The following is a 56,482-nucleotide window of genomic DNA, read 5'->3' as shown; positions in this document are numbered from 1 at the left end:
TGCGCTGCCAGCATCTCGCCGTCGGCATGCTGCATGCCGGTCAGACCGGTCGGCGCCAGCGCTACCGGCATCGACACTTTCTGGCCGATCATGGTCGTTTCCAGTGAGCGGTTGCTCATGTCGACCAGCACGCGCTGGCGGAACTTGATCTTCTGGAAGTCTTCCTCGTTCGCGCGGTAGGTGCTCTCGGTCCAGGCGCCGGAGTCGGCATAGTCGAAGAACATCTTGGGCACGCGCCTGCGCGCGAGATCCTTGAGGTCTGCGATGGTGAGAATGTCGCTCATGATGGTCCCCGCTTGGTCGAATTGACTAGGAGCGCCTGCGCGCTGGTTCGCTGTCGCCGGCTTCCGAACGCTGCCTCAGCCTCAGCCGCGACACGCGTTGCCAGTCGCCGCTGCGCTCGGCTTCCGCCATCGAACGCTCGACATAGGTCATGTGGTCCATTGCCGCCTGGCGGGCGCCGGTCGGATCGCCGGCCTTGACCGCGGTGTGGATCGCCCGGTGCTGCGCCAGCAGCGCCTCGCGCGCGCCGGGCACTGTGAACACCAGCAGCCGGTTCTGGAACACGCCTTCCGACAACAGCCGATAGCAGGAACGCAGCGTGTGCAAGAGCAGGATGTTGTGCGCGCATTCGCAGATCGCATGATGGAATTCGACGTCGATCTCGGCCTCGTCGTCGAAGTCGCCGGTGCGATGCGCCTCGTCCATGCGTGCCATGATGCGGTCGATCAAGGCAAGGTCCTCGGGTGTGGCGCGCCGCGCCGCATATTCGGCGGCTATGCCTTCGACCTCGCGGCGGTATTCCAGATAGTCGGCCACCGCCTTGCGATGCGTCGAGATCAGGTCCGCCACCGGCTTGGTGAACAACTGGCCGATAATGTCGGCGACGTGGGTGCCGCCGCCCGGACGGGTCGACAGCAGGCCGCGCCCTTCGAGCGCCTTCAGCGCATCGCGCAGGATGGGCCGCGACACATCGAACTGGCGTGCCAGCTCGCGCTCGCCCGGCAGCCGGTCGCCGGTGCGCAGCACGCCTTCGAGAATTAGGCTTTCGATCTGCTGCACCACCTCGTCGGCGGTGCGCGAATGCTCGATCCTGGAGAAAATGTCGCCCAAAGGAAGCGCCTGGAGAACGGAATGATGTCGCGCAGATTAAAGCCTCTGTCGCCAACTGGTCAAATTATTTATCCAATTCGTCTCATCGTGTCGATTTCCGCGCCGCGCCGGCATATCGCCTCGGGCTAAACTTTGCTGTTTACGTCCCTCGCCGATTGCCGCAAGACGACGCCATTGCACGAAGGGTCGAAACCAGGGGGACCAGACGTGTCGGACGAGACGTCCAATCTTGAATTCCAGCCGCGCAGCCAAGGCAGTGTCCTGGGCTTTCCGGCGCATGAAGGCCGGCCCGGCGCGCTCGGCGAGGTTCATGCCCGCCCGCATCCGCTGGTCGAGAAGCCGCGCGTGCTCGTCCAACTCTCCTTCATGACCGAAGGCGGCTCCGCGGTCGACCATGCCGTGCTTTCGGAACTGTCACGCCGCCTCGGCATCGCCGCGCCCGAGCGTCATGCCCGCCACCACGCCATGAAATGGGGCAAGGGCACGCTGCGCTGGGAGCGGCACACGGAATTCTCGACCTATCTCTGGGAAGGGCCGTTGGCCGAGAACGGCCGGGGGCAAGAGGATTCGCCCTTCGGCAACGGCTTTTCACCGCCGGGAACCGTCATCTCGGGTATCCGGCTCGAGATCCGCAAATGGACGCAGGCGAACGAGAGGCTGATCGCCGGCTTCGACCCGACCAGCCTCTGTCACTCGTTGGTCGAGCGCGGCAGCGCGGCCATCGTCACCGACTTCCGCCAGGACGGCGACGGCATGACCCGCATGCTGGTGCTCGACCGTGGTCTCACTCCGGCCAGCACCGGCGCGCTGTCGCAGCGGCTGATCGACATCGAAACCTACCGCACGCTTGCCATGCTCGGCCTGCCGCTGGCGCTCACCTTGTCCGGCCGCGCTCGCCGCATCGAGGACCGCTTGGCGCAGACGACGCTGGAAATGAAGGTCGCCGAGACGCGCGACAACCAGACGCTGCTCGCCGGCCTGACGGAGCTTGCCGCCGAACTGGAGGCTGATGCCGCTTCCAGCCTCTACCGCTTCGGCGCCAGCCGCGCCTATGACGGCATCGTCACGGAAAGGCTGGAGGCGCTGGATGAGGAGCCTGTCCAGGGCTACGACACCTGGGCGGGCTTTCTGCTGCGGCGCATGGCGCCAGCCATGCGCACCTGCCGCTCGGTCGAGGAGCGCCAGGCCAATCTGTCGCGGAAGCTGACCCGTGCCACCACGCTGCTGCGGACCTGGGTCGATGTCGAGGTCGAGAAGCAGAACCGCGACCTGCTCGCCTCGATGAACAACCGAGCCCGCCTGCAACTGCGCCTGCAGCAGACCGTCGAAGGCCTCTCGGTCGCCGCCGTCTCCTATTACGTGGTCGGCCTCATCGGCTATGTCGCCAAGGGCGCGTCGGTTTTTGGCCACACCTTCGCGCCGGAGGTCGTCACCGCCTCCTCGGTGCCGTTTGCCATCCTGCTGGTCTGGTGGGGCGTGCGCAGGGTGCGACGGCTGCATTCCGAGCCGGCGAAACATCCGGGCGAATAGGCCGCGCTATGCTTCGAACGCAATAGAAATGCAGCGGCAGATTGCCGCTGCGGAAGCTTTGCCCGCGTTCGCCGCCCGGATGGCACCAAAGCAAGGTTTGCAACAAATGCCGCTAGCTGGTAAATCATTTTTACCAGTCGAGTGGAGGAAGCGCCGATGTCCGGCCTTGCCATGCCCAAGCCAGACGCCGGGACGCTGCGCCGGCGCAACGAAATCGTCGCCGATATGCGCATCATCGTGCCGGGCGAGGGCGTGGTCGACGCCGCCAACGAAATGCGAGCCTTCGAAAGCGATGGCCTGACCGCCTACCGGCAAGTGCCGCTGGTGGTGGTCCTGCCCGAGACGGTGGCGCAGGTCTCGCGCGTGCTGAAATACTGCAATGACCGCAACATTCGCGTCGTGCCGCGGGGATCCGGAACCTCGCTGTCGGGCGGCGCGCTGCCGTTGGAGGACGCGGTGCTGCTCGTCATGAGCAGGTTCAACCGCATCCTCGAGATCGATTTTCCCAACCGTATCGTCGTCGCCCAGCCCGGCGTCACCAATCTCGGCATCACCATCGCCGTCGAGCAGGACGGGTTTTACTATGCACCCGATCCATCCTCCCAGATCGCCTGCTCGATCGGCGGCAACGTGGCGGAGAATTCCGGCGGCGTGCACTGCCTGAAATATGGCCTCACCGCCAACAATGTGCTCGGCATCGAGATGGTGCTGATGAATGGCGAGGTGGTGCGGCTCGGCGGCGGTCACCTCGACGCCGAGGGCTATGATCTGCTCGGCGTCATGACCGGTTCGGAAGGTCTGCTCGGCGTCGTCACGGAGGTCACCGTGCGCATCCTGAGGAAGCCGGAGACGGCGCGCGCGCTGCTGATCGGCTTTCCGACCAGCGAGCAGGGCGGCCAGTGCGTCGCCGACATCATCGGCGCCGGCATCATTCCAGGCGGCATGGAAATGATGGACCGGCCGGCGATCCATGCGGCGGAAGATTTTGTCCATGCCGGCTATCCCCTCGATGTCGAGGCGCTGCTGATCGTCGAGCTCGACGGTCCGAGCGTGGAGGTCGATCATCTCATCACTGCGGTCGAGGCGATCGCCATCCGCAACAGCTCGACCACGTGCCGCATCTCGCAGTCCGAGCAGGAGCGGCTGAGTTTTTGGGCCGGCCGCAAGGCGGCCTTCCCCGCCGTTGGCCGCATCTCGCCCGACTATTACTGCATGGACGGCACCATCCCACGCAAGGAGTTGCCGCGCGTGCTGGCCGGCATGCGCGAGCTGTCGGAAAAATATGGTCTCGGCGTCGCCAATGTCTTCCACGCCGGCGACGGCAATCTGCATCCACTGATCCTTTACGATGCCAACGTGCCGGGCGAACTCGACAAGGCGGAAAGCTTCGGCGCCGACATTTTGCGGCTTTGCGTCAAGGTCGGTGGCGTGCTCACCGGCGAGCATGGCGTCGGGGTCGAGAAGCGCGACCTGATGCCGGAAATGTTCAACCAGATCGACCTCGATCAGCAAATGCGCGTCAAATGCGCCTTCGATCCCAACCATCTGCTCAATCCCGGAAAGGTGTTCCCGCAACTGCGCCGCTGCGCCGAACTCGGCCGCATGCACGTGCATCGCGGCCAGGTGGCATTTCCCGACATTCCGAGGTTTTGAGATGATGGGGCCGCAGAACTCGGGTTCCTCGCCCTGCAAAGCGGGGGAGAGGAACCAAGTGCGAATATGACCGCCTTTGCCCCCGCCACCTCAGATGAAGTCCTGTCCACCGTTGCCTGGGCGGCGGCAGAGGAAACATCGCTCGAAATCCTTGGCCGCGGCTCCAAGCGCGGCATCGGTCGTCCGTTGCAGACCGAGCACATGCTCGACCTGTCGAAACTCTCGGGCGTGACCCTCTACGAACCCGCCGAACTGGTGCTGTCGGCCAAATCAGGCACGCCGCTGGCCGAGATCGAAAAGCTGCTGGCTGAAAACGGCCAGCAGCTTGCCTTCGAGCCGATGGACTACGGCCCGTTGCTCGGTGGCGAGCCGGGCAAAGGCACCATTGGCGGCGTGCTCGGCGCCAACCTGTCCGGTCCCCGCCGGCTGAAGGCGGGCGCGGCGCGCGACCATATCCTGGGCATCAATGTCGTCTCCGGCCGGGGCGAAGCCTTCAAGTCGGGCGGCCGCGTGGTCAAGAACGTCACCGGCTACGATCTGTCGAAGCTGATGGCCAACAGCTGGGGTACGCTGGCCGTCTTCACCGACGTCACCTTCAAGGTGCTGCCAGCGGCCGAGACCGAAGTTACGCTCGCCGTTCGTGGCCTGCTCGATGATGCCGCTTGCACCGCCATGGCACTGGCGCTTGGTTCCAGTGCGGAAGTGTCGAGTGCGGCCCATCTGCCGGAGCGCATCGCCGCGCGCGTTGCCGGCGGCACGCTCGGCAGTGATGCCGCCACGCTGCTGCGCGTCGAAGGCTTTGGTCCTTCCGTCTCCTACCGCATCACCGCGCTGAGGACACTGCTCGGCAAGGCCGGGCCGCTGGAGGAGATTGCCACTGAGACCTCCAAGGCAATCTGGCGCGATATAAGGGATTGCCGGCCCTTCGTCGATGGCAGCGAGAAGCCGGTCTGGCGGGTCTCGATGATGCCCGCCCAGGGGCATCAGATGGTTCTGACGCTGCGCATGCAGGCTGCCGTCAGCGCCTTCTACGACTGGCAGGGCGGGCTGGTGTGGCTGCGCATGGAGGAGGGCGATCCCGAAGCCGCTCTGCTGCGCGGGCTTCTGAGGAAACATGGCGGCGGCCATGCGACGCTGGTGCGCGCTACCCCTTCCCATCGGGCGGCTCTGCCGGTGTTCGAGCCGCAGGCGCCGGCATTGGCGGCGCTCAGCCAGCGGCTGAAGCAGGAATTCGACCCGAAGAACATCCTCAATCCCGGCCGCATGGCCTAGGACATCAGAGATGCAGACCAATTTTTCGCCCGAACAGCTCGCCGATCCGCATGTCGCGGAGTCCGAAAAGATCCTGCGCAAATGCGTGCATTGCGGCTTCTGCACCGCCACCTGCCCGACCTATGTGACGCTTGGCAACGAGCTCGATTCGCCGCGCGGGCGCATCTATCTGATCAAGGACATGCTGGAGAACGGCCGTCCCGCCGACAAGGAGATCGTCACCCATATCGACCGCTGCCTGTCCTGCCTCGCCTGCATGACTACCTGCCCGTCGGGCGTCAACTACATGCATCTGGTCGACCATGCTCGCGCCCATATCCAGGAGACCTATAAGCGGCCGCTGCTCGACCGGTTGACCCGCGCCATGCTGGCCTTCGTGCTGCCTTATCCCCAGCGCTTCCGCGCCGCGCTCAAATTGGCCAGGCTGGGCAAGCCTTTCATCGGCCTGTTCGAAAAAATTCCGGCGCTGAAGCCGCTCGGCGCGATGCTCAAGCTCGCACCGGCGTCGATCCCGGCGGCCTCGCCGATGGCCTTGCCGGGCGTCCATGCCGGGGAGGGGACGAAAAAGGGCCGCGTCGCCATCCTTACCGGATGCGCGCAGTCGGTGCTTGATCCCGGCATCAACGACACCACCATCTCGTTGCTGACCCGGCTCGGCGTCGAGGTCGTGGTGCCGCCGGGCGAGGGCTGCTGCGGCGCACTGGTTCATCACATGGGGCGGGAAGAAGCCGCCCTTGCCGCGGCCAGGCAGAATGTCGATGCCTGGACGCGCGCCATCGAGCAGGGCGGGCTCGACGCCATCATTATCACCGCGTCGGGCTGTGGCACGACGATCAAGGATTACGGCTTCATGCTGCGGCTCGATCCGGCCTATGCCGATAAGGCCGCGCGCGTGTCGGGGCTGGCCAAGGATATCACCGAATATCTGTCCGCCATCGATCTGCCTGAACCGGTGCGCAAGCCGGGCACGGTCGTTGCCTATCACTCAGCCTGCTCCATGCAGCACGGCCAGAAGATCATCCGCCAGCCGAAGGAACTGCTCGCCAAGGCCGGCTTCGTCGTGCGCGAGCCGCGCGAGGGGCACCTCTGTTGCGGCTCGGCCGGCACCTACAACATCCTGCAATCCGAGATTTCGGCCAGGCTGCGCGATCGTAAGGTGAAAAACATCGAGGCGACGGGCGCCTCGATCGTCGCCACCGGCAATATCGGCTGCATCACGCAGATCGCATCCACCGCCAGGATGCCTGTGGTGCATACGATCAAGCTGCTCGACTGGGCTTATGGCGGGCCGAAGCCGGAAGGCGTTCTGGAAGAAAGCTAGGTGGCGGCGGAGTAGGTAGGCCCACCGCTACTCGGCCGCGAGCCTGCCCGCCGTGCCGTAGGTCGCTTCGTAGAGTGCGCGCTGGCGGCTGAGCGCCACCATCGTGTTGCGCAGCAGGATCGCCACCGTGATCGGGCCGACGCCGCCTGGCACGGGCGTGATCCAGGAGGCAACCTCGCGCACGCTTTCGGTGTCGACGTCGCCGACGATGCGGCTTGTGCCATCAGGCCCAATTTCGGAATTGATGCCGATATCGATGACGGCCGCCCCTGGTTTCACCATGTCGGCCTTGATCAGCCTGGGCTTGCCAACGGCGACGAACAGCGCGTCGGCGCGCCGCGCGTGGGCGGCAACCGAGCGCGTCATGTGATGGCAGACCGTCACGGTCGCGCCTTCGCTCATCAGAAGGAAGGCGATCGGCTTGCCGACGATTTCAGAATGGCCGACGATCACGACTTCCAGCCCCTTGAGATCAAGGCCGGTTTCCTTGAGCAGTTCGACCGAGGCCGCTGCGGTGCAGGGCGCGAGGTCGAGCTGGTTGTAGACGATGTTGCCGATCGAGGCCGGGTGCATGCCCTCGACATCCTTCAGCGGGTGCACGGCCGCCTGCAGCGTCTTGATCGGGATATGTGCGGGAACCGGCCGCTGGATGATGATGCCGGTGACGCGCGGATCGGCATTCAGCCCGTGGATGGCTGCTTCGAGTTCACCTGCGGTGATGGTGGCGGGAAAGCGCCGCTCCTCGAAATCGATGCCGGCGAGCTGAGCCTTCGCACGCTGGTTGCGCACATAGACATCGACCGCGTCGGTATCGCCGACGGTGATCGAGATCAGCTTGGGCGGGAAACCCTCAGCCTTGGCAATGGCCGCGTCCTCGCGCACGGCGTCGATGATGCGCTGGGCAACCGGCCCGCCCTTGAGATAGCGGCTGTCGTCGGACGGGGACATAGTTCGAACCTTTGGTGGGGAAATTGTGCGCTGCAATAGCAGAGCATGGTCCGGAAATCAGCCCCGAAAACGAAACACCGTGCTTTCGGGGCGACCTGTCGCACCGTGAAACGAAAAGGGCAGCCCGGTTACCCGTGCTGCCCTCTCGTGACTGGCCGTATCCCCACACGGCCCGTCCCCCGTTAACTCGCTGCCAGTCTAAGCACGTCTTCCAAAAGTGCGCTATGACTTGAGGGCAACAGTGCGTCAAAAACTACTCAACACTGCTTAACCGGCTGATTCGCTATCACTATATCACTTCGACCGTCGTTCCGACATTGACCCGTTCATAGAGGTCGACGACATCCTCGTTGCGCATGCGGATGCAGCCCGACGACACCGCGCCGCCGATCGTCCAGGGCTGGTTGGTGCCGTGGATGCGGTACTCCGTGGTGCCGAGATAAAGCGCGCGTGCGCCGAGCGGGTTTTCCATGCCGCCGGCCAGATAGGTCGGTAGGTAGCGGCCCTTGGCCGCCTCGCGCTTGATCATCTCCGCCGGCGGACGCCAGTCCGGCCAGACGCGCTTGTTGGTGATCTTGTGCGTGCCCGACCATTCGAAGCCGGGCTTGCCGGTGCCGACGCCGTAACGCCGCGCCTTGCCGTTCTTCTCGACCAGATAGAGGAAATTCTGCGTGGTATCGATGACGATGGTGCCCGGCTTCTGCGCGCCTTCATAGGCGACTTCCTGCGGCAGGTAGACCGGATTGATCTGCGGGCGCATGACCATGCGTTTGGCCGGGGCCTGCACGGCGGCCGTCTGCAGGCGGTCGGGCTGCGCGGTGCGCTGGCGCGGCTGCGCGGCCTGTCGGTTCTGCCGAACGATACCCGGCGCATGGCCGAGTTGCAGCACCCAGGGCGCGGAAAGGTCGGGGCTCACCATCACCGGCGGTCTGTCGGCATAGCGGTCGCCGGCGGTTGTGGGTGTGACGCCGGCGGCAAACACAGCCACGGCGCCGAGCAAGGGAAACAGAACTCTCTTCATCGGGAACGCACCTTGATCGTCTAATACACCGGGCGAGAACGCTCCCGGCTTGCGCGATCATTGGCGGCGAGCAGCAACCGAAACATGAATCGGAATGCGTAAAATGCGGTTCTGTCAGTAAACCCTTTGGTGTGGTTACCGCCGGGTTCAGGAATCTGGTAAAGCCACGGTAAAGACAGCGCGGAAGCGTGTTAACGGATGGAATTTTCAGGATGAGCAATGAAAAAACCGGCCTGCTTGCCGGTCCTGACGGTGTCGCGCGCTGCTTCTGGCATGGCAATCTGCCCGACTATCTACATTACCATGACCATGAATGGGGCCGGCCGGTGGCCGACGACCGCAGGCTGTTCGAGAAGATCTGCCTGGAAGGGTTCCAGTCGGGCCTGTCGTGGCTGACCATTCTGCGCAAGCGGGAGAATTTTCGCGAGGCCTTCGCTGGCTTCGACTTCGACAAGGTCGCCACCTTCACCGAACGGGACATCGAGCGCCTGCTCGGCAATGCCGGCATCATCCGCCATCGCGGCAAGATCGTCTCGACCATCAACAATGCCAAATGCGCCCGCGAAATGGTCGACGAGTTCGGCTCCCTGGCTGCCTGGTTTTGGAAGTTCGAACCCGGCAAGGAGGAACGGCCGCAAACCGTCGACCTCGCTCATCTGCGCGCCAACCCTACCACCGCGGTCTCCGTGCGGATCTCGAAGGACCTGAAGAAGCGCGGCTGGACCTTCGTCGGTCCGACCACGGTCTACGCCTTCATGCAGGCCATGGGCATGGTCAACGACCATCTCGAGGGGTGTGTGTGCCGCAAGGAGGTTGAGAAGGAACGGAAGGCTTTCAAACGGCCGAAATAGCTACGGGCAGTTCAGGTGCCGTTGGCACCGGCCAGGAACAGCCCGGCGACGATCGCCGCCACGGTAGCCACTGTCGGATAGATCACCAGCAGGCCGGTCAGCAAGGCGTCGCGCAGGGAAGGATCCTTGCCGGTGTCGGCCGGTACGTCGAACGGTCCGGCCGCCTGGCCAATCATTTTCGGTGCATGGATGCCCGCCGGGCGCAGACGTGCCGGCAATTCACCGGCTTCGCCATTGGCATGGAATGTCGTTGCGCTGGTCATGTCCCGAACCCCTTCGTGTCGGTGTGCTATGTCGGCCGCGATTGTGTCGGCACGATGCCGGGCTGATGGCGCCATTGTTTCATTTTTGCTGCGTTTTGTTTCAAATATTGGCGCCTCTTCCCTTTTCCCGCAGCGGGAGAAGGCAGAAGTGCCAACCCTTGCCGCACAAAGCTGCTTCGGCTAGGACACGCGCACTCGAAAATAAGTCATCCTTTACCCAGCAAAAAGACTCATCTCATGGCCGACAAATCGGAAAAGACGAAAGCGCGGCTGCCGCGCGGTTTTGCCGACCGCAGCGCCGAGGACATTCGCGCCGTCGAGAAGATGATGGCGACGATCCGGTCGGTCTATGAGCTTTATGGCTTCGAGCCGGCCGACCAGCCGCTGATCGAATACACCGATGCGCTGGGAAAATTCCTGCCCGATCAGGATCGGCCGAACGAAGGTGTTTTCTCCTTCCAGGACGACGACGACCAGTGGCTATCGCTGCGCTACGACCTGACCGCGCCGACGGCGCGTTTCGTCGCCGAGAATTTCGAGCGCCTGCCGAAACCCTATCGCAGCTACCGATCCGGCTGGGTGTTCCGCAACGAAAAGCCCGGTCCCGGCCGCTTCCGCCAGTTCATGCAGTTCGACGCCGATACGATCGGCACGCCGGGGGTGGCGGCGGACGCGGAGATGGCGATGATGATGGCCGACGTCATGGAAGCGCTCGGTATCAAGCGCGGCGACTACGTCATCCGCGTCAACAACCGCAAGGTACTGGACGGCGTGCTGGAGGCGATCGGACTTGGCGGTGACGAGAATGTCGGGCGCAGGCTGACGGTTCTGCGCGCTATCGACAAGCTGGACAAACTGGGCGTGGAAGGGGTCCGGCTTCTGCTCGGGCCGGGGCGCTGGGACGGCGGCAAGGAAGGCGAGGGCGACTTCGCCAAGGGCGCCGGGCTGAATGACACGCAAGCCGGGGCCGTTCTTCTGGCGACTGCGCGAAATGCGCAGGCTGGCCAGGATGCCACCGTCAGCGGGAACGCGGTCTACCAGGAGGGCGTAGGCGAACTCGCGACGATCGAAGCTCTGGTCAGGGCCGCCGGATATGCCGAGGACCGCATCGCCATGGATCGTTCCGTCGTGCGTGGCCTCGAATATTACACCGGGCCGGTTCTCGAGGCCGAACTCTTGGCCGAAATCCCCAATGAGGACGGCCAGATCGTGCGCTTCGGTTCCGTCGGCGGCGGCGGCCGCTATGATGGCCTGGTCTCGCGCTTCCGTGGCGAGCCGGTTCCGGCGACGGGTTTTTCCATCGGCGTCTCCAGGCTGATGACGGCGCTGAAAAACCTCGGCAAGCTCGACAGCGCCGACGTGATCGCGCCAGTTGTCGTGCTGGTGATGGACAGAGACACGGAAAGCCTTGGGCGCTACCAGAAGATGGTCTCGCAATTGCGCGCCGCCGGCATCCGCTCCGAAATGTATCTCGGCGGTGCCGGCATGAAGGCGCAGCTCAAATATGCCGACCGGCGCGGTTGTCCCGTCGCCATCATCCAGGGCGGCGACGAGCGCGCCAAGGGCGAATTGCAGATCAAGGACCTGATCGAAGGCGCTCGCATGTCCGCCGAAATCACCGACAATGCCGAATGGCGCGCCGCGCGCCCGGCACAGGTGACGGTGGCGGAAAGCGAACTGGTCGCCGAGGTGAAGAAGATTTTGACGGCGCAGGCCGAAGAGCGCGCGAAGTGACGAGCGCCGCGCGCCCTTGTCCTTCTCCCCTTGTGGGAGAAGGTGGCCTCGCGAAGCGAGGTCGGATGAGGGGTGTTCCAGGGAACGCAAACGCCTCATTCCGTCACGCACCCCTCATCCGTCTCGGCGCTGCGCGCCGATCCACCTTCTCCCACAAGGGGAGAAGGGAAGGGCACCCCCAATGACCTCCCGCTACCCCGCCATATCAGCCGACATCACCGCCCTCTTCGCTGCGCGCAACACACATGCCGTCGAAGTCGCGGTGCTGCAGCCGGCCGATCCGTTCCTCGACATGGCCGGCGAGGATCTGCGCCGGCGCATTTTCCTCACCGAGAGCGAGACCGGGCAGACGCTCTGCCTGCGGCCCGAATTCACCATTCCCGTCTGCCTTGACCACATAGCCAGCCAGGCCGGCACGCCGCGCCGCTATTCCTATCTCGGCGAAGTGTTTCGCCAACGCCGCGAGGGCGGCAATGAGTTCTTCCAGGCCGGCATCGAGGATCTCGGCGACCGCGACACGGCCGAAGCCGATGCCCGCTCGGTGGCCGACGCGCATGCGTTGCTGTCGCTGGTGCTGCCCGGCCAGTCGCTGGCGATCACGCTCGGTGACCAGGGCATGTTCGAGGCGGTGCTGGCGGCGCTCGGCCTGCCGCGAGGCTGGCGCATGCGGCTGGCCCGCGCCTTCGGCTCGGCGCCGATGCTGGAGGCCGCACTCGCCGATCTCGCCAACCCGCCGCGCAACGGCCAGCTCTCCGGTCCAGTCGCGGCGCTTGTCCTCGACGGCGATCTGGACGGTCTTTCCCAGCACATTGCCGGCGGCATGGAAGAGGCTGGCCTGTCGGCATCCGCAGGGCGCGCGCCGTCGGATATCGCGCGGCGGCTGATCGAGAAAGCCGAGTTGCGCAGCGTGCGGCTGTCGAACGAGGCCTTCGCTGCCCTGAAGAATTTTCTGGCGATCGACGTGCCGCTCGATGGCGCAGCCCAGGCATTGGAAACCTTCGCCGCCGGCGCCGGATTTTCACTGGGCGCCGCGCTGGAAAAATTCTCGGCCCGCGCCAAGGCGATCGAGGCGCATGGCTTGCCCTCGGGAAAAATCCGCTACGACGCCGCTTTCGGCCGTCCGCTCGATTATTACACGGGTGTGGTCTTCGAGATCGCGGCGGCCAATGGCGAGCGTCCCCTCGCCGGTGGCGGGCGCTATGACAGGTTGCTGACGCTGCTCGGCGCCAAGACCGCGATCCCTGGTGTCGGCTTCTCGGTGTGGCTCGACCGCATCGAGGCGTTGCGGGGGCCGGCATCATGATCACACTGGCGATCCCGTCGAAGGGCAGGCTCAAGGAGCAGGCCCTGGAGGTGCTGGCCAAGGCTGGCCTCGCCGTCAGCCTGCCCGGCGACGAGCGCAAATATCACGCCCGCGTCGAGGGCCTGGACAATGTCGAAGTGGTTTTCCTGTCGGCCTCCGAAATATCGGGCGAAATAGGCCAGGGCGCGGTCGATCTCGGTATCACCGGTGAGGACCTGGTGCGGGAAAATCTCGCCGACTGGGAAGCGCGAGCCGAGATCGTCGCCCGCCTCGGCTTCGGCCATGCCGATGTCGTGGTCGCGGTGCCCGAGATCTGGCTCGACGTCGATACCATGGCCGATCTCGATGACGTTGCAGCCGATTTCCGCCAGCGCCATGGCCGGCGGCTCAGGATCGCCACCAAATACTGGCGGCTGACGCAGCAGTTCTTTTCGCTCAAACACGGCATCCAGGTCTATCGCATCGTCGAGAGCCTCGGTGCCACCGAGGGCGCGCCGGCGGCCGGCCTCGCCGACGTCATCGTCGACATCACCAGCACGGGCTCGACGCTGCGCGCCAACCATCTCAAGGTGCTGGGCGATGGCGTCGTGCTGGAGTCGCAGGCCTGCCTTGTGGCCTCGAGGAGGACACGTGCCGCTGCCGACGAAGCCGTCTTGCGCGACATCGTCGCGAAAATGGCGGCAGCGGTCGCATAGCGATCCTTCAGGGAAGGGGCTCCAGTACCATCGACGGGATTTCCAGCATCCCGGCAGGCTGATAGGTTCGGCCAGTCTTGGAGGAGACAGCGATGCCGGTCAATCTCGACGAGCTGAAGAACGCCACCAATCTGCGCGGCCGTGGCGCGCGTGCTGGCGGCGTCTTTATCGCGCCCGTGGATGGCAGGGCGCATGTCTCGGGCGATCGCGGCGTGCCGCTGCTCGACAAGACCATTCCAGCACTTTTCTCCGACACCGTCAGCAAATACGGCACGCTCGATGCCGCCGTCTTTGTCGGCCAGGACAAGCGCTTCACCTGGAGCGAACTGTCGGACACGGTGGATGCGCTGGCCGCCGGCTTCCTGGCACTCGGTCTCCAGAAGGGCGACCGGGTCGGCATCTGGTCACCCAACCGGTGGGAATGGCTGGTGACGCAGTTCGCCACCGCCCGCATCGGCCTGATCCTGGTCAACATCAATCCCGCCTACCGGCTGACCGAACTGGAGTATGCCCTGAACAAGGTCGGCTGCAAGGCCTTGGTGACGGCGGCCAGCTTCAAGACCTCGGACTATCTCGGCATGATCGAGACGCTGGCGCCGGAGATCGCCACGGCAACACCGGGCAAGCTGAAGGCCAGCAAGTTGCCGGCGCTCAGGGTCGTCATCCGCATGGGCGAGGAGAACTCGCCAGGCATGTTCAATTTCGGCGACGTGCTGGCCATGGCTGGGCGCGACGAGCATGACAGCCTTGACCGCATTTCCGAGGGATTGAAGCCGGGCGATGCGATCAACATCCAGTTCACCTCGGGCACGACGGGGGCACCCAAGGGCGCGACGCTCACCCATCTGAACATCGTCAACAACGGCAATTTCGTCACCTCGGCCATCAAGCTCACCGTCGAAGACCGGCTCTGCATCCCTGTGCCGCTCTATCATTGCTTCGGCATGTCGATGGGCACCATGGGTTGCGTGTCGAAGGGCGCGACCATGGTTTTCCCCTGCGAGGGCTTTGATCCGGGCCTAACGTTGAAAGCCGTGTCGCAGGAGCGCTGCACCGGCCTCTATGGCGTGCCGACCATGTTCGTCGGCATGCTCGACCATCCGGACTTTTCATCCTTCGATCTGTCCAGCCTGCGCACCGGCATCATGGCCGGTTCGCCATGCCCGATCGAGGTGATGAAGAAGGTGGTGTCGCTGATGCATATGGCGCAAGTGACCATCGCCTACGGCATGACCGAGACCAGTCCGGTCTCGTTCCAGAGCAGCGTTGACGATCCGCTGGAAAAGCGCGTCTCGACCGTCGGGCGCATCCATCCGCATGTCGAGGTCAAGGCGATCGACGCCGATGGCGCCACCGTTGCCGTCGGCGCGCCGGGCGAGCTTTGCACGCGCGGCTATTCGGTGATGAAGGGCTATTGGGACGACGACGAAAAGACCCGCGAGGCGATCGATAGCGATGGCTGGATGCACACCGGCGACCTCGCCACTATCGACGCCGAGGGCTATTGCAACATTGTCGGCCGCGTCAAGGACATGGTCATCCGCGGCGGCGAGAACGTCTATCCCAGAGAGGTCGAGGAATTCCTCTACCGCCATCCCAAGGTGCGGGAAGTCCAGGTCTTCGGCATTCCCGACGCCAAATATGGCGAGGAGTTGTGCGCCTGGATCGTCCTCAAGCCCGGCCAGGTCGCCACCGAACAGGAGATCAAGGCCTTCTGCGCCGGCCAGATCGCCCACTACAAGGTGCCGCGCCACATCCGCTTCCGCACCGAATTGCCGATGACGGTGACCGGCAAGCCGCAGAAATTCCTGATGCGTCAGGCGATGGTGGAAGAGCTTGGACTGGTGACGCAGAAGACGGCGTGAGGCCGGATCAGCCGCGTCGCACCAGCGCGCCGATGCTGTCGAGCAGCACCTGCTGGTCGCCGACCCAGAACCAGTGGTCGTCGCCGTCGACCTCGATGAACCGCGCGCCGGGAATCCTGGCCGCGAGGAACCGCCCGGCCTCGATGCGCACGGCGCGGTCGCCGGAACGGTGGAGGACCATCGTCGGGGCGGAGACTTTTGCCAGGAGGTGACGGACATCGGCGTCCCGCAATGCCTCGAGCAGGCCCGCGACCGCGCCCGGGCTGGAGGCTGCCCTGAGCAATCCGGCCCACCAAGTCCTCGCCTGACGGTCGCCAGTGAGGCTTGGGGCGAAGGTTTCGATTTCCGCCGGGCCACCCCAGCCCGCGAGCAGGCGTCGCTTCCAAAGATCATACTGCGCGACGGTCAAGGCGTAGGGATAGTCAGGCGCGCGGCTGCCTTTCGCAAGCGAGCCCCACAGGACAAGGCCTGTCAGCCGATCGGGATGCTCGACCGCAAAACGGATACAGCCCGGCCCACCCTCCGACGCGCCGACGAGCAAGGCCCGGCGGCTGCCGGCCGCATTCATGACCGCCAGAATATCCTGCGCCGTCGCCTCGACTGTGGGACGGGCACCGACGCGGTCGGAAAGCCCCATGCCGCGCCGGTCGAAGAGGATCAGGCGACCCAGGCGCGAAATCGCGGTCAGCCAGGCGCGGCAGCCCGGGTCTTCCCAGATACGCTCGACATGCGAAATAAAGCCGGGAACGAGCACGATGTCCGTCGGGCCGCTACCGACGATCTGGTACGCGATGTGGATGCCGTCGACCGCGACATAGCGCGTTCTGGGCACGTCCAAGGTGGTGTCCTGAGTTGGCTCGCGCAGCATGGCCAGCGTGGCGGGGTTCGGCGCTACGCCGAGTTCGTCCCGCAACAGCCGGATGCACGTCTCGATCTGACGCTCCGCCGCCGCCCCGTCGCCTGCCGCCAGGTGGGCACGGATCAAGTGGCGGTGCGCGCTTTCGCTCAGGGGGTCGAGTGCCGCCAGCCGCGTCGCATGAACGATCGCGCCGCGCGGCTCGCCGCCGGCGATCTTGGCTTCGACGAGCCGCTCCAGCGCTTGCACCAAGCGGCCGCGCAAGGTCTCCCGCCGGAAGAAGACCCATTCTTCGAATTCCGGACAGTCCGGCAGCGAGAAGCCGGCGAGATGATCGGCTTTGTAGATATCGGCTGCGGCGTCGAGAGAGCCGGAATTGCAGGCATGCTCGAAAACCCTGGTGTCGATCCCGGCGGACAATGCTGGGTGCAGGCTGAGGGAGCCGCCTGTGGCGGCGATGATCTCACTGCCGAACGCGATGCGGATTTTATAGAGTGTCCGCCGAAGGCGGGCGCGTGCGGCCTGATCGTCGGTCTCGGGCCACAAAAGCGTGGCGGCGACCTCGCGCGCCACCGGCCCGCTGGCCTCGGCGATATAGATGAGGAGGGCTGCCGCCTTGCGCAGGGCGAGTTCCACCCGCCGGCCGTTCAAGCGGAACTCCGGAAAACCCAGAAATCGGAATTCCAATTGCTCCATCGATCCGACCACCGCCATCCAGGGACGTTGAGGGGACGCCGGCCTTCTATCCATCCCCACGACGTCGGGCCGATCGGGCCCGATCATGAGACTCCCTTGGAGCGAGAAATGTCACTGGTCAATACTCCCACCTACCATTGCACGTCAGGGCCCGTTGCCGGCGGTGGCATCCCTTCCGGTGCCGCCAGCACACGGCTAGGAGGCTGAAGCATGTGCCAATCCTGTCTCTCCTGGTACGCGCGCTGCATTGCTCCCTACCTCGTCCACGCCGGCTGTTCGGCCAGCGCCTTCGCGCATATGCGAAGGCGCTTGATCCCGCGGGCAGGGGGCGTGGTGGTCGAGGTCGGTTTCGGGTCCGGCCTGAACCTTCCCTATTACGACGCCGGCAGGGTGAAACGGTTGGTCGGCGTCGATCCCGACGGCACGATGCTGGGTCTGGCCGAACCGAAGACCCGTTCCTTGCCATTCGATGTCGACTGTATCCGGGCCAGCGGTGAAAGACTGCCCTTGACCGACAGCTTCGCCGACACGGTCGTCGTCACCTATGCCTTCTGCACCATCCCGGACCCTGAGGTGGCGCTGACCGAGATCCGGCGCATCCTGAAGCCCACGGGCCGGCTGATCTTCATCGAGCACGGCCAGGCCGAAGGGCCGCGTTGCCGCCGATGGCAGGAGCGTCTGAACCGGCTGTGGGGCCGGCTCGCCGGCGGCTGCCATCTCAACCGCGACCCATTGCAGCTGATCCGGGCGGCGGGCTTCCATATCGTCGAAGCGGAGCGTGATCGGTTTCGGTTACCCTTCTGGCAGTTGGGAAGCCATCATGCCGGCATCGCGATACCCTGACAGGTTGACGTCATCGGTTCCCCGTCTCCGATGGCTCTGCGCCGAACCCGGCTCTCGCACGCGCGAGGTCCGGCGCGGGATTGTTCGCTTCTCACGCCACCAGCATCACCGCACCGAGGCCCCGGATAATTTTCGCCAGTTCGACGCATTCGCCGTGCCGCGCATTGTTGCGCCGCCAGGCTAGGCAGATCATGCGCTGCGGCATCGGCTCCTGGAACGGCACGATCTTGAGATCGGGGATAGTGCCGGCAGGGCCCGCCGCCATTTCGGGGATGAGAGTGACGCCGAGCCCGTGCGCCACCATCTGCAAAAGCGTGGTCAGGCTGGTCGCGCCATAGCTTGCCATTGCCACCGGCCGCACATTGCCGCAGACGGCCAGCGCCTGTTCGCGCAGGCAATGGCCTTCTTCCAGCAGCATCAGTCTTTCCAGCGCCGGGCTCTCGGGCGGAACCGGCGGCGAGGCAAAGGCCGGATCGCCTGATGGCACGGCCAGGAAGAACCGGTCGGGAAACAGCGCTTCGGTGATTAGCCCGGGATGGTCGAGCGGAAGCGCGGCGATGAAGGCATCGAGTTTTCGCGATGCGGTGTCCTCGACCAGGGAGGTGGTGACCGCCTCGCGCAGTTCGAGCAGCAGGGCCGGGAAATGCTTCTTCAGTTCGGGCAAGGCGCGCGGCAGAAGATAGGGCGCGACGGTCGGGATGATGCCCAACCGGAAGCGTCCCTCCATGGCGGTGCGGCCGCGCCGGGCCGTCGTTTCCACGTCACGTATGTCAGCCAGGATGCGCTCGATGCGTGGCAACAGGGCGACCGCTTCGTCCGTCATGCGCACCGACTTGCCGCCGCGTTCGAACAGCCGGCAGTTCAGCCGTTGCTCCATTTCTGCGATCTGGGAGGACAGCGCCGGCTGGCTGACACCTGCAAGTTTCGCCGCACGCCCGAAATGCAGCGTCTGCGCCAGCGCGTCGAAATAATGCATCTGGCGAACTGTCAGTCCGATCATGCAGTCAAGCCTACCATAAGAAAATCCTATCGAAATAAACAGGAAAGGCAATTTGTTTTTATCGTCAGTGTGGCCTAGTCTGGGGTGGTTCCAGATTGGCGCGGGCCGCTGGCCGCCCCCAAAATCTCGGCAAAAATCAACCTCGGCAAAATCAAACCTCGGCAAAATTGGAGTGAGAGATGGACGCGAAAACCGACGACAACAGCGCGGGCAAATGCCCTGTTGCGCATGGATCCGCCAGCCGGACCAACCGCGACTGGTGGCCGAACCAGCTTGACCTCGGCGTTCTCCACCAGCAGTCGAACCTGTCGGACCCGATGGGCGAGGACTTCGATTATGCCAAGGAATTCGCGAGTCTCGACCTCGATGCGGTGGTCAAGGACCTGCATAAGGTCATGACGGATTCGCAGGACTGGTGGCCGGCCGACTTCGGCCATTATGGGCCGCTCTTCATCCGCATGGCCTGGCACAGCGCCGGCACCTATCGCATCGGCGACGGTCGCGGCGGGGCCGGAGCGGGCCAGCAGCGTTTCGCGCCGCTGAACAGCTGGCCTGATAACGCCAATCTTGACAAGGCGCGCCGGCTGCTGTGGCCGGTCAAGCAGAAATACGGCCGCAAGATTTCCTGGGCCGACCTGTTGATCCTCACCGGCAACGTCGCGCTGGAATCGATGGGCTTCAAGACCTTCGGCTTCGCCGGTGGCCGCGCCGACGTTTGGGAGCCGGAGCAGGACGTCGACTGGGGCTCCGAGACCAAGTGGCTTGGCGACGAGCGCTATTCGGGCGACCGTGAGCTGCATGGCCATCTCGGCGCCGTGCAGATGGGCTTGATCTACGTCAACCCGGAAGGCCCGAACGGCAAGCCGGACCCGATCGCCGCCGCGCGCGACATCCGCGAAACCTTCGCTCGCATGGCGATGAACGACGAGGAAACCGTGGCGCTGATCGCCGGCGGCCACACCTTTGGCAAGACCCATGGCGCCGGTGATGCCTCGCTGGTAGGGGCCGAGCCGGAAGGCGCCGGCATAGAGGCGCAGGGCCTCGGCTGGTCGAGCAAGTATGCGTCGGGCACTGCCGGCGATGCCATCACCTCCGGCCTCGAAGTCACCTGGACAACGACGCCTACCAAGTGGAGCAACAATTTCTTCGACAACCTGTTCAACTACGAATGGGAACTGACGAAGAGCCCGGCAGGCGCCCATCAGTGGACGCCGAAGGGTGGCGCCGGTGCCGGCACGGTGCCGGATGCGCACGACCCTTCGAAGCGTCGCGCGCCGGCCATGCTGACCACCGACCTCGCGCTGCGGGCCGACCCGGCCTACGAGAAGATCTCGCGGCGTTTCCACCAACATCCGGATCAGTTCGCCGATGCCTTCGCCCGCGCCTGGTTCAAGCTGACCCACCGCGACATGGGTCCGGTCGTCCGCTATCTCGGCCCGTTGGTGCCGAAGGAAGAGCTGATCTGGCAGGATCCGATCCCGGCGGTCGACCATGAACTGGTCAGCGACCAGGACATCGCATCGCTGAAGGCCAAGATCCTGGCCTCCGGCCTGTCGGTTTCCGAACTGGTCTCGACTGCCTGGGCCTCGGCTTCGACCTTCCGCAACTCCGACAAGCGCGGCGGCGCCAACGGTGCCCGCATCCGGCTGGCACCGCAGAAGGACTGGGACGTCAACCAGCCGGCCGAGCTAGCGAAGGTGCTTGCCAAGCTCGAAGGCATTCGGAAGGAGTTCAACGCTGGCGGCAAGAAGGTCTCGCTTGCCGACCTGATCGTGCTCGGTGGTGTCGCGGCCGTCGAGAAGGCTGCGAAGGATGGCGGCAACGACGTGAAGGTGCCGTTCACGCCCGGCCGCATGGATGCCTCGCAGGAGCAGACGGATGTCCACTCCTTTGCCGCTCTCGAGCCGAAAATCGACGGCTTCCGCAACTATGTCAGAGGCAAGCAGCCCATGTCGGTCGAAGCCATGCTGGTCGACCGGGCGCAGTTGCTGGGCCTGACGGCGCCGGAGCTGACGGTGCTTGTTGGCGGCCTGCGGGTGCTCGGCGCTAACACCGGCCAGTCAAAGCATGGCGTGTTCACCGACAGGCCGGGTACGCTGACCAACGACTTCTTCGTCAATCTGCTCAGCATGAGCACGGTGTGGGATCCGGCTGCCGGCTCCGAGCCGGGCGCGGAAGAGGTCTACGAGGCGCGCGACCGCAGGACCAAGGCCGTCAAGTGGACCGGCACCCGCGCCGATCTGATCTTCGGCTCGCATGCGCAGCTGCGTGCCTTGGCCGAAGTCTACGGATCGGCGGACGCCGGGCAGAAATTTGCCCGGGATTTCGTTGCGGCATGGACCAAGGTGATGAACGCCGACCGGTTTGATATCGCTGCCTGATCCGAATTCAAGTCGTACAAAAAAAGGCGCGGGCCGTAGCCCGCGCCTTTTGCATTCAAGCTCCGGCAATCAATCCTTCTCGAAAATACGCGCCTTGGCGACGACTCCGGCAATGGCGCCGCCGATCAACGGCGCGACGATGAACAGCCAGAGCTGGCTGAGTGCGGCACCGCCGGTAAACAGCGCCGGACCGATGGAGCGCGCCGGATTGACCGAGGTGCCGGTGACCGGGATCATGGCGAAGTGAATGCCGGCCAGCGTCAAGCCGATGACCAGACCGGCAAAAGCCGTCGAGTGCTTTTCAGCGGTAACGCCGAGGATTACCGTGACGAAGGTGAAGGTGCCGATCAGCTCCCACAGGAACGCCGAGCTCATGCCCCATTTCGTCTCGTCCCAGCCATTCGCGCCGAAGCCGCCTGTGTGGCCGCCGGTCTGGCCGGAAACGATGATCCACAACGCCAGCGAGGCGATGATGGCGCCGATGATCTGCGCGATCCAATAGGGGATGACGTCCTTGGCCGGCAGCCGGCCGGCAAGGAAGACGCCGAGTGTCACCGCCGGATTGAGATGCGCGCCCGAAATCGGGCCGATCGCATAGGCCGCCGCGATTAGTCCGATGCCGAATGCCAGGCCGATGCCTTCCTGGCCAAGCGGCAGCGCGCCGCCGAAGCCGCCCGTCACCACGGACGCCGTACCGATGAACACCAACAGAAATGTGCCTAGAACTTCCGCCAGATAAGTCTTCATTGCCCTCTCCTCGTGACGATCCGCCGGTCCACGGTTTCCGCGCCGCGAATCATGGCGGCAAGAGTATTCCCAACCGGAAAACTTGGAAAGCAGAGCGGTTGCGCCGCAAGTCGTCCTTGCGGCCGCCAGTTAACAACATTAGAAATCTTGCATCTACTGGTCTCTCTGCTGCTAGCGGCTGCGGAGATTTACTGGTCGGACAGGTTTGCCGACCATGGCCAGCTTGTGCTCGCGGCGAGACCGAGCGGGGTTCAATCCGGACGTGAAAGGCTCTAAGAGCAGACCAGATAATGTGCTCGATTTGATGGAATGACGAATGCGACTGGGCGGACGGCTGGCTGCGGCTATCGAAGTGCTGGAGGACATTGGCCGGCGTCACCGGCCGGTGGCCGACGCGCTGAAGGACTGGGGCCTGTCACATCGCTTCGCCGGCGGTGGTGATCGCGCCGCGATCGGCAACATCGTCTACGACGCGCTGCGCCACAAGCGCTCTGCCGGCTGGTTGCTGGGCGAAGACACGCCGCGCGCCATCGGCTTCGGAGCGCTGTTGCTCGAATGGAACCAGACGGGGCAGTCGCTCAATGCTGCGCTCGAAGGCGACAAGTTCGCGCCGCCGCTGCTCAGCGCCACGGAACTCAAGGCAATCGCGGAACGCCGGCTTGCCGACGCGCCGCCCGCGGTTCGCGCCGACATACCCGATTGGTGCGAACCGCTTTTCGAGCGGGCCTTTGGCGAGACATGGGTCGAGGAGGGCGCGGCGCTGGCCACGCGTCCGCCGCTCGACATCCGGGTCAACACGCTTCAAGCCGATCGCGTCAAGGTCTTGGCCGAACTGGAGCAGACCGGTGCCAGTGTCGCACGGATCGCACCCTACGGTATCCGCATCCCGCCGATCGACGGTGACGGCCGACACCCGAACGTGCAGGCCGAGCCGGCCTTCCAGAAAGGCTGGTTCGAAGTCCAGGACGAGGGGTCGCAAATTGCGGCAGCGCTTGCCGGCGCGACGGCCGGCATGCAGGTGCTTGACTTCTGCGCCGGCGCCGGCGGCAAGACGCTGGCGCTGTCGGCGGCGATGGACAATCACGGCCAGATCTTTGCCCATGATGCTGAAAAGGCGCGGCTGGCGCCAATCTTCGACCGCATCCGCCGCTCGGAAAATCGCAATGTGCAGGTGGCCACCAAGCCGGCCGAGCTTGCCCCGCTGGTCGGTCACATGGACATCGTGCTGGTCGATGCCCCCTGCACCGGCAGCGGTACCTGGCGGCGTCGTCCCGATGCCAAATGGCGGCTGACACAGAGACAGCTCGACGCCCGCAAGGGCGAGCAGGCGACGATCCTCGATGCCGCCAGGATGTATGTCAAACCCGGCGGCCTGCTGGTCTATATCACCTGCTCGGTGTTCGACGAGGAGAATGGCGAACAGGTCATGGCGTTTCGTGAGCGCAGCAGCGGCTTTGCTCCGGTCGATCACCGTGCTCTCTGGGACGGCCGTTTTCCGGGCCACCAAGCAGCGGCGCGGATCGGCGCTGGCGGCGATATTTCCCTGTCGCCGGCGCTGAGCGGCACTGATGGGTTCTATTTCTGCGCGCTGCGCCGGACCAACTGAGCCCTGCCGCATCCGCCGGCAGTTCGCGGCCACTCGGCCGGCGACGGCCTACGAGACCAATTGTTGCAGTGCAGCAATTGAGATTGCCTGCCGCCGATCCCTCTGCAATAAGCTTTGCCAGACAAACGAAGGCAACGGCGATGGCAGCGAAGATCGTACCGGCTCCAGACTATGAGGATCGCGTCCGGGCGTCCTTCGCACGCCAGCAGGCGATGGCGACGATCGGCGCCGAATTGACTTTGGTGACACCCGGCATAATCGAGATCGAGATGCCCTATTCGGCGGCGCTGACCCAGCAGCATGGCTTCCTGCATGCAGGCGTCATTTCGACGGCGCTGGACTCGGCTTGCGGCTATGCGGCATTCTCGCTCATGCCTGAGAATTCCGGCGTGCTGACCATTGAATTCAAGGTCAACCTTCTGGCGCCGGGCCGGGGCGAACGCTTTCTGTTCCGCGGTTCGGTGACCAAACCCGGCCGTACCATTATCGTTGCCGACGGCCAAGCCTATGCCTTCGCCGCCGACGGCGAGGCCAAGCTGATCGCCACCATGACCGGCACCATGATGACGATGGTTGGTCGCGACGGTATAGCGGGGTGAGCCGATGAGCAATGTCGTGCGCATTGGCGGCAAGAATGTGCTCTTCGTCATGGCGGCGCAGGCCGAATATGGCCCGCATCTGCAGCGGCTGTTCACCCCGCTGATGACGGGCGTCGGCCCGGTCGAAGCAGGCGTACGGCTGGGCGCCGAGCTCTCCTGGTTGAAATCTACAAAAGCATTGCCGGACCTCGTCGTTTCGCTGGGCTCGGCCGGCAGCCGCAAGCTGGAACAGGCTGAAATCTACCAGGCCGCTTCGGTGAGCTATCGCGACATGGACGCTTCGCCGCTCGGCTTCGAGAAGGGCGCGACGCCTTTCCTCGACCTGCCGGTGACGGTGCCGCTGCCTCTCGTTATTCCAGGCATCAGAAGCGCCACGCTCTCGACCGGCGGCGCGATCGTCACCGGTGCCGCTTACGACGCGATCGACGCCGATATGGTCGACATGGAGACCTTCGCCTGCTTGCGTGCCTGTCAGCTTTTCGACATTCCGCTGATCGGCCTGCGCGGCATTTCCGACGGCGCGGCCGATCTGCGCCATGTCAACGACTGGACGGAATATCTGCACGTCATCGACGAGAAGCTGGCCGTGGCGATCGAGTCGCTCGAACGGGCGATCGGTGGCGGCCTGCTCGAGGGCTGACTGTTCTTCGGATCAAGCGGCCAGGCGCTGCGGATCGCCGAAATCGATGCGTGAGACGCGTCCGCGCACGGCGCCTGTTGCGTCGATATAATTGATCGCTCCCGGTGTATGATCGAGTTTCCACGCGCCGGCGGGGCCGTCTTTCCATTCGACCTTGTAGCCGTCGTCCAGCAGCGCCCAAAGTCCGTGGAAGCGTGTGCCGTCCGGTAGGAGCATGTGCGCCCGATCTTCAGTTTCATAGTGGACGAAGGCGTGCTTGCCTCCCATGTCGATGACATGCGTGGTTCCGACCATGATAATGGCCAGCGTGTCCATGTTCAGTATCGTCATTATACCTGTCCATGGGTTCGCGTTTCGAAAGAGTCTCGACTGGATGAATATCGTCAAGTATCTTGACTATACGGAGTCTGGAGTAAATGGTCAAGCAACCTGACGAAAAAACCGAAGCGTTGCCGGATCATGTCGGCTGGCGGCTATGGCAGGCGAGCCGTGCCTGGCAGGTGGAATTTGCTGCCGCCATGCGGGCCGCTGGCCACGCCTGGTTCAGCGAGGCGCGCGCCGGGCTGCTCGGGCACATCCCCCGCAACGGCACGCGTCAGTCGGTATTGATCGAGCGCGCGGCCACCACCAAGCAAGCGGTTCAGCAATTGCTCGACGGTCTGGAGGCGGAAGGCGTGCTGGAGCGGTTGCCCGATCCACGGGACGGGCGCGGCAAATTTGTGCGCTATACCCGCAAGGGTCTGGATGCCTTGCGCGATGGCGACCGCATCAAGCTTCAGATCGAGCGCGGCTATATCGATCGCATCGGCGAGCAGCGGTTCGCGGCGCTTATGGACGCCTTGCGCACACTTGACGCGGGGCGGGGCGACGCATCGGCAGGACCATCGGGGCCGAAGTGAGCGGCGCGACCGCGCAACCCATTGCGCCGACTCGTTTCTTTCTCTAAAGGCTCGCCATGACGACAGCCAATCACACCGACACCGTCCTGATTGTCGATTTCGGCAGCCAGTTTACCCAGCTCATCGCCCGCCGCATCCGCGAGGCCGGCGTGTTTTCCGAGATCGTGCCGTTCCAGTCGGCCGAAGCCGCGTTCAAGCGCATCAATCCGAAAGCTGTGATCCTGTCCGGCGGCCCCGCCTCGACATCGGACATCGGCAGCCCGCGCGCGCCACAGATCGTCTTCGACGCCGGTGTGCCGGTGCTGGGCATCTGTTACGGCCAGATGGCCATGTGCGTGCAGATGGGCGGCGTCGCCGAAAGCTCCAACCATCGCGAATTCGGCCGCGCCTTCGTCGAGATCGAGAAGGACAGTCCGCTGTTCGAGGGGCTTTGGGCGACCGGCCAGCGCCATCAGGTGTGGATGAGCCATGGCGATCGCGTCATCGCCCTGCCGCCGGGCTTCGAGGTGTTCGGCAAATCGGAAAGCTCGCCTTTCGCCATCTTCGGCAATGTCGAGCGCAGGATGTACGGCATCATGTTCCACCCGGAGGTGGTGCACACACCCGACGGCGCCCGGCTGCTCAGGAATTTCGTCCACAACATCGCCGGCATCGAAGGTGACTGGACGATGCGCGCCTATCGCGAACACGCGGTCGAGGCGATCCGCAAGCAGGTCGGCAAGGGCAAGGTCATCTGCGCGCTGTCGGGCGGCGTGGACTCCTCGGTCGCCGCCCTTCTGATCCATGAGGCGGTCGGCGACCAGCTGACCTGCATTCTCGTCGACCACGGCCTGATGCGCAAGGACGAGGCCGCCGGTGTGGTGGCGATGTTCCGCCAGCATTACAATCTGCCGCTGATCCTTGTCGATGCTTCGGAAAAATTCATCTCCGCGCTGGAAGGCGAGGCCGATCCGGAAAAGAAGCGCAAGACTATCGGCCGGCTGTTCATCGAGGTGTTCGAGGACGAGGCGAAGAAGCTCGGCGGCGCCGATTTCCTGGCACAAGGCACGCTCTATCCCGACGTCATCGAAAGCGTCTCCTTCACCGGCGGCCCGTCGGTGACGATCAAGTCGCACCACAATGTCGGCGGCCTGCCCGAGCGCATGAACATGCAACTGGTCGAGCCGTTGCGCGAACTGTTCAAGGACGAGGTGAGGGCGCTAGGCAAGGAGCTCGGTCTGCCCGAAAGCTTCATCGGACGCCATCCGTTCCCAGGCCCCGGTCTTGCCATCCGCTGCCCTGGCGGCATCACCCGCGAGAAGCTGGAGATCCTGCGCGAGGCCGACGCCATCTATCTCGACGAGATCCGCAAGGCTGGCCTCTATGACGCGATCTGGCAGGCCTTCGCCGTGTTGTTGCCGGTGCAGACTGTCGGCGTGATGGGCGACGGCCGCACCTACGAATTCGTCTGTGCGCTGCGTGCAGTCACTTCGGTCGACGGCATGACGGCTGATTTCTATCACTACGACATGGCCTTCCTGGGTGCCGCCGCCACCCGCATCATCAACGAAGTGCGCGGCATCAACCGTGTGGTGTACGACGTGACCTCGAAGCCGCCTGGCACAATCGAGTGGGAATGAAATGATGTTGTTCAGAGACTATCGCCACCTATCGAAACGTGCACCTAAACCACTGAAAAATAATGAAATTGCTCTCTTTGACTATCGGTCCCTATCGCGGACAAGCGCTTGGATTTGACGGTAAAGCTGACGGTAAAGGATTTTAGCTCACCTGTTGATTTTGCCATTACCGTCAGCCAGATTTCGAGCGTGACGGTAAAATATTTTGACTAACTGATTGATGTAGCAAGATTAATAAGAACAAGTTGCATGGAAGTCGTCTGACGGTAAAATCGAGGGTAATGAGTGCATTTCCGACCCCCGAGAGGATGTCCTATGCTCACTGATACCGCTCTCAAGTCCCTGAAACCAAAGGACAAAACGTACAAGGTTGCAGACCGTGACGGTATGTACGTCACCGTCTCCCCGACAGGATTAATCACGTTCAGGTATGACTACCGTTTGAATGGAAGACGAGAGACCCTGACAATTGGGCGATATGGTCGTGGAGGCATCTCCCTTGGACAGGCGAGAGAGAAATGCCTCGATGCTCGGCGCGCGACGGCCGAGGGCCTGTCCCCAGCGCGTGAGAAACAGCGAGAGAAGCGCCGTAATTCAGAGGCGAAAACTTTCAATGAGGTTGCTGAGCGCTGGATCAAGGAAGCCAGGATGGCCGACAGCACGCGTTCGATGCGGAAAGCCATCCTCAACCGTGACATTGTTCCCGCCTGGAAGAACCGCTTTCTCACCGAAATTACCTCTGACGACCTGCGTGAGCTCTGCGCCAAGGTGAAAGAACGCGGGGCGCCGGCCACCGCCATCCATGTGCGCGATATCATTAAGCAGATCTACGGGTTTGCCATCTTGCATGGCACCAAGATCGCCAATCCCGCTGATGAAGTTGGGCCGGCTTCGATCGCGACCTTTGTACCCAAGGATCGCGCTCTCACGCCCGCCGAAATTCGGATCATGCTCAATCAACTCGAGCATGTGCCGACCCTGCCGACGATCCGGCTCGGATTAAGGCTGATCCTGTTGACCATGGTGCGCAAGAGCGAATTGCTAAACGCCGTCTGGGCCGAGGTGGACTTCGAGAACTCAGTCTGGACCATCCCGAAGGAACGAATGAAGCGATCCAAGGCGCACAATGTCTATCTGTCACAACAGTCGATGGACATTCTCATCGCGCTAAAGACCTGTGCCGGGAATTCTCGGTATATCCTGCCGTCACGTTACGAGGCAGATGAGCCCATGTCTCGCGCGACATTCAATCGGGTCACCTATGCCGTTGTCGAGCGGACAAAGAAAGAGGGCCTAACATTGGAGGCCTTTACAGTGCACGATCTTCGACGCACCGGCTCGACGCTTCTCAACGAAATGGGATTTAACGGGGATTGGATTGAGAAATGTCTCGCCCATGAAGACGGCCGGTCTTCTCGCGGCGTCTACAACAAGGCTGAATACGAACAGCAGCGTCGCCATATGCTCCAAGAATGGGCTGACATGGTTGACGCGTGGGTGGAAGGGCGGAAGCGCGTTCCAACGCTTTATCCACCGGCCATGCAGTTGCTCCCGTTGGAAGCTACCGTCTGACTGGACGTGTCTTGCGCTTCCTCACGTCCGGTGGTGGAGCTTTCTTTGTCAAGGCTGCATTGGATGCACGGCGACGTTCCTCAACCCAGTCTTCCACCTCGGCCAAGTCCCAAACGACGCAACGCGGGGTCAGGTAAAACCGTCGCGGAAACTCGCCGCGCTGTTCCATTTCATAGATCGTGGTATCGGCTAAAGGGACGATCTTGCGAAGCTCGGTTCGCCGAATTGCCCGTTTGTTCGACGGGCGCGACGGCAATGAAAGGCCGTTGACGATACGGGCCATTTCCGCAGCCGGAGCACCGTCCTGCTGGTTTGGTTCTCGCTCCGATACACGTGCATCAGTTTCCATTTTCCCAATCACAGTCGATTCCAGATCACGCAATGTTGGACGACATGCTGGGTGCATCGTGCCTGGAAAGGAAGCTGGTCCCCCCATGCAGCGTGAAAAGGATTGCGCGGACCTGCAAAACGGACACGTTGCGCCAAGACAGCCAATGAGTTTCGAAGGCTACTACAGTGCTTCCGATATCGGCTCGGCTGCGCAATCGAGGTCAACTGCCCTTGAAGCCAGAAAAGCCATCGGTTCATGAAACTGGTGGCGTGGACGGCCGTCCAGTCGTTCCAAGCGGCGGGCGCTGTTCGACTGCTCGTAGGCCAGCGCGGCTCGTGCATCGCTGCCCCTTATCTCGCGCTGGAGCTCCATCATGTCGCGCTGCATATCCTGGGTGGCTTGCAGCAGGCCCCGATCATCATTGCCAAAGTTTTCGTCCCGGATGCCGGCATAACCCGCTCCTTCCTCCGAGCTAGTTCAGTTCGGCCCTGTCGTTTCAATCGTCGGCACTATCATTTGAGTCCGGGACAGCGAAGTCAGCAGCTAGCACTGAGATCGCTGTTAGCCTCCGGCTAAGTCGGACGGTTGACATAGCGCAAAGACACACGAGCGCGCAGCGGTGCAGAATAGGCCGATTTGAAGAAGGAACAACGTCGATTGCGGAGCTCAATCCTGACAAAATATGCGGACGCTGGCCCGCCTTGGTACACCATCTATCCGGCTGCTCCGCAGTTCTCCACCACGGTCGACGCCGAGGCTTGTAGGGAATGGCTGACCTGCCTGCCGGCTGAGGAACCCGTCTCGCTCTATGTCCACATCCCGTTCTGCCGCTCGTTATGCTGGTATTGCGGCTTCCCCACCGGAGCCACTCGGCGGGATGCGCCAATCCTCGATTATCTGGCGGTTCTGCGTGATGAGATCCGTTTGGTCGCGGAGCAAGCGCCGAAGCCGCTGCCAGTGAGCGACGTGCACTTCGGGGGCGGAACGCCGACCCTCATAGGACCTGCGGAGCTCCTGGCCCTAATGAAACTCCTGCGCCACCGTTTCGCGTTCAGGAAAACGGCGACGATCGCGGTCGAGATCGACCCGCGCACATTCACGACCGAGATGGCCGAGGCGCTAGGGGCAGCCGGCGTGACCCGCGCGAGTCTGGGTATTCAAAGCTTTGACCCCGTTGTTCAAAAAGCGATCAATCGGGTCCAGAGTGAAGCAGAGACGTCAGCCGCCACGGAGACCTTGCGCCATAATGGAGTGAGCCGTGTCAATTTCGATCTTGTTTACGGTCTCCCCAATCAGACAGTGCAGTCATGCGTTCAGACCGCGGCGGCAGCGGTAGCCATGCATCCCGACCGACTTGCAGTGTTCGGCTACGCGCATGTTCCGACCTCTAGGAAAAACCAGCGCCTGATCGATGAGGCAGCGCTGCCGGACATCACTGCGCGCGCGGAACAGGCCGAAGCCGTGGCCGAGACCCTGATTGCCGCCGGCTACCGCCAGATCGGGCTTGACCATTTCGCTCTGCCTCATGACGAGCTCGCGCTGGCGCACAAAGCCGGTCGCCTACGGCGTAACTCCCTAGGTTACTCGGCCGACACCTGTAAAACTGTGATCGGCTGTGGTGCGTCGGCCATAGGGCGTCTCGGCGATGGTTACGTCCAAAACGAAGTTGCTATCAGTTCCTACAGCCGTCACATCAGAGCCGGCCGCTTGGCGACGTCCAAGGGCTACCATCTCACTGGCGAAGATCGCCTCAGATCTGCAATCATCGAGCGGCTGATGTGCGATTTGGAGGCCGACGTGCCAGCAATCTGTGCAGCCCACGGATTTGACTCGAACCCTCTTCTCGAGTCGGCTAAAAGCTTGGCGATGCTCGCCGACGATGGGATAGTGGATATCGAAAACGGTTGCATCCGCGTTAGGCACAAGCACCGCTTTGTAGTTCGGGCTGTTGCTGCTGTGTTCGACGCCTATGCCAATCGCTCATCCCGTTAGTACAATCAATTTTGAGCCGATCCAAAAGCATGACGGTCCTTTGCGAGCCGATATGCAACATCGATGTGAGGAGGACGGATTGCTAACGGCTGCCGCTTCCAGACATCCGGCCGCTTTTGGCCCAAGCGCGCGGAAGGACCTGTCGAGTCGTCTGGTGCTCCGGGCCGAGCCGGACTTGGCGGGCTCGGCCTTTCAGATTCCGCACAGATTTCGCTCGGGTCTCGGCGTGCGCGCAGCCTGCTTGTGCTCAAGCGCTGGGCAGGTGCGGATATCATGTGCGACGTCATCCATGAGGCGCTGCAGCAACTTGTTGCCAGGTAAACTGAGGCGGCCCTCGACCGCGTCGACTTGCGATCACTCGGATTAGAACCCGGATTCTCGGCCACCCAGCACGGGACAGCCGGCGCGGCTAGCTGCGATCCTAGTTCCCTTTGGTGGGTTTACCGAGCGCAGGATCATACCGACCGGCCGGCCTGTTGCGACCTCATATGGCTGGGTCGCCAAGAAGCGGCGCTGGGCGAGACCAGCCTTGAAGACCGAGAGCTGTGAACGACGTCCGCCGTCCCGGCGAGCTCGAGCGTCGTTTTGGCCGCGGCATTGCTCAGTGATCACAGATCCACCAGCACACGGCCAAGTCGGCTGGCGGTCCTGCGGTCTGGCAGGTGACCAGGCAGAAAACACGTCCGCTTTGAGCACAGGTCACGCCCGCCATCAGGCAGACTTCGGGCAATTCGCGGGGCCCGATCGGTGGGGTTCCGGTCGAGATCAAGGGCGACGTCATGACAGCAGCCGGAGGCGGAGCCGGGCGGTCCTCGGTTTCGGACGCAAATGATTTCAAGGGCACAAACAAGCCCAGAAAGCCAATCGCGGCCGATGCGAGCAGAGGGGATTTCTCCATTTATGTGTCTCCTTGATCAATTTGGAAAATGGTCTTGAAGCCGAACCCTGCGGGCCTTGAAGTCGCACAGCCATGCGCGTTGAAAGTGCTTCATCACCGGCGCGGCTAAAGAGGCTGACGCCAATCGCGCCAGTTACAGCTGCCCAAAGTACATCGTGTTGAGATGCATCATGCAACGCGGTTAAGTCTTTGCTCGGCGAGGAAATCTCTACATCGTTCAAGGGAATCCGGGACAGTGGCAGATAATTATTGGAAGCAAATGTGAATTTACTAGCGATCGAAATTATTGTGAACGAAGATCGGCGAAAACAGCTTTCCAGTGAGCCAGAAGAAGGCCTTGGTAGCCTGCTGCGTGATTTCCGTGTACATATAGTGTTATAACCACCACAAACCGGGAACATTGGTTCACGATCGCTGGTTACGCTTCTGGCGGCCTGTCATTTAGTTCGAGAACATAACCGATGCCCCGCACCGTCTTGATCGAAAGCGTCGCACCGGACTGGCCCAAAAGCGCGCGTAAGCGATAGATCCCCACTTCAAGCGCATTGCTCGAGACTTCCTCGTCGAAGGCATAGAGGCTGTCCACCAGGAGCTCGCGCGGCAACGTGCGACCCGCGCGATTGAGCAGATGCTCAAGAATGCATAGTTCGCGGCGCGGGATCTTCAGCGGCTGACCGCCAACGGAAACCTGGCGGCCGATTGGATCGAATGTGAGATTGCCAAACGTGACGATGGGGTCGGTCACCTGTGTTGATCGCCGCAGAACGGCTCTTATCCGCGCAATGAGCTCATCAGTCGAGACAGGCTTACGCAAGAAGTCATCCGCGCCCCCGTTGAAAATCGCGATTCGCGTATCGAGATCATCCAGGCTGCTCATCATAATAGCAGGAACCGAATGCCCCTCGCGCCTCAACTGCCTCAACCAATCTAACCCATCTCCATCCGGCAGGGCCAACTCGAGGAGGAGAATTTCGTAGCGTGCACAACCAAATGCAAGCGACGCCTCATCGAGAGTAGGCATCACGTCAACGGTGAAACCGCAGTCCAAGAGCGCTCCTTGCATCACTTGGGTAAGCTTTGCATGATGATCAACGAGTAGCGTTCGCATTTCGTGTCCTATCGAGAGGGCTTGGCACGGGAAGCGTTGTTGGGCGCTGTTGATGCGGGGAGCTTTTTTGATCGGCAGATGCGCGCTGTCGGCGCGGCCTGCCGGGGACGGCATTACAGAGCCTCAGCCCATCTATTTGCTGGACTTCGGGTATGCGCGGCCTCATGCCGGCCGCGCTTCTGCGCAGAGGATGGGCTAGACCCGGCGCAGATTGCCACGGGGTGCTAGCACGAACTCTGTTCGTTTGGCGGCCAAGTTGCCAGCCACAGGCGGCGTATGCGGAAGCCTGCCTTGGCCATGGCAAACGGACGCTCGATCGCCGGCGGGGGCGCGACCAAAGGTGAGCGGGTGGCTTTCGAATTTTGCTAGGTTTTCTCCGGCGGTGTGTGATTGAGCTATGCACGAGTCCTGCCAAAGTTCGTGTTCCCAAGAGAACCCGTCGCTGATTTCCAGCACCTCTTTCGCCATCGAAGTGACGCAATTCGCATGCAGAGGCTGCGACGTTGGAAAGTTCATTCCTCGTCCTCCCGACACGTTTGCGACTGGCGCCGAACTTCCTCGTCGCCATCAAAAAGCTCGGTCTTTCGTGCAGCGCAGCCGGACCGCCAGATCAGAAAGAGCACGCTTCCAAAATAGCCTGCCTGGAGAAGCAGTGCACAACTCAGCGTCTTGAGGATTGCCGCTCGGATGGAATGCGAGAGGAGATAGGCGCCCAGAGCATTGACGGGCAGGACCACCGCCAGGACGTGGCAAAACATTCTGAGGGGCACGCACGCTCTCCTGTTCGTCCGTCGGATCACGCTGCGGGGTTGTCGGCCGCAACCTGGTTGGCAGTGTTCTTCGGACAGACGGGAGCGCAGGCTCCGCAGCCGATGCAGCAGCCGTCATGGTCGAGACGATAGTCATGCGATTGAGCTCGCCATCGAAGTCGTCCCCGTCATCGCAGACGCCGAGGATTTCACCCGCGTCCTCCTCCCGTTGAGATGCAAGGCTTCGCGCGGGCAGACCTTGAAGCAGCGGCCGCAGCCAATCTGGCGCCGTCGCAGGTAAGGAACGGGCTGGTCATCGTGAATTCTCCACGCAGCGAGGTCTCTCTTTGCAGCGTCCCAACTCGGTAAACGTCGAACGTTTTCCCAGCGAAAGCTCTTATCCTGCGCCGGCCGACCGGGAGGTCCTCGGCTAGGTCGTGCAACTCATCATCAAGGGACGCCGAAAAAAAACGCCAGGCAGGCGATCTCTGTTCGCATCAGCTCTGGCGTTCCAGATCCATAGCTTTCGATAGCCGGCGTCCTCTCAAGTCCCCATGCTCTAAAAGGACTAGCTTTCGAGAAGCTGACGAATCTCAAAGGAATCGCGGTAAACGGAGCGCTTCAGAAACGAGCTGAAAAGCGGACAGATCCATCCGTTATGTGGAAAATGCTCTAACGAGCAGCGCCGATCAGCTTCTCAACAAGCTCACTTACAGCGTGAAGAGATCGGTTGCGCGCCCGCAACGGGGGAGACGTTTGCCGAGAAGCATCCCTCCCCGACCGACGGCATTCTCCGTCTGCTGGGGCGGGATGTCCGGCAATAGCGACCACCCGAAATCCATGTCCGCACGCGAGGCTCCTGATCTGCCTCGTGAGGTAGCGTCCGTTGGGCGGGTAGGTGATGGTGCTGGACTGACCGTGCTTGGAGGAGAGTTGCAACTGTGACCAGTTTAGTTGCTATCTGACGAGTAGTTTTCTCGCTCATCCGCAGAGATTTCTCGGATCACTCGACAAGGGTTACCAGCTGCAAACACTCCGGCTGGAATGTCGCGTGTTACGACACTGCCTGCACCGATCACAGTGCCTGATCCGATTGTCACGCCAGGCAAGATAATCGCCCCCGCTCCCACCCATACGTCCGATCCAATCTCAACCGGCTTTCCGTACAGCTGTTTCCGGCGAAGGGCAGCATTAAATGGATGCATTGGCGTCAGGATTTGGACGCCTGGACCAACGAGCCCGTGGTCACCTATGCGAACTCGACAGCAATCGAGTACTATGCAGTTAAAATTGAAAACTACGTGCATGCCTAATTCTATGTTGGAACCGTAATCGCAGAAAAATGGTGGCTGTACCGAAACAGTGTCTCCGCCTTTCCCGAAAATATGTTGGCAAAGGCTTCGACGTAGATCCTGGTCAGCTTCACTGGAAGAGTTTATCTTTTGGCACAGACCTCTTATCCTGTTTCTCTGTTCAACAAGCGAAGGATCCATAACATCGTAAAGCTCTCCGGATAGCATTTTTTCATTTTCGGTGCGCAGGCTCATTTCAACAATCTCACAGGGTACGACTTGATTTATATAAATTTGGAGTTAGGCGAAATGAGGCTCGGGAAAACGACAGCGGGAGCTTTTGCCTATGAAGCTTCCGCACGATGGTATCGCCATTGAGGGCGGATCGTCCGACGCCGTTCGGCGAGTTCCACAAGGTAGGCTAGTTCCAGTTCACTTTCCTTCCAAGCCAGGGTGCGTGAAAGGACTTCCACTCTCTTGCCGTTTTAACACGCGACAGTTTCCGATGTAGAAGGAGGCTTGAGAACAGTACGAGGCTTGCCGGTGGTTGAGCGTCTATACAGGTTGGGTGGGCCTTTTTGGCGTCCGCCGACGCCATTTAGCTTGGGCAGACCGCCGAGGTGGCCGCAGTGGACGTGTCCCTCGGCTGATGCTCGGCGTACACCTGCCGGGAGCCGGGCTATCGATAATTGTCCATGTACGCACTGTCCTAATCCTTGAACTGCTTTCCTAACGCAGCATCTCCCAAATTGTAAAATCGATTGCTTTAATAGGGGCCATCTACGGGATGGATGGCTGACGCAGGACTCTCAAGGCCCCGGACCTCAAGCTCCTCGTCGCGCTCGAGGCTTTGATGATCGACGGTAGCCTTACCGCTGCGGCACGCAGCACCAATCCCGGCCAGCCGGCGATGAGCGCTGCCTTCCGGCTTGGCACCTGTTTCCGCGAAGGCTCTGAAGGACTTCGAGCCGGGCTACTGGGCCAGCGACCTCGGGCGATCACACAGAGCCGGGGCCAGGTCGCGCCTTGGTCGGCTATCGCGGAAACGCGGCCGGATCTACGACGGATGACATCGAGGCGCAAACTCAAGCTACGGGGCGCGCACGAACGCGCGGCCACTCCTCCACCGACAACGCGGCGATGGAACTGCCTGTCTGGTGCGAAACCGCGCCGCCGAGGATTGGAACGGACCCCGCGCAACTGGTTCGAGGCCCAGACCCAGTTTCGCCCTCAGCTTCGGCGAGACGTTCATCCGCCAATCTCGAAACCGGCCTGCCCGACAGAATTCCTGACACTGCCCTTTAGCGCGAGATTGAATTGGACCCGCTCCGCGAACTCCGCCGGCGGACAACCGCACTGGAGGGCGGACACATGTCGGCCCGCCCAAGCTCCGGATTCGTCGAACGATTCTCTCGCACGAATCGGAGCGCTCACACAGCCGATGGTCACGATGTCACCAGGTTTGAAGGTCGGAACCAGCAGCTGCTCGACATAGAACGAGGACCGCTCGCCGTATTGGTCGATCGATCAGCCACGGCGCGCATCCAGACGATTGTGACGCAATGCCACCAGGACGATCAATGATCGTCAATGGCCCATCACAGCGCGGCCTGGGCTAAACGCCAATTACCAATGCCCCGCCGGTAAGGCCGGCACCAGCCGCCGCCAGCAAGAATTTCTCGCCCGGCTCAATCGGGTTGACGCTGTGGGCAATTGACAGCGACAGGGGGATGGTTGCGGCCGACGAGTTGCCATGATCGCCGACGGTTTTGACGATGCGGCAATCCTCGATGCCGAGTGACCTGCCGACCGCGTCGAAGATTCGGGCGTTTGCCTGGTGGGGGACAAAGCGGTCCACATCTGACGCCGAGAGACCGGCTGCCAGCAGAGCCTGCCTGGAACAGCGGCTCATTATCTCCACGGCTTTGACGAAAACCTCGCGGCCGTTCGCGATCGTCATGCGAGTTTGTGCAACGTCGATCTCGTCAGAAAACGGACAGTTGCTCCCGCCCGCCGGAACATGGATCAGACTATACGCGGAGCCGTCCGAGGCAAGCGAAGAGCCGAGTATGCCGTGACCAGGGTTCCCGGAAGGCTCGATCACCGCCGCACCTGCGGCATCGGCAAAAAGCACCGCGCTTGCCCGCTCAGCTGGATTGATCCTGCGGCTCAATATGTTGGCTGCAATGACGATGGCTGGCCTGTTGTTCAGACGCACAAACCCCTCGGCGAAGGTCAGCGCATAGATGAACCCTGCGCACGCACCTGCAAGGTCGACCGCACCGGCATTTTCGAGGCCGAGCCTGTGCGCCACCAGCGGCGCGCTCGGCGGCAACAGGTGATCCGGCGTCGAAGTCGCCAGCAGAAGCAGCCCGATCTCGTTGCGGTCGATGCCGGCGGCTTCCAGAGCCATGTCGCCTGCCTTTGCCGCCATTCCGGACAGCGTGTCGCCGGGCTCAGCCCAGAAACGCGAGCGGATGCCAGTGCGCCCCTCGATCCAGCCTGCCTCCAGTCCGAGGCTTGCCTCGATCTCGGCATTGCCGACTTTTCGAGCCGGCACGTGGTGGCCAAAGCCTATGATTCGCGCCGTGCGGATCATCTCTTGTCGCCCGCAAGATCGGCTGCCTCGTCGATAGCCTCGTAAAGCCGGTCGAGTTCGCCCGACGTTACGCAATAGGGCGGCAGCACGTAGATCACATTGCCAAGGGGCCTCACCAGCAATCCGCGATCGAGGAAGAAGGCGCGCAGCCTTGGGCCTACCTCGGCGAGATAGCCGGCATTTCCGACGTGGAGGTCAAGGGCAGAGATGGTGCCGCAGGTGCGCACATTCTCAAAACGCGGATCCTCACTGAACCGCGCAACCCTCTCCGTCTGCAGTCGCGACAGGTCGGCAACGCGCTCCGCCACCGGCTCATCTTTCCAGATGCCCACATTTGCCAGTGCTGCCGCGCAGGCGATCGGGTTCGCCGTGTAGGAACTCGAATGAAAGAAGGTCTTGGTCCGGTCTTCGGAAAAATGCGCGCGGAAGATCGCATCGGTGGCAAGCGTCGCCGCGAGCGGCAGCGAGCCGCCCGTCAGCCCCTTGGATGTGCACAATATGTCAGGCGCGATCCCGGCGTGTTCGCAGGCGAACATGGTCCCCGTGCGGCCCCATCCGGTCATGACTTCATCAGCGATGAAAACCGTGCCCGAGCGCTCGGCCATGCGCTTGAGTTCGGTAAGAACCCATGCTGGATACATCAGCATGCCGCCGGCGCCGAGCACCAGCGGCTCGACGATCAGCGCTGCAACTTTGTAGTCGCGCGCCAGTCGTTCGAAGGCATCGAGCGTTTTCTGTTCGTGCCCTGCGGAAGGGAAGGGGATGATGTCGACCTCGAACAGCAGGGGCTCGTAGGCGGCATTGAAGACGCCGCGCGCACCGACGCTCATGGTGCCGATAGTGTCGCCGTGATAGCTATCCTCGACGACAACGATGCGCGAGCGTGGGAAGCCATTGTTGCGATGAAAGCCGAGCGCCATTTTCAGCGCCACCTCGACTGAGGTCGAGCCGCTGTCGGAATAGAAGACCCAGTCGAGGCCGGCCGGCGTCATGTCGACCAGCGCCTCGGCCAATCGCTCGGCCGGCTCGTGGCTGAGACCGGCGAAGATCACCTGGTCGAGAGTCTCGGTCGCGTTCCGAATCGCCGCCATGATCGTCGGGTGGCGGTGGCCGTGGGTGATAACCCACCAGGACGAGATCGCATCGAGTATGCGCTTGCCGTCGCGCGTCTCGACATAGGCACCCTCGGTGCCCACGATCTTCGGCGGTACCGGCTCGGTGGCATGTTGGGTGAAGGGATGCCAGACAGCGGAGCTGCTCATGGTGGGACCTTCATGAAGTCGGCGGCATTGAATGAGGCGCGCATGGCCGCGAAGAGCGTTCCGGGGGTCAGGGATTCCAAGCGCGGCAGACGACCAAGCACGCGAACCTTGCCCATTTCGGCGATCGTTTTTTGCGTGTCGACCATCCTGTCGCCGATGAACGCCACGCCGAGCAATGGTATCGAGCGGGCGCGAAGTGCCTCGATGGAAAGCAGCGTGTGATTGATGGTGCCGAGGCTGGTGCGGGCGCAGAGCACCACCGGCGCGTTCCATCGCGCGAAGACGTCGATGTAGAGCGTGTGCCTGTTGAGCGGCACCATAAGTCCGCCGGCGCCTTCAACAACCAACGGCCGGTCCGTCGCGGGCAGTGACAGTGCCTGTGCATCGATCTCTACGCCGTCGAACTTCGCGGCCAGATGTGGCGAGAACGGCTGGCGAAGGCGCCAGGCCTCGGGCAGCACACGAGCTGCAGGTAGATCGGCGAGGAGGGAGACGATTTCGCTGTCGGTTTCTTCGCAGGTGCCCGATTGCACGGGCTTCCAGTAAATGCCGTCAAGCAGGCCGGTCAGGCCGGCCGCGAACACCGTCTTGCCGATGCCGGTGTCAGTGCCGGTGACAACGAACCGGACTGTCATGGCGTGCGCTCCCATTCCGCGGCAAGCGCATCGAACAGCGTCGAAACGTCGGCCTCGCCAACATTCAGCGTCAGTGAGATCCGCAGCCTTGCCGTCCCCTCAGGCACGGTCGGCGGTCGGATGCCGCGCGCGTCGAACCCACGCGCCTGCAACTTCTGCGCCAGCGCCATGGCGCGGGCGTTGTCGCCAACGATGATCGGCAGGATCTGGGAACCGCTCGCGGGCAGGCCTAGCGCCTGGGCCCTCTTGCCGGCAAGCGCGACGAGGCTGGCCAGCCGCTCGCGACGCTCCGGCTCATCGGCAACGATGTCGAGGGCCGTTGCCGCCGCCACTGCCATCAGCGGCGAGGGCGCGGTAGCGTAGATGAACGGACGACAGCGGTTGACGAGATAGTCGCACAGCACTGCGGGCGCGGTGACCAGCGCGCCGGATGCGCCGAGCGCTTTGCCGCAGGTGTGCAGCACCACGACATTGTCGCGGCCTTCGAGATCGTGCGCGAGCCCGCGCCCGTCCGGGCCGTACACTCCGGTGGCGTGCGCCTCGTCGACGAACAGGAATGCCTCGTGACGGTCCGCGATCTCGATCAGTTCACCGAGCGGGGCGCGATCGCCGTCCATGCTGTAGAGGCTTTCGACCACGATCCAGGGACGGCCAGTCCCACCCATGACTCGCCACCTGGCAATGGCGTCATCCACCGCTCCCGCATCATTATGCACGGCTTCCACCATTTCGGCCCGGCCGGCCCGCGCTCCCTCATGAGCGCTGGCATGAACGAGTTCGTCCAGCACGATGAGATCGCCCTTCTGGGGCAAGGTCGTGAGCACCGCGAAATTGGCGACATAGCCACCGCCGAAGAACAGCGCGCGCTCGGCGCCGAAGAAGGTGGCTGCCTTCGCGTCGAGCGCCTCGTGTTCCGGATCATTGCCGCGCAGAAGTCGAGAGCCGGTCGCCCCGACGGGCGTGCCAGCCGCGAGCGCCGTCGCAACGGCCTGCGCCATACGCGGCGAGCCCGCGAGGGCGAGATAGTCGTTGGAGGCGAAGTCGAGCCCTGAGCGCGGGCTTAAGGCCCGCAGCCGATCCTTGCGTGCCAGCCCGCTTAAGGTCGCCTTGTAGCGGTCGAGCAAGGCTGGCCCGCTCACCTGGCTTCCGGCTCCGTCGGCTTGATGCCCAGCCGGCGAAACAGCGCGCTGTCCTTGTCCTCGCCCGGGTTCTTCGCGGTCAGCAAGGTGTCGCCGACGAAGATAGAGTTGGCGCCGGCAAAGAAGCACAGCGCCTGCATCTCGTCGCTCATCGCCGTGCGGCCGGCCGAAAGCCGCACATGCGATTTCGGCATCATGATGCGGGCAAGCGCGATGGTGCGCACGAATTCGATCGGTTCGATCGGCTCGGCCTCGCCGAGCGGCGTGCCCTCGATCGGGATCAGCATATTGATCGGCACGCTGTCGGGCGGCTCCGGCAGGGTGGCGAGCGTCACCAGCATGTCGATGCGGTCGGCCTTCTCCTCGCCCATGCCGACGATACCGCCGCAGCAGACCTTCATGCCGCTGTCGCGGACATGACCAAGCGTTTCCAACCGGTCGGCAAAAGTGCGGGTCGAGATGACCTCGCTGTAGTAGCGCTCGGAGGTGTCGATGTTGTGATTATAGTAGTCGAGCCCGGCCTGCTTGAGCCGCTGTGCCTGGCGGAGGTCGAGCATGCCAAGCGTCATGCAGGTCTCCATGCCGAGGGCCTTCACGCCCTCGACCATGGCGACAACCGCCTCCATGTCGCGCTCCTTGGGGCTGCGCCAGGCCGCCCCCATGCAATAGCGCGTGGCTCCCGCATCACGCGCTTTCCTGGCCTCGGCGACGACGCGCTGGACCTCCATCAGTTTCGAGGCCTTGAGGCCCGACTGGTGATGCGAGGACTGGCTGCAATAGCCGCAATCCTCGGGGCAGCCGCCGGTCTTGATCGAAAGCAGGCGCGACAGCTGCACGCGATTGGGATCGAAATTCTCGCGATGGACCGTCTGGGCCCGGAACAGCAAGTCGTTGAAGGGTAGGTCATGGACAGCCTCGGCTTCCGCTCGCGTCCAGGGCAGAAGCGCCCAACCGATTGGGTCCGAGGTCAGGTCCGGGGTGAGTTCGGGGTTCATAGCGGCCTTGTTCTCCATAACCATCTGTCCTTGACCGGGAGCGTTGTAGAGGCTGGTCCATGGAAACGCGATTGCTCTTCGCTAAAGCGGAAGCTCCAACCGCTGCCTGCAGGCTCAACTCACGTCGTCAGCGCGGATCGCTGCATCCGCAGGTTCGCTCTGAGCCCTGGAACGCTCCCGTCTGATCGCGTCGCAGGATTCTGTGAACGCGACGTCCAGCAGATGACCGAGTGGTTCCAGCCCGTGAGAGGCAGCCATCTGGCGCAACTCGTCGAGTCGGCAGATGAGGAAGCCAAGTGCTTCGACGCGGTCTTTTGTTTGTCGGATCGCTTCACCGCTTGAACCGGATAGCCCTTCAGCGCACGGGCTTTCGTTGGCAATCGGTGAAGCTGCAACTGAAGACGAAGTGGCGCAGCTTTGCCTGCGACCAAAGGCGTTCTTAGGGTTCCGGTTCATGTCCTTTCCCTCAGTTCAAACGTCTGCTGCAATTCCGGTCGGCCGGCATATCCAGGCCGATGTCGAGTATCGGCGCGCTGTGGGTGAGCCAGCCGACCGATATGAGGTCGACGCCGGTCGCGGCAATTGCAGCTACGCTCGCTCGTGTCACCCGACCCGAAGCCTCGGTGATCGCGCGGCCACCGACCATTGCCACGGCCTGGGCAAGGTCCTCGACCGACATGTTGTCGAGGAGCACCGCGTCGACCCTCGCCTGTAGCGCCATGTCCAGCTGATCCAGCGTGTCGACCTCGACCTCGATCTTGACCATATGGCCAACCGCGCCGCGCGCCCGCTCGATTGCGGTGCGGATGTCGCCGGCAAGGGCGATATGGTTGTCCTTGATGAGCACGGCGTCGTCGAGCGCGAAGCGGTGATTGGCGCCACCGCCGGCGCGCACGGCGTATTTTTCCAGCGCACGCAGACCCGGTGTGGTCTTTCGCGTGCAAACGATCTTTGCCTTATGACCGCGCACCGCGTTTACAAGCGCGGCGGTGGCCGTTGCGATACCGCTCAGCTTGCACAGAAAATTGAGCGCCGTCCGCTCCGCTGTGAGCAGGCTGCGCGCCGGTCCGTTAACGATGGCGATCGTTTCGCCGGTCGAAACCTTGCCGCCCTCGGGACACCGCAACTGTATGCTGATCCCGGGATCGACCAAGAGGAAGGCAAACATCACCAGATCGAGCCCGGCAACAACGCCGCCCTGCCGCGCGTTCAACGCAAAGGTCGCCTTGCAATCGGCCGGGATGACCGCATCGCTCGTGATGTCGCCGGCTCTGCCCAGATCTTCCAGAAGGGCATTGCGCACGATCGGCTCCATGATGATCTGGGGAAGTGGTGCAAGTGAATTCATTACCAGGAGCTCCGTTCCGAGGCTTGCCAGTTGAGCGCGACGGCATTCTCAAAGGCTGTGCACAGCGTCAGTCGCGACGCGAGGGCTGCAGCATCGCGCCCAGGGAAATCGGATCGGTAATGCGAGCCGCGGCTTTCCTCGCGCCGGAAGGCTGCGATCGCGATCAACAGGGCAACCAGCGCCGGGTCGGCCGCCGCCGTCTCGCTGACGGCGATCGGCAGCAAGTTAGCGACCGCATCGCGCAGCGCCTTGCCATCGCGGACAATGCCGAGTGCATTGGAGACCACTTGGCGTATAGGCGAGGGATCCGGTCGCGCGGACACCATTGCGGGGAGCCTGGGCCACTGCCAGCCGGCGCAGGTGCCGGCGACGCTCTTCGCAACCCAGGCGGCTGTTGCGACCGCTTCGGCCAGCGAGTTGCTGGCGAGCCGGTTGGCGCCGTGCAATCCGGTGCAAGCAACCTCGCCGCAGGCCCACAGCCCGCCAACGGAACTGCGCCCTTCCGCGTCAACGGCCACGCCGCCCATGTGATAGTGAGCCGCGGGACGCACGGGGATCGGCTCCACGGCTGCATCGATGCCGGCCTGCTTGCAAGCGGCGTCGATCGCAGGAAAGCGCTTCGTGAATTTCTGGCCGAGGCATTGCCGGGCGTCGAGATAGACACGATGCCCTGAGGCCAGTTGGGCTGAGATCGCCCGCGCGACCACGTCGCGCGGCGCGAGTTCGGCACCGGGCGTATCGGCCAGGAACCGCTGACCATGTTCATCGACCAGCACCGCGCCTTCGCCGCGCACCGCTTCGCTGACAAGCGGCATCGGCCGGCGCGAAGTATCGAGCGCGGTCGGATGGAACTGGACGAATTCGAGATCGGCAAGTTCCGCGCCGGCACAGGCGGCCAGCGCCAGCCCGTGTCCGAACGAGGAAAGCGGGTTCGTGGTGTCGCTGAAGAGGCCGCCGATACCGCCGGTCGCAAGCACCACACGGCGCGTGGGCAATGCGAGGACGCCTGTGTGCAGGACCCCCGAAAGTCCCACAATGCTGCCCTCCGCCACGACCAGGCGCAGGGCTGTCATGCCTTCCATAATCGTGATCGAGCGTGTCCGCCGCGCGACGGCGAGCAACGCCCCGAACAGCTCGCGGCCGGTGGCGTCGCCTGCGGCGTGCACGATCCGGCGCCGCGAATGCGCTGCCTCCAAGCCAAGCCGCAGCTTCCCGTCCAAGGCGCGGTCGAAGGGAGCACCCAGACGAATGAGGTGATCGATTGCGTTGGGAGCGGCCTCGACCACCCGCCTGACTATTGCTTCGTCGCAAATCCCGTTCCCGGCGGCCAGCGTATCGGCGAGGTGCAGTTCGGGGCTGTCGTCTTCGCCGAGACTGGCTGCAAGCCCGCCCTGGGCGAGCGTGCTCGAAGCATCCGTTCCAAGCGGCGTCCTGGAGAGAAGGATGACCGGTTCCGGCGCCAGATGAAGCGCCGTCAGCAGGCCAGCAATGCCCGCGCCGACAATGACCGGCGCCCCGCGAATGTCGTGGATGGCCGGCGTCATACGAAGAGCATGCGCTCGACAGCCCAGCGGGCCCGCTCGACGATGCGCGGTTCGATCGTGACGATGTGGCGGTTCTCCTCGAGCGCGGTCCGGATATTGGCGAGCGTGATGCGCTTCATGTGGGGGCACAGATTGCAGGGGCGCACGAAATCCACGTCCGGATGCTCGACCGCGACGTTGTCGCTCATCGAACACTCGGTCATCAGCACGACTCGCGCCGGCTTCTGCTGTCCGACATAGTCGGACATTGCCGCTGTCGAGCCGGCGAAGTCGGCTGCGGCGACCACTTCCGGCGGACATTCGGGATGGGCAAGCACAGTGACGCCCGGATGCGCCTCGCGCAGTTCGTGAATGTCGGCCGCCGTGAAGCGCTCGTGTACTTCGCAGCGTCCCTTCCAGGCGATGATCTCGACCTTGGTTTGCGCTGCGATGTTCTTTGCCAGATATTCGTCGGGCAGCATGATGACGCGCGGCACGCGGAGCGACTTCACCACTGCGAGCGCATTGCCGGAGGTGCAGCAGATGTCGGACTCTGCCTTTACGGCGGCGGAGGTGTTGACATAGGTGATGACCGGAACGCCGGGATAGCGCTGCCGCATCTGGCGCACGTCCTCGGCCGTAATGGAGTCGGCGAGCGAGCAGCCGGCGGCAAGATCAGGAATGAGCACGGTCTTGTCGGGATTGAGAAGCTTTGCGGTCTCCGCCATGAAATGGACGCCGGCAAGCACGATCACGTCGGCGTCGACCGTCATTGCCTTGCGGGCGAGCGCCAGGCTGTCGCCGACGATGTCGGCCACGCAATGGAAGATTTCGGGGGTCTGGTAGTTGTGGGCCAGGATCACGGCGTTGCGCTCGCGCTTGAGCGCAAGGATGGCATCGATGTCATCGGTGAAGGCCGGCCATTCGATTGACGGGATCACTCGTCGGACGCGCTCATACAGAAACGCGGCCGTTGGTAACGCGCCAGTCATCCGCGCCTCCGCTTATATTCCGGCTGACAATAAGCGGCATATATCTACGCTGACTATAAAGGTGTCAAGCCCGTGAGAGCGGCAATTTTGTCCCGGCGACTGCCCGGTCATCGAGGACATTGCGGCGGAAGCGATAGAGCTTCGCCGGGCGCCCGCCCGTATCGAGGGCACTTTCGCCAGTTTCTTCGACCAGCTCTTGCTGCTCGACCAGCCTGCGGAAGTTCGGCTTGTTGATGAGCCGACCGGCGAGCGCCTCCACGGTTCGCTGCAACTGCAGCAGCGTGAAGCTCGGTCGCATGAGCTCGAAGACGACTGGCCGGTATTTGATCTTGGAGCGCAGCCGCGCGATGCCTGTTGCGAGAATCCGGCGATGGTCGCCGACCATCGCTTTGCCTGCGGCAGGCGCAGGGAAAGTTGGTTCCGGCCCGCCGCCGGCCTCTTCGACCAAAGCGGCTTCAAAAAGAAGCTCATAGCGTTGGAGCGTGAGTTCCTCGTCCCAGGGGCGCTTGTCTAAAGCAAACGCAATCGCGGCACGCTGCCTCCGCTCGCGTCGCGCAGCGGCGTCGCTGACGCTGTCCGCCCACTCAATCAGTCGTAGCCGCAACACGTCTAGGATGGCTGGCGTCCCGGAGCGGTGATCCTCCCAGGGAAAATACTCGTACCAGCTTTTCCAGTGGGATTTGCTGGATGCGGCAATAGCTTCCTGCCGGGTGAGCGCGAGATAGCTGATGGAGATGTTGCGCTGCTCGCGCCCAGTGCTGACCCGATCGCGGTCGGCGAAGGTATAGAGCTGCTCGATGTAGCCCAGGGGGTGGCCGGTTTGCTGCTCGACCCAGTCCCTCAGGCCGGACTGTAGGGAACGGTGACTGAGCTCGAACGGGCCGGAGGGTAGGGCATCCCGTTGCCCGATGGTGAGGACGCAAGGGTCCCGGTCGGACGCGGCGGCGACAACCGCGATCAAGTCCGCATTGATGCCGCGGCCCCTCCGAGCGCTGCTATTTTTGTTTCGTGTTGCTTGGTCGTGCATGGTTGCAGAACGTGGCCGTGCTCTGAGGTGACGCGGCTAAACCGATTAGATGGACGTGGACTATACCGGGGCGCGCGTTAACCGCATACCAGTACGGGTCACTTTTGTTCTTCGCAGTGGCACAAAACTGGCCCAAACGCGACGCCTGCGGTAGGTAACGCCAGGGAAGGCAAGCTCAATGTTGCCAACCGTGAGATGTGGGAAGCGCCATGAACGGAATGCGGCATCGAGACCGAGTGCAATCATAGTGGCATTCTCGATCAGCGCGTCGCAGCGAAGCTTGGCGGCTATAGCCAATTATGGGTGCTCCCGTGGCTGATCTCCCACGACCTTTGAAGCAAAAGCGAGAACTCGCAAGGCCCTGGATCAATCGATGATGATCAATTACCCGAACACCGACTCTGATATAAAAGCTCAGGAACAATCGCTTTGACCGCGTTCCGCCCGCTGACTGCGGCCCTCGACGCTTGCCTTGCCCGGGCTCGCCGGAGGGTTATGAACACGGAGAAGAAGGGCGCCCCTGAATCGGGAGCTCCTGGGAACGCCCGTCGGGTCCTGTTGCACCGATATCAGCAGGACACCGGAGTCCCGCAGACGGCCAAAATAGGCCAGCCAGCTCTTCCATCGAATAGCTAAGCTAAAGCTAGCAGGATGATCCGCATCCGTCAGACGCCGCGTCTATTGCCCCAGGCCAACACATGCAACTGCGGCAGGACCGTTGCCGTGAACCAGCCATCCACCGCGACCTTGTCGACAAGCCAGCGGAAGCGCCGCATCAAATCCTCGATGTCGGCCTCTTCGCTGCCAGGACCCGCATGGGTGATCAGCGGAGCAGGATTCCCGATCTGCAGATAAATCGGTAGAGCCGGATACCGGTTCGCCACCAGGCGGGCATAGTCGTAGTCATTGTCGTCAAACACAGCCACCTTGAGGACGCATTGCGTTCCGCTCTTTGCCGCCGCGACGCAATCGTCGAGGGCCTGCCAGTCGGTTGCCATCCCCGACGACGGCGGCTTCGGGCTAAGAGTGAGCCAGTCGAGCGCGGCAAACCAAGGCTGCGAAACACTGCCTTGAGTCTCGAGGGCGAAGGTGTATCCCTTCTGGTGACCCTGTTCGATGAGAGGAACCAGAGGCTGGAGTGCAGGATTGCCGCCCGACAGCGACACGAGCACCCGCGCAGAACTCGATAGCCGCTCCACTTCCGCCAGGATTGCAATCGGCGTCATCAGCGTCCAGTCTTCACGGAACTCGGGCAGCACCGCATACAGGGTATCACACCAGCGGCAGCGATAATCGCAACCGCCCGTGCGTACGAATACAGTCGGGCGCCCTATCAGCGGACCTTCTCCCTGGACCGTCGGACCGAAGATCTCGCTGATGCGAATGCTCCCCTTCATGGACGGTATTCCGCCCACGTTTTCGGGGTCTCGCTGATGCGCACAGCCGCGACTTCCGGCCAGCGCTCACTGCACCAGTCGAAGAGCCACTTGGCTATGACCTCGCTGGTCGTCCGATCATGTCCGAGGACCTCGTTCAGGTGGCGATGATCCAAGGTGTTGTCGATGAGCGCCTTGATCTCCGAAAGCTCGCGGTAGTCCCGGACAAAGCCGACCGGATCAAGCTCGGCCGACTGTAAGACGACCTCGACTTCGTAGTTGTGGCCGTGCAGTCGGGAGCAAGGATGCTCCGCCGGCAGGCCGCCGATCACATGTGACGCCGAAAAGGCAAAACGCTTGGCGATGGTGTACATGACTGCGCCCTATTGTCGTTGCGTTGCCCGGTATTCCTGGCAAGCTTCGATCCAGTAATCGGGGTCTTCGTAAGATGTTGGATCGTTTTGTGCAGCGAGGTGAAAGGCCTCGCGCCGCTCGACGCAGGTACCACAACGACCGCAATGATGAGCGCCGCCCTGATAACACGACCAGGTTTGTGCAAACGGCACGCCCAGTCGTCCGCCTTCACTGACAATATCGGCTTTGCTCAGTTGCAAGAACGGCGCGTAAAGGGCGATCCTCGCCAGTCCCTCCAGCGCGTGGCGCTGCATGGCCTCGAAGGCTTCGACGAAAGCCGGGCGGCAGTCCGGGTAGATAAAATGATCGCCGCCGTGGACCGCTGCCGCTACGGCATCTGCCTGTTCCGCGGCGGCTACACCGAAGGCCACCGACAGCATGATCGCGTTACGATTGGGTACGACAGTCACGCGCATGCTGTCTTCCGCATAGTGTCCTTCGGGGACCGTCCCGCCGCTGGTCAGCGCCGATCCGGTTAGTCGGCGGCCGACCGCGGTGATATCGACGATATCGTGCGGCACGCCGAGGCGCGCGGCGCAGCCGCGCGCAAAGTCCAGCTCCTTTTTATGGCGCTGACCGTAGTCAAACGACACGAGGCGGGTGAGGGCTCTTTCGGCAGCGACCTTATAGGCGAGCGTGACGGAATCTAATCCGCCGGAGCAGATAACGATAGTCTTCATCAGGCTTCCTTGTTTTTACCGGGTAGGCTGCGACCGGATCGGCTCCCTTGCCGATAGACACTTGGCGGACGATGCTGGAACGGACGCCACCCGCGAAGTGGACAGCAAACACCATCCACTTTCCGACGCCACAAATAACCAGCGTTGTTCTGATGTCAATCAGAGATGCGCGTGCTTGGTTGCCCGTTTGATCGTCGTCGACCGTCTGCTCTCCCGCAGGCAACTGCTGAGAGCGCAGCGGCCTTTACAGAAAAACGCTTGCCGAACTGGTGGCGTAGAGTTTGAGCGCCGAGTCGCCGAATTGGTCGCGACGATGAATGTCGCCGGCAAATGATTGTGCGCTGCAAATTCTCTCTTCGCAACTGCACAAAAATGTGGCACATGCTTCCCTCCCGCTGACGCAGGGGAAGGAGACACCTGGTGAGCGCAACCGCAGGATCGAACGCATTGACCGTCCCGGCTATCGCGGCGCGAAAGGGCAAGACGCCACTTGTTTGCTTGACGGCCTATACAACGCCCGTCGCCAAGCTTGTCGACGGCCATTGCGACGTGGTGCTGGTCGGCGACAGTGTCGGCATGGTGTTGCACGGCATGTCCTCCACTGTTGGCGTCACGCTCGAAATGATGATCCTGCACGGCAAGGCGGTGCGGCGCGGACTTCATAGCGCCCTGATGGTCGTCGACATGCCCTTTGGCTCTTACGAGGAAAGCCCCGCGCAGGCGTTCCGCAATGCGGCCCTGGTTATGGCCGAAACCGGGGCTGCGGCGGTCAAGCTCGAAGGCGGCGAAAGCGTCGCGGAGACAATCCGGTTTGTGACCGCACGCGGCATACCCGTGATCGGCCACGTCGGACTGACGCCGCAGGCCGTCAATGCTTTTGGGGGTTATCACCTTCAGGGACAAGGCTGCCGAACAGATCCTGCGCGATGCAACGGCGGTGGCCGAGGCTGGCGCATTCGCCGTCGTACTCGAGAAAATACCGGAAGCTCTTGCTCGGCTGATTACACAGGAAATTGCGATTCCCACAATCGGCATCGGTGCATCGCCGGCCTGCGACGGTCAGATCCTGGTTGTCGATGACATGCTGGGCCTGTTCGGCGCTTTTCGGCCAAGATTCGTCAAACGCTATGCAGAGTTGGGGAAGGGCGCCGACGCAGCGATCGCGGCATACGCAAAAGATGTGCGCGAACGCCGCTTCCCGGCCGCTGATCACGTCTTCGGCGATGAGCCGGGCACAGTCACTGGAGGAGAATGCACATGAGCACCGCGATCGTCCGGATCGTGTCCGAACTGCGCAGCATCGTTGCCGCTTGGCGCCGCGAGGGCCTCAGGGTCGCCGTTGTGCCAACCATGGGCGCTCTGCATGAAGGTCACCTTAGTCTCGTGCGGGCCGCGCTGGCCAAGGCTGATCGGGTGATCGTGACGCTGTTCGTCAACCCGAAGCAGTTCAACAATGCCGATGATCTGGCCGCCTATCCGCGCACGGAACATGATGACGCGGCCAAGATCGCGCCAGTTGGCGCCCATATCCTTTATGCTCCCGATGCAGCCGATATGTATCCGCAAGGCTTTGCCACCACAGTTTCGGTCAGCGGTGTGAGCGAGGGGCTTTGCGGCACCTTTCGGCCTGGCCACTTCGATGGCGTTGCGACCGTGGTCACAAAGCTTCTTCTGCAGACGGGGGCCGATCTGGCGTTTTTCGGCGAGAAGGACTTTCAGCAGCTCCAGATCGTGCGCCAGCTTGTCCGTGACCTCGATATCCCGGTCGAAATTGTCGCTTGCCCGACGGTGCGCGAAGCCGACGGCTTGGCAATGTCGTCGCGCAACACGCGACTGTCTTTGGCCGAGCGCAACAGGGCGCCTCGACTGGCTGAAATCCTGGTCCAAACCGCCAAGCAAGTGAATTCGGGAGAATCTGTAGGGCGTGCGCTAACTGACGGTCGAGAGGCGATCCTCGCCGCCGGCTTCTCGAAGGTCGAGTATCTCGAACTGCGCGCGGATGGTGACCTTGCCTCGATCGTCACATTGGATCGGCCAGCGCGGCTGCTCGTCGCTGCCTGGCTTGGCCAAACACGGCTGATAGACAATCTCCAGGTGCCATGGCCACGTCCTGAAGCGGTGCATCAAGCCGCTGCCTGAATCGAGGTGGACATTCTGTTTGGCGCTCCGCACGTTCCGTGTCAACGCTTATGGCGCGCAGTCCGCCAGCACATAGGTTACGACTGGAACAGCCGGGTAACGCTCGCGCAGCAGCCGGACATCTGCGGGCGTGATCGAGTCAGCCAGCGAGCGGCCGGCGCTGATGTCTGGAATGAGCACCGTCTTGTCCGCATTGAGAAGCTCGCCGAATCGGCCATGAAATGCACGCCAGCGAGCACGATGATATCGGCGTCGACTGTCATTGCCTTCCGGGCGAGGGCCAGACGGTCGCCGACGATGTCGGCTACGCAGTGGAGAATCTCGGGCGTCTGATTATTGTGAGCCGGGATCACGGCGGTGCGCTCGCGCTTCAGCGCGAGAATGGCGTCGATATCGTCGGAAAATGCCGACCACTCGATCAGCGGAATCACGCGCAGGACGCGCTCTTACAAAAATGCCCGCGATAGCGACTCAGTGGTCATCGATACCCGCTTATACTCAATATGAATATAAATAGGCATATTCTTGCCGTGAATATAAGCGTATTATAAAGCCCGCGTTAGCGGCAATTTGGTCCCGGCGACGGTCCTCTCGTCGAGAACCGCATGGCGGGAGCGATAAAGCCTAGCCGGTCGACCGCCCGTATCGGTGGTGGTCTCGCCGGTTTGCTCGACCAATTCCTGCTGCTCGATCAACCGACGGAAGTTCGGCTTGTGGACCCGCCAAGCCCTCCACGGTTCGCTGTAACTGCAGAAGACTGAAGACCGGCGGCATCAGCTCGAAGATCACGGGCCGGTATTTGATTTTGGAGCGCAACCGCGCAATTCCCGTAGCCAGAATCCGGCGGTGATCGGCGATCATCGTTTCCCCTGCCGCCGGCGACAGAGCAGCCAAAGGCTGCTCGCTGGTCGCCTCTTCCACCATGGCTGCTTCGTAGAGCAGCTCATAGCGCTGGAGTGTCAGTTCCTCATTCCATGGCCGCTCGTCGAAGCCGAAGGCAGCCGCCGTCCGCCGCCGGCGTTCTCGGCACATTTCACTGTTGGCTGCGCTGTCCGCCCACTTGAACAGGCGCGGTCGCAAAACCTTCGCCAGCATCGATGGCGTTCCGGAGCGGTGGTCCTCCCAAGGAAAACAGTCGTACCATCTCTGCCAGCGGCGCCTGGCCGACTGCGTTGCCTCTTCCTCTCGAGTGAGCGCGAGATAGCTGATCGAGATCACACGTTGCCCGGTGCCGACCCGGTCACGGTCGGCAAAGGTGTAGAGCTGCTCGATATAGCCCAAGGGCTGCCCCGTGTGCTCTTCCACCCATGATCTGAGTCCCGACTGAAGGGAACGGTGGCTGAGCTCAAATGGGCCGGAGGGCAGCGCGTTTGCCTGTCCGATCGTGAGAACGCGAGGCTCATGACCGTTCACAGCGACAACAACCGCGGTCAGATCCGCTTTGATGTCATTGGCCGTGCCCACTGATCCGCCTTTCCCTGATTCCTTTTGCGTTGTCGTCCATGCTCCGTATTTGTTGGAGACGGCTGCACAAACGAAGCGGTCTACAATCGATTTAATAGAGCCTGCACCCCGTCGGTAGGCACGTCAACAGCGCAGCCGTGCGGGAGTCTTAGGTTGAATATGCGCTGGCTTTCATGGATGGTGTGAAAGAGCGTCTTGCCAATTTATAGCCCCGCCGACGGTCGGCGCGGTGAAGACGCGCATCGAAGGCGAGACCGATCTGGCGTATGTCAGCACGTCGCATCTCGAGCGGCAGAAGCCACGGCGCAGATGCGCCGCTTCCCGCGCCTGACGAACGGGTTCTCAAAGAAGTTCGAAAACCACGTGGATACGCTCGCGCTGTACACCGTCCGGCACAACTTCATTCGCATTCACGAGACGCTGAAACGTCGCCGGCAATGGCCGCTGGGGTATTGCAACGCTGTGGTCGATGGACGATCTTTGCGAGAAGATGGGCGCAATTGCTCCGAAGACCGGAAAGCGCGGCTCTTACAAAAAACGCATTTCGGTGTGATTTGCGTTTCGATCACGTTTAAACGATCGTTGTCGAATTTGGGCTTTGGTTTAGAAACCAAGCACCTATTTAGACGTTGATAACGTGATTGTGGCTTGATAATGCTACATCGCAACAACGAATGGAGGCGCATATGGCCGTCTTGTCCCGTGACTTCGGTGGGATCAAGCTGTCTGGTCGCGATGCCGATACGTTCGTCCGTCAAGTTGACTCTGGCAAACCATCGGCCAACGCCGAGAGAACGCTAGCTAGGGGCCGCGAATTGCTCAACCAAATGAGCCGGAGCGGTCAAGTCACCGTGAAGGCAGCGAGCGTCAAGGATCGTGGCAGATAACGATTTCGATTTCACAATCAGAGCATTGCAAAAGGGCGACTGCAAGTCGCCCTTTTCCTTGTCTGGTGAGGAAGATTTGCCGCTAAAGACGTTTTTTCGGCGTGATGCTGAAAAAGCTGGCAATTCCTTTATTACGCAAACTTACGTCGCCGTTCCGGCGGATGAGGCTGACAAACGCATCCTCGGTTATATGAGTTTGATGAGCGCTGAAATCGCGGTGAAGGGACTGTACCCAATTGCCGACAAACCGCGCGCTGACCGTTACCCATCCCAGCCAGCCGTTCGAATTGCACGTTTAGCTGTCAATGATGAATTGCGGGGGCGCGGCATTGGAAAAGATCTGGTCGCGCTCGCATTCTCCGTGAGCCTGGATCGTATTTGCCCATTTGTCGGATGTCGTTTTTTGATCGTGAACGCGAAACGGAAGTCGATCGACTTCTATGTTGGACGCGGCTTCACCATTTTAGAGACGGCCAAAAATACCGAATCGCCAGCTCCGATTATGTGGCTGGATTTAAAGCTCTATGCCGAAAGGCAGGCTGAGCGAGAAACGGCTGCTATCGCCGCTCAGTAAACAGAGAAAAGCCCATTCGCAAAATCCTCAGCTCCCGGCAGATCTCCAAGAGGCGGCCGTCACGTGCGGATGAAGCGCAATTGGCAGATGCAGCGGGTTTGAAACTCTCCACGGTTGGTGGGGCCGTGCCGCCCGCCAGCACTTCGGTGCACCGGCAAGGCACTAGTGCATGGATATACATGCACCAAAGTGGGGATCTAGGCTGTGCCTTGCCTTCTGCTCCGCGGATCGCTTCCGGAAGGCACAGGGCGAGCATGGTGATAACAGCACAAGGGGTACCGGTTGGGAACAACGTCCAGGTAGACGGCTTTGCCGAATGGCGGGGTAGACGAGGGGTGACATGGCCGGCTCCAATTCTGCGAGGCCAATTGTCATTCAGGTTGGCCGGCGTGGCGCCGAGCGGACCGTCTTCGATGCAATGACGTCGCCACAATCTTACTGCGGGATTCAGCCGCAAGGCCGATAAACGGAAGACAGCAATGGACGCCTGTCTGCAGCTTGCGGGGTGAGGCTCATCCAGCTGTCGCTCGGCGCGCTTTGTGGCCGCCGCGCTCGAGCGCAAATCCTGCGTTGCGATTGAGAGCGATCAGGGCTTGCTCACACTGCTGCTTGCCTGCACTGCTACTCGATTTTAAAGCCGGGTTCAGCCAGCGCCGGCGGCCCTACAGCCAAAGGCACGGCCCAGTCCATGCCACTGCCGATCATGCCGCAAAAAGAAGGCGAATTGGCCATGGTGAGCATGATTGCCTCGTGAACGTCATCGCCCGGACAGAATAGTCTGCGATGTTCGGCGTGCTTCGAGCCGGTCGCCTGTTCAGAACGATCGTCCAGCAGGTTTGAGAGGAAAGAATGAACGCTGACGTTTTCAGCAGCTCCATCTTCGTGAAGCGCGCTACGCACATCGTGCAAGAGATTGCCAGCCTTGCGGACGCAATCGAATTTCTCGACGAATGGCCGGAAGTCCGCAGAGACCTGATACACGAGACCGCCCTTCGGGTGTGCTATGACGCACACGATGGGCACAAACCCGTAAGCACTGCCCGTAATGCCTTCGTCGGCTTTTCCGAAAGGGCCGGCATATTGGTGGACTCGACCCCCGCGATGAAGTCGATCGCCTCCGCCCATTCGAGCCGCGGAAAGGCTCAAGGCTAGGCTCATTCGGCGGCGTTCAGAAACTTATATAAGGGTAGGAGCCAGCGATCACGCCAGCCTCCTCGACACTTTCCAAACTTCTGGATACTTGCGGCCGATTGCTGTTCTGGACCCGGTGAATGGCTCGCGCTGGATTCGAACTTCGCCCGCAGCGTTTTGGCGCCCGCGTTTTCACGTCATTCCCGGCAGCCGTCAGGCGGCGAGGCGTCGGTTTGCCGCCCGTTGTGGACCTACGATCGCTTCTTTTTGCTCGCAGTGAACCCTACAGCTTTTGGCGGCGAATAGGGTTTCGCCCGACCTGCTGTAAGCTTCTGATTTTATGCATGTGGTTGTCCCGGAACCGAGGACACTTCCGGGCGACATGCATTATCTGCCTCACGCTCACGAAGCGGCTCAAGGGCGGGAGAAAAAAGGCGTCGGCTGATGGCGTTTGCGGGCCGGGCCTGTCGGTCGCTCAATTGAAAGCTTCGTTTGAGGGCCAACCTGACTCGCATTCAATTCGAGCAGTCGCCCGTCCACTTCCCTGTCCGTAGCGGTAAGTCGATGATTTAGACGTAGGTAGTCCGTCCAGGTCGGCGTGCGAAAAGTCTCCGTCCATCGGCAAGGTTCCTGAAGGTCACGCTGCAGGGTCCAGTGCCGAGCACCGACGCGACTTTGAACCCGTCGCCGTTCGCGCATCTGATCCAGGAAGGACTCGACATCTTCCTCCGCTATTAAGTAGTCGATCTTGACGACGATTGGGCCGCTTCGCGGCTTGAGTTCCAAAGCAACCTCCGGCGCGTCGAAGCCCGGCGAGTCCTGGTCTGATTCTTTCCATTGACGGATGGGCAACAGGAATCCGGTCGAAGCCACCAGCAACAGAGCCCCAGCCGAACCCCC

General features: G+C 62.4%; 52 protein-coding genes and 4 pseudogenes (2 of these 56 cut by a window edge). 24 read left to right on the top strand and 32 right to left on the bottom strand.

Translation table 11 applies throughout. The features are described 5' to 3' along the window. Window positions 1-284: the 5' portion of an alpha-hydroxy acid oxidase gene (locus tag O7B34_RS01345; RefSeq protein WP_140770396.1), read on the bottom strand. The gene continues 853 nt to the left of window position 1, outside the view; the window shows 284 of its 1,137 coding nt (coding positions 1-284); the start codon lies at window positions 282-284; its stop codon lies off the left edge, out of view. A 25-nt stretch (window positions 285-309) separates the two neighbouring features. Continuing rightward, window positions 310-1,113 carry an FCD domain-containing protein gene (locus tag O7B34_RS01340; RefSeq protein ID WP_337144586.1) on the bottom strand — a complete coding sequence of 268 codons (804 nt, stop codon included), beginning with the start codon at window positions 1,111-1,113 and terminating at the stop codon, window positions 310-312. Between the two features lie 207 nt (window positions 1,114-1,320). On the opposite strand from O7B34_RS01340, the gene O7B34_RS01335 reads away from it, so the two are divergent. From O7B34_RS01335 to glcF, 4 genes are all read left to right on the top strand, one after another. Then, window positions 1,321-2,643, top strand: coding sequence for a DUF3422 family protein (locus tag O7B34_RS01335; protein WP_337144585.1), 1,323 nt, complete (start codon window positions 1,321-1,323; stop codon window positions 2,641-2,643). A 156-nt stretch (window positions 2,644-2,799) separates the two neighbouring features. Beyond that, window positions 2,800-4,296 (top strand): FAD-linked oxidase C-terminal domain-containing protein, encoded by a 1,497-nt coding sequence (locus tag O7B34_RS01330; RefSeq protein ID WP_337139570.1) that lies wholly within the window; start codon window positions 2,800-2,802, stop codon window positions 4,294-4,296. A 66-nt stretch (window positions 4,297-4,362) separates the two neighbouring features. After that, a complete protein-coding gene (glcE, locus tag O7B34_RS01325; protein WP_337144584.1) occupies window positions 4,363-5,568 on the top strand; it encodes a glycolate oxidase subunit GlcE in 1,206 nt (401 codons plus the stop codon). Between the two features lie 10 nt (window positions 5,569-5,578). Continuing rightward, the gene (gene glcF / locus O7B34_RS01320; protein WP_337144583.1) at window positions 5,579-6,889 is read left to right on the top strand and encodes a glycolate oxidase subunit GlcF; all 1,311 of its coding nucleotides are present in this window, start codon (window positions 5,579-5,581) and stop codon (window positions 6,887-6,889) included. Window positions 6,890-6,916: 27 nt separating this feature from the next. Here glcF and O7B34_RS01315 read toward each other — a convergent pair whose 3' ends face one another. Then, window positions 6,917-7,837, bottom strand: a complete 921-nt coding sequence (locus O7B34_RS01315) for a bifunctional 5,10-methylenetetrahydrofolate dehydrogenase/5,10-methenyltetrahydrofolate cyclohydrolase (RefSeq protein WP_337144582.1) — start codon at window positions 7,835-7,837, stop codon at window positions 6,917-6,919. Window positions 7,838-8,126: 289 nt separating this feature from the next. Next, window positions 8,127-8,858 (bottom strand): L,D-transpeptidase, encoded by a 732-nt coding sequence (locus O7B34_RS01310; RefSeq protein WP_337144581.1) that lies wholly within the window; start codon window positions 8,856-8,858, stop codon window positions 8,127-8,129. 212 nt (window positions 8,859-9,070) lie between these two features. On the opposite strand from O7B34_RS01310, the gene O7B34_RS01305 reads away from it, so the two are divergent. Then, window positions 9,071-9,709: a DNA-3-methyladenine glycosylase I gene (locus tag O7B34_RS01305; protein WP_337144580.1), complete on the top strand. Its 639-nt coding sequence runs from the start codon at window positions 9,071-9,073 to the stop codon at window positions 9,707-9,709. 11 nt (window positions 9,710-9,720) lie between these two features. Here O7B34_RS01305 and O7B34_RS01300 read toward each other — a convergent pair whose 3' ends face one another. Then, window positions 9,721-9,972: a hypothetical protein gene (locus O7B34_RS01300; protein ID WP_027146153.1), complete on the bottom strand. Its 252-nt coding sequence runs from the start codon at window positions 9,970-9,972 to the stop codon at window positions 9,721-9,723. 237 nt (window positions 9,973-10,209) lie between these two features. Between O7B34_RS01300 and hisS the strand changes: the two genes are divergently transcribed. The 4 genes from hisS to O7B34_RS01280 all read left to right on the top strand — a co-directional run bounded on the left by hisS (window position 10,210) and on the right by O7B34_RS01280 (window position 15,569). Next, window positions 10,210-11,706 carry a histidine--tRNA ligase gene (gene hisS, locus O7B34_RS01295; RefSeq protein ID WP_337144579.1) on the top strand — a complete coding sequence of 499 codons (1,497 nt, stop codon included), beginning with the start codon at window positions 10,210-10,212 and terminating at the stop codon, window positions 11,704-11,706. A gap of 181 nt (window positions 11,707-11,887) precedes the next feature. Continuing rightward, window positions 11,888-13,009 carry an ATP phosphoribosyltransferase regulatory subunit gene (locus tag O7B34_RS01290; protein WP_337139577.1) on the top strand — a complete coding sequence of 374 codons (1,122 nt, stop codon included), beginning with the start codon at window positions 11,888-11,890 and terminating at the stop codon, window positions 13,007-13,009. Further along, entirely contained in the window at window positions 13,006-13,704 is a 699-nt protein-coding gene (gene hisG / locus O7B34_RS01285; protein WP_337139578.1) for an ATP phosphoribosyltransferase, read from the top strand. The genes O7B34_RS01290 and hisG overlap by 4 nt, the downstream gene beginning before the upstream one ends. A gap of 92 nt (window positions 13,705-13,796) precedes the next feature. Further along, entirely contained in the window at window positions 13,797-15,569 is a 1,773-nt protein-coding gene (locus O7B34_RS01280) for an AMP-binding protein (protein WP_337144578.1), read from the top strand. A 7-nt stretch (window positions 15,570-15,576) separates the two neighbouring features. On the opposite strand, the gene O7B34_RS01275 is transcribed toward O7B34_RS01280, so the two are convergent. Then, on the bottom strand, window positions 15,577-17,121 hold the full coding sequence (locus tag O7B34_RS01275) for an alpha/beta fold hydrolase (RefSeq protein ID WP_337144577.1): 1,545 nt from the start codon (window positions 17,119-17,121) through the stop codon (window positions 15,577-15,579). Between the two features lie 210 nt (window positions 17,122-17,331). Here O7B34_RS01275 and O7B34_RS01270 point away from each other — a divergent pair, with 210 nt between their 5' ends. Beyond that, window positions 17,332-17,964 (top strand): class I SAM-dependent methyltransferase, encoded by a 633-nt coding sequence (locus O7B34_RS01270; protein WP_337144576.1) that lies wholly within the window; start codon window positions 17,332-17,334, stop codon window positions 17,962-17,964. Window positions 17,965-18,055: 91 nt separating this feature from the next. Here O7B34_RS01270 and O7B34_RS01265 read toward each other — a convergent pair whose 3' ends face one another. After that, window positions 18,056-18,964: a hydrogen peroxide-inducible genes activator gene (locus tag O7B34_RS01265; protein ID WP_140504564.1), complete on the bottom strand. Its 909-nt coding sequence runs from the start codon at window positions 18,962-18,964 to the stop codon at window positions 18,056-18,058. A 179-nt stretch (window positions 18,965-19,143) separates the two neighbouring features. Between O7B34_RS01265 and katG the strand changes: the two genes are divergently transcribed. Beyond that, window positions 19,144-21,345 carry a catalase/peroxidase HPI gene (katG, locus tag O7B34_RS01260; RefSeq protein ID WP_337144575.1) on the top strand — a complete coding sequence of 734 codons (2,202 nt, stop codon included), beginning with the start codon at window positions 19,144-19,146 and terminating at the stop codon, window positions 21,343-21,345. Window positions 21,346-21,414: 69 nt separating this feature from the next. On the opposite strand, the gene O7B34_RS01255 is transcribed toward katG, so the two are convergent. Continuing rightward, complete coding sequence (locus O7B34_RS01255; RefSeq protein WP_027146615.1) at window positions 21,415-22,092, bottom strand: MIP family channel protein; 678 nt, start codon at window positions 22,090-22,092, stop codon at window positions 21,415-21,417. A gap of 316 nt (window positions 22,093-22,408) precedes the next feature. Between O7B34_RS01255 and O7B34_RS01250 the strand changes: the two genes are divergently transcribed. The 3 genes from O7B34_RS01250 (at window position 22,409) to O7B34_RS01240 (ending at window position 24,937) form a co-directional block, all read left to right on the top strand. Continuing rightward, window positions 22,409-23,698: an RsmB/NOP family class I SAM-dependent RNA methyltransferase gene (locus tag O7B34_RS01250; RefSeq protein WP_337144574.1), complete on the top strand. Its 1,290-nt coding sequence runs from the start codon at window positions 22,409-22,411 to the stop codon at window positions 23,696-23,698. A 140-nt stretch (window positions 23,699-23,838) separates the two neighbouring features. Further along, the gene (locus O7B34_RS01245) at window positions 23,839-24,297 is read left to right on the top strand and encodes a PaaI family thioesterase (protein WP_027146613.1); all 459 of its coding nucleotides are present in this window, start codon (window positions 23,839-23,841) and stop codon (window positions 24,295-24,297) included. A gap of 4 nt (window positions 24,298-24,301) precedes the next feature. Then, a complete protein-coding gene (locus tag O7B34_RS01240) occupies window positions 24,302-24,937 on the top strand; it encodes a 5'-methylthioadenosine/S-adenosylhomocysteine nucleosidase (protein WP_337144573.1) in 636 nt (211 codons plus the stop codon). A 12-nt stretch (window positions 24,938-24,949) separates the two neighbouring features. Here O7B34_RS01240 and O7B34_RS01235 read toward each other — a convergent pair whose 3' ends face one another. Continuing rightward, window positions 24,950-25,267, bottom strand: coding sequence for a hypothetical protein (locus tag O7B34_RS01235; protein ID WP_337144572.1), 318 nt, complete (start codon window positions 25,265-25,267; stop codon window positions 24,950-24,952). Between the two features lie 86 nt (window positions 25,268-25,353). On the opposite strand from O7B34_RS01235, the gene O7B34_RS01230 reads away from it, so the two are divergent. From O7B34_RS01230 to O7B34_RS01220, 3 genes are all read left to right on the top strand, one after another. Continuing rightward, window positions 25,354-25,836, top strand: coding sequence for a MarR family winged helix-turn-helix transcriptional regulator (locus O7B34_RS01230; RefSeq protein WP_337144571.1), 483 nt, complete (start codon window positions 25,354-25,356; stop codon window positions 25,834-25,836). Window positions 25,837-25,892: 56 nt separating this feature from the next. Beyond that, the gene (gene guaA, locus O7B34_RS01225; RefSeq protein WP_337144570.1) at window positions 25,893-27,455 is read left to right on the top strand and encodes a glutamine-hydrolyzing GMP synthase; all 1,563 of its coding nucleotides are present in this window, start codon (window positions 25,893-25,895) and stop codon (window positions 27,453-27,455) included. A gap of 315 nt (window positions 27,456-27,770) precedes the next feature. After that, a complete protein-coding gene (locus O7B34_RS01220) occupies window positions 27,771-29,027 on the top strand; it encodes a tyrosine-type recombinase/integrase (RefSeq protein ID WP_337139587.1) in 1,257 nt (418 codons plus the stop codon). Here O7B34_RS01220 and O7B34_RS01215 read toward each other — a convergent pair. Both O7B34_RS01215 and O7B34_RS01210 read right to left on the bottom strand, forming a co-directional pair. Beyond that, entirely contained in the window at window positions 29,017-29,409 is a 393-nt protein-coding gene (locus O7B34_RS01215; protein ID WP_442920929.1) for a helix-turn-helix transcriptional regulator, read from the bottom strand. The genes O7B34_RS01220 and O7B34_RS01215 overlap by 11 nt on opposite strands. Window positions 29,410-29,538: 129 nt before the next feature. Continuing rightward, window positions 29,539-29,733 (bottom strand): hypothetical protein, encoded by a 195-nt coding sequence (locus O7B34_RS01210; protein WP_337139588.1) that lies wholly within the window; start codon window positions 29,731-29,733, stop codon window positions 29,539-29,541. Window positions 29,734-30,015: 282 nt separating this feature from the next. Here O7B34_RS01210 and hemN point away from each other — a divergent pair, with 282 nt between their 5' ends. Then, window positions 30,016-31,350, top strand: coding sequence for an oxygen-independent coproporphyrinogen III oxidase (gene hemN, locus O7B34_RS01205; RefSeq protein ID WP_337145174.1), 1,335 nt, complete (start codon window positions 30,016-30,018; stop codon window positions 31,348-31,350). A gap of 601 nt (window positions 31,351-31,951) precedes the next feature. Here hemN and O7B34_RS01200 read toward each other — a convergent pair. The 18 genes and pseudogenes from O7B34_RS01200 to queC form a co-directional block, all read right to left on the bottom strand. After that, window positions 31,952-32,248: a hypothetical protein gene (locus O7B34_RS01200; protein WP_337139589.1), complete on the bottom strand. Its 297-nt coding sequence runs from the start codon at window positions 32,246-32,248 to the stop codon at window positions 31,952-31,954. Between the two features lie 418 nt (window positions 32,249-32,666). Beyond that, on the bottom strand, window positions 32,667-33,356 hold the full coding sequence (locus O7B34_RS01195; protein ID WP_337129109.1) for a response regulator transcription factor: 690 nt from the start codon (window positions 33,354-33,356) through the stop codon (window positions 32,667-32,669). 512 nt (window positions 33,357-33,868) lie between these two features. Then, window positions 33,869-34,126, bottom strand: coding sequence for an exopolysaccharide production repressor protein (locus tag O7B34_RS01190; protein WP_337144569.1), 258 nt, complete (start codon window positions 34,124-34,126; stop codon window positions 33,869-33,871). A gap of 26 nt (window positions 34,127-34,152) precedes the next feature. Beyond that, a pseudogene (locus O7B34_RS01185) lies at window positions 34,153-34,387 on the bottom strand (4Fe-4S binding protein); the annotation flags it as partial. A gap of 668 nt (window positions 34,388-35,055) precedes the next feature. Continuing rightward, window positions 35,056-35,625 (bottom strand): sugar O-acetyltransferase, encoded by a 570-nt coding sequence (locus tag O7B34_RS01180; protein WP_337145173.1) that lies wholly within the window; start codon window positions 35,623-35,625, stop codon window positions 35,056-35,058. Window positions 35,626-37,012: 1,387 nt separating this feature from the next. Next, window positions 37,013-37,996, bottom strand: coding sequence for a beta-ketoacyl-ACP synthase III (locus O7B34_RS01170; protein ID WP_337145172.1), 984 nt, complete (start codon window positions 37,994-37,996; stop codon window positions 37,013-37,015). Further along, a complete protein-coding gene (locus tag O7B34_RS01165; protein ID WP_337144568.1) occupies window positions 37,993-39,258 on the bottom strand; it encodes an adenosylmethionine--8-amino-7-oxononanoate transaminase in 1,266 nt (421 codons plus the stop codon). Before O7B34_RS01165 ends, O7B34_RS01170 begins: the two co-directional genes overlap by 4 nt. Next, window positions 39,255-39,893, bottom strand: coding sequence for a dethiobiotin synthase (gene bioD / locus O7B34_RS01160; protein WP_337144567.1), 639 nt, complete (start codon window positions 39,891-39,893; stop codon window positions 39,255-39,257). Before bioD ends, O7B34_RS01165 begins: the two co-directional genes overlap by 4 nt. Next, the gene (locus O7B34_RS01155; RefSeq protein WP_337144566.1) at window positions 39,890-41,032 is read right to left on the bottom strand and encodes an 8-amino-7-oxononanoate synthase; all 1,143 of its coding nucleotides are present in this window, start codon (window positions 41,030-41,032) and stop codon (window positions 39,890-39,892) included. Before O7B34_RS01155 ends, bioD begins: the two co-directional genes overlap by 4 nt. Continuing rightward, window positions 41,029-42,027 carry a biotin synthase BioB gene (gene bioB, locus O7B34_RS01150; RefSeq protein WP_337144565.1) on the bottom strand — a complete coding sequence of 333 codons (999 nt, stop codon included), beginning with the start codon at window positions 42,025-42,027 and terminating at the stop codon, window positions 41,029-41,031. Before bioB ends, O7B34_RS01155 begins: the two co-directional genes overlap by 4 nt. A gap of 114 nt (window positions 42,028-42,141) precedes the next feature. Further along, window positions 42,142-42,483: a hypothetical protein gene (locus O7B34_RS01145; protein ID WP_337144564.1), complete on the bottom strand. Its 342-nt coding sequence runs from the start codon at window positions 42,481-42,483 to the stop codon at window positions 42,142-42,144. A 10-nt stretch (window positions 42,484-42,493) separates the two neighbouring features. Further along, a complete protein-coding gene (gene nadC / locus O7B34_RS01140; RefSeq protein ID WP_337144563.1) occupies window positions 42,494-43,375 on the bottom strand; it encodes a carboxylating nicotinate-nucleotide diphosphorylase in 882 nt (293 codons plus the stop codon). After that, window positions 43,375-44,919 (bottom strand): L-aspartate oxidase, encoded by a 1,545-nt coding sequence (locus O7B34_RS01135; RefSeq protein WP_337144562.1) that lies wholly within the window; start codon window positions 44,917-44,919, stop codon window positions 43,375-43,377. Before O7B34_RS01135 ends, nadC begins: the two co-directional genes overlap by 1 nt. Further along, window positions 44,916-45,890 (bottom strand): quinolinate synthase NadA, encoded by a 975-nt coding sequence (nadA, locus tag O7B34_RS01130; protein WP_337139598.1) that lies wholly within the window; start codon window positions 45,888-45,890, stop codon window positions 44,916-44,918. The genes O7B34_RS01135 and nadA (O7B34_RS01130) overlap by 4 nt, the downstream gene beginning before the upstream one ends. A 64-nt stretch (window positions 45,891-45,954) precedes the next feature. Further along, complete coding sequence (locus tag O7B34_RS01125; protein ID WP_337129099.1) at window positions 45,955-46,917, bottom strand: NUDIX hydrolase; 963 nt, start codon at window positions 46,915-46,917, stop codon at window positions 45,955-45,957. A 665-nt stretch (window positions 46,918-47,582) separates the two neighbouring features. Beyond that, the gene (gene queE, locus O7B34_RS01120) at window positions 47,583-48,314 is read right to left on the bottom strand and encodes a 7-carboxy-7-deazaguanine synthase QueE (protein ID WP_337129098.1); all 732 of its coding nucleotides are present in this window, start codon (window positions 48,312-48,314) and stop codon (window positions 47,583-47,585) included. Next, entirely contained in the window at window positions 48,311-48,667 is a 357-nt protein-coding gene (locus O7B34_RS01115; RefSeq protein ID WP_337129097.1) for a 6-pyruvoyl trahydropterin synthase family protein, read from the bottom strand. Before O7B34_RS01115 ends, queE begins: the two co-directional genes overlap by 4 nt. A 9-nt stretch (window positions 48,668-48,676) precedes the next feature. Further along, window positions 48,677-49,387 carry a 7-cyano-7-deazaguanine synthase QueC gene (gene queC / locus O7B34_RS01110; RefSeq protein ID WP_337144561.1) on the bottom strand — a complete coding sequence of 237 codons (711 nt, stop codon included), beginning with the start codon at window positions 49,385-49,387 and terminating at the stop codon, window positions 48,677-48,679. A gap of 61 nt (window positions 49,388-49,448) precedes the next feature. Between queC and O7B34_RS01105 the strand changes: the two genes are divergently transcribed. The 3 genes and pseudogenes from O7B34_RS01105 (at window position 49,449) to panC (ending at window position 51,526) form a co-directional block, all read left to right on the top strand. Beyond that, the gene (locus O7B34_RS01105; protein ID WP_337144560.1) at window positions 49,449-49,721 is read left to right on the top strand and encodes a hypothetical protein; all 273 of its coding nucleotides are present in this window, start codon (window positions 49,449-49,451) and stop codon (window positions 49,719-49,721) included. A gap of 86 nt (window positions 49,722-49,807) precedes the next feature. After that, window positions 49,808-50,648, top strand: a pseudogene (gene panB, locus O7B34_RS01100) (3-methyl-2-oxobutanoate hydroxymethyltransferase). After that, window positions 50,645-51,526 (top strand): pantoate--beta-alanine ligase, encoded by an 882-nt coding sequence (gene panC, locus O7B34_RS01095; protein ID WP_337144559.1) that lies wholly within the window; start codon window positions 50,645-50,647, stop codon window positions 51,524-51,526. Before panB ends, panC begins: the two are co-directional and overlap by 4 nt. Window positions 51,527-51,580: 54 nt before the next feature. On the opposite strand, the pseudogene nadA (O7B34_RS01090) reads toward panC, so the two are convergent. Together nadA (O7B34_RS01090) and O7B34_RS01085 are read right to left on the bottom strand one after the other, a co-directional pair. Further along, window positions 51,581-51,963 (bottom strand): annotated as a pseudogene (gene nadA / locus O7B34_RS01090) (quinolinate synthase NadA); the annotation flags it as partial. A gap of 108 nt (window positions 51,964-52,071) precedes the next feature. Next, window positions 52,072-53,030 (bottom strand): annotated as a pseudogene (locus tag O7B34_RS01085) (NUDIX hydrolase). A gap of 155 nt (window positions 53,031-53,185) precedes the next feature. Here O7B34_RS01085 and O7B34_RS32140 point away from each other — a divergent pair. From O7B34_RS32140 to O7B34_RS01070, 3 genes are all read left to right on the top strand, one after another. After that, complete coding sequence (locus O7B34_RS32140) at window positions 53,186-53,623, top strand: hypothetical protein (protein WP_442920928.1); 438 nt, start codon at window positions 53,186-53,188, stop codon at window positions 53,621-53,623. Window positions 53,624-53,866: 243 nt separating this feature from the next. After that, window positions 53,867-54,451 (top strand): GNAT family N-acetyltransferase, encoded by a 585-nt coding sequence (locus O7B34_RS01075; RefSeq protein WP_337129092.1) that lies wholly within the window; start codon window positions 53,867-53,869, stop codon window positions 54,449-54,451. Between the two features lie 849 nt (window positions 54,452-55,300). Next, on the top strand, window positions 55,301-55,603 hold the full coding sequence (locus O7B34_RS01070) for a DUF982 domain-containing protein (RefSeq protein WP_337129091.1): 303 nt from the start codon (window positions 55,301-55,303) through the stop codon (window positions 55,601-55,603). A 393-nt stretch (window positions 55,604-55,996) separates the two neighbouring features. Here the strand turns inward: O7B34_RS01070 and O7B34_RS01065 are convergent, their stop codons facing one another. Further along, a protein-coding gene (locus tag O7B34_RS01065) for an MFS transporter (RefSeq protein ID WP_337145171.1) crosses the window boundary here: on the bottom strand, window positions 55,997-56,482 show its 3' portion. Its footprint extends 1,167 nt past the window's final position; the window shows 486 of its 1,653 coding nt (coding positions 1,168-1,653); its start codon lies beyond the right edge, outside the window — the gene reads right to left on this strand; the stop codon is at window positions 55,997-55,999.

This window comes from Mesorhizobium sp. Cs1299R1N3 (assembly GCF_037179625.1).
In the GTDB taxonomy this organism is placed as follows: Bacteria; Pseudomonadota; Alphaproteobacteria; order Rhizobiales; family Rhizobiaceae; genus Mesorhizobium; species Mesorhizobium salmacidum.
The sequence above is the reverse complement of the archived record's forward strand: the minus strand, read 5'-3'. Positions and strand labels throughout refer to the sequence as shown.

Coding starts and splice junctions, on each gene's coding strand:
- nadA (WP_337139598.1), bottom strand. CDS start 45,890: ATGACTGGCGCGTTACCAACGGCCGCGTTTCTGTATGAGCGCGTCCGA.
- O7B34_RS01265 (WP_140504564.1), bottom strand. CDS start 18,964: ATGATCGGACTGACAGTTCGCCAGATGCATTATTTCGACGCGCTGGCG.
- O7B34_RS01310 (WP_337144581.1), bottom strand. CDS start 8,858: ATGAAGAGAGTTCTGTTTCCCTTGCTCGGCGCCGTGGCTGTGTTTGCC.
- O7B34_RS01330 (WP_337139570.1), top strand. CDS start 2,800: ATGTCCGGCCTTGCCATGCCCAAGCCAGACGCCGGGACGCTGCGCCGG.
- O7B34_RS01145 (WP_337144564.1), bottom strand. CDS start 42,483: ATGAACCGGAACCCTAAGAACGCCTTTGGTCGCAGGCAAAGCTGCGCC.
- O7B34_RS01220 (WP_337139587.1), top strand. CDS start 27,771: ATGCTCACTGATACCGCTCTCAAGTCCCTGAAACCAAAGGACAAAACG.
- O7B34_RS01290 (WP_337139577.1), top strand. CDS start 11,888: ATGACCTCCCGCTACCCCGCCATATCAGCCGACATCACCGCCCTCTTC.
- O7B34_RS01135 (WP_337144562.1), bottom strand. CDS start 44,919: ATGACGCCGGCCATCCACGACATTCGCGGGGCGCCGGTCATTGTCGGC.
- queC (WP_337144561.1), bottom strand. CDS start 49,387: ATGAAGACTATCGTTATCTGCTCCGGCGGATTAGATTCCGTCACGCTC.
- katG (WP_337144575.1), top strand. CDS start 19,144: ATGGACGCGAAAACCGACGACAACAGCGCGGGCAAATGCCCTGTTGCG.
- guaA (WP_337144570.1), top strand. CDS start 25,893: ATGACGACAGCCAATCACACCGACACCGTCCTGATTGTCGATTTCGGC.
- O7B34_RS01125 (WP_337129099.1), bottom strand. CDS start 46,917: ATGCACGACCAAGCAACACGAAACAAAAATAGCAGCGCTCGGAGGGGC.
- O7B34_RS01275 (WP_337144577.1), bottom strand. CDS start 17,121: ATGGAGCAATTGGAATTCCGATTTCTGGGTTTTCCGGAGTTCCGCTTG.
- O7B34_RS01300 (WP_027146153.1), bottom strand. CDS start 9,972: ATGACCAGCGCAACGACATTCCATGCCAATGGCGAAGCCGGTGAATTG.
- O7B34_RS01235 (WP_337144572.1), bottom strand. CDS start 25,267: ATGACGATACTGAACATGGACACGCTGGCCATTATCATGGTCGGAACC.
- glcF (WP_337144583.1), top strand. CDS start 5,579: ATGCAGACCAATTTTTCGCCCGAACAGCTCGCCGATCCGCATGTCGCG.
- O7B34_RS01115 (WP_337129097.1), bottom strand. CDS start 48,667: ATGTACACCATCGCCAAGCGTTTTGCCTTTTCGGCGTCACATGTGATC.
- panC (WP_337144559.1), top strand. CDS start 50,645: ATGAGCACCGCGATCGTCCGGATCGTGTCCGAACTGCGCAGCATCGTT.
- O7B34_RS01305 (WP_337144580.1), top strand. CDS start 9,071: ATGAGCAATGAAAAAACCGGCCTGCTTGCCGGTCCTGACGGTGTCGCG.
- bioB (WP_337144565.1), bottom strand. CDS start 42,027: ATGAACCCCGAACTCACCCCGGACCTGACCTCGGACCCAATCGGTTGG.
- O7B34_RS01200 (WP_337139589.1), bottom strand. CDS start 32,248: ATGGAGAAATCCCCTCTGCTCGCATCGGCCGCGATTGGCTTTCTGGGC.
- O7B34_RS01070 (WP_337129091.1), top strand. CDS start 55,301: ATGAACGCTGACGTTTTCAGCAGCTCCATCTTCGTGAAGCGCGCTACG.
- O7B34_RS01270 (WP_337144576.1), top strand. CDS start 17,332: ATGTGCCAATCCTGTCTCTCCTGGTACGCGCGCTGCATTGCTCCCTAC.
- hisS (WP_337144579.1), top strand. CDS start 10,210: ATGGCCGACAAATCGGAAAAGACGAAAGCGCGGCTGCCGCGCGGTTTT.
- glcE (WP_337144584.1), top strand. CDS start 4,363: ATGACCGCCTTTGCCCCCGCCACCTCAGATGAAGTCCTGTCCACCGTT.
- O7B34_RS01315 (WP_337144582.1), bottom strand. CDS start 7,837: ATGTCCCCGTCCGACGACAGCCGCTATCTCAAGGGCGGGCCGGTTGCC.
- O7B34_RS01165 (WP_337144568.1), bottom strand. CDS start 39,258: ATGAGCAGCTCCGCTGTCTGGCATCCCTTCACCCAACATGCCACCGAG.
- queE (WP_337129098.1), bottom strand. CDS start 48,314: ATGAAGGGGAGCATTCGCATCAGCGAGATCTTCGGTCCGACGGTCCAG.
- nadC (WP_337144563.1), bottom strand. CDS start 43,375: ATGAATTCACTTGCACCACTTCCCCAGATCATCATGGAGCCGATCGTG.
- O7B34_RS01255 (WP_027146615.1), bottom strand. CDS start 22,092: ATGAAGACTTATCTGGCGGAAGTTCTAGGCACATTTCTGTTGGTGTTC.
- O7B34_RS01170 (WP_337145172.1), bottom strand. CDS start 37,996: ATGATCCGCACGGCGCGAATCATAGGCTTTGGCCACCACGTGCCGGCT.
- O7B34_RS01180 (WP_337145173.1), bottom strand. CDS start 35,625: ATGCTATCCGGAGAGCTTTACGATGTTATGGATCCTTCGCTTGTTGAA.
- O7B34_RS01230 (WP_337144571.1), top strand. CDS start 25,354: ATGGTCAAGCAACCTGACGAAAAAACCGAAGCGTTGCCGGATCATGTC.
- O7B34_RS01280 (WP_337144578.1), top strand. CDS start 13,797: ATGCCGGTCAATCTCGACGAGCTGAAGAACGCCACCAATCTGCGCGGC.
- bioD (WP_337144567.1), bottom strand. CDS start 39,893: ATGACAGTCCGGTTCGTTGTCACCGGCACTGACACCGGCATCGGCAAG.
- O7B34_RS01195 (WP_337129109.1), bottom strand. CDS start 33,356: ATGCGAACGCTACTCGTTGATCATCATGCAAAGCTTACCCAAGTGATG.
- O7B34_RS01250 (WP_337144574.1), top strand. CDS start 22,409: ATGCGACTGGGCGGACGGCTGGCTGCGGCTATCGAAGTGCTGGAGGAC.
- hisG (WP_337139578.1), top strand. CDS start 13,006: ATGATCACACTGGCGATCCCGTCGAAGGGCAGGCTCAAGGAGCAGGCC.
- O7B34_RS01245 (WP_027146613.1), top strand. CDS start 23,839: ATGGCAGCGAAGATCGTACCGGCTCCAGACTATGAGGATCGCGTCCGG.
- O7B34_RS01210 (WP_337139588.1), bottom strand. CDS start 29,733: ATGATGGAGCTCCAGCGCGAGATAAGGGGCAGCGATGCACGAGCCGCG.
- O7B34_RS01240 (WP_337144573.1), top strand. CDS start 24,302: ATGAGCAATGTCGTGCGCATTGGCGGCAAGAATGTGCTCTTCGTCATG.